Below are 42,551 nucleotides of genomic sequence, written 5' to 3' on the forward strand. Positions count from 1 at the left end.
CTTTAAAATACAAAACGCCCGATGAAGTACATCGAGCGTTTTAGTTAAAAAGTGTCAACCCATATCAGGACGGGTCAGGTCGGTTATCTTTCCGCTATAAGGGCTCCCTTAGAGCGATGAGATAAGCTGGCTTACATCATGCCGCCCATACCGCCCATGCCACCCATGCCGCCCATGTCAGGCATCGCTGGCGCGTCTTTTTGCGGTAGGTCAGTAACCATCGCTTCAGTTGTGATCATCAGACCTGCAACCGATGCTGCGAATTGTAGTGCAGAACGAGTAACTTTAGTTGGATCTAGGATACCCATTTCTAGCATGTCGCCGTATTCGCCTGTTGCCGCGTTGTAGCCGTAGCTACCTTCACCCGCTTTCACGTTGTTCGCAACCACTGAGTCTTCCTCACCTGCGTTCTTCGTGATTTGACGGATTGGCGCTTCCATTGCACGTAGTGCAACGCGGATACCAACGTTTTGTTCTTCGTTGTCACCCGTTAGGTGAGCAATCTTAGATGCCGCGCGGATAAGTGCAACACCACCACCAGCAACAACACCTTCTTCAACCGCTGCACGAGTTGCGGCTAGCGCATCTTCTACACGGTCTTTCTTCTCTTTCATTTCAACTTCAGTCGCTGCACCGACTTTGATTACTGCAACACCGCCAGCCAGTTTAGCAACACGCTCTTGTAGTTTCTCTTTGTCGTAGTCTGAAGTTGCGTCTTCGATTTGTTGACGAATCTGAGCAACACGGCCAGAGATCATCTCTTCTTCACCGATACCATCGATGATAGTCGTGTTTTCTTTCGTGATAGAAACACGCTTCGCTTGACCTAGATCTTCTAGTGCAACTTTTTCTAGCTCTAGACCGATCTCTTCAGAAATCACAGTACCGCCAGTTAGGATAGCGATGTCTTGTAGCATTGCTTTACGACGGTCACCGAAGCCAGGTGCTTTCACAGCTGCAACTTTTACGATGCCACGCATGTTGTTCACAACCAATGTTGCTAGCGCTTCGCCTTCTACATCTTCTGCAATGATAAGCAGTGGACGAGATGCTTTCGCGACAGCTTCTAGCGTTGGAAGAAGCTCACGAATGTTTGAGATCTTCTTGTCTACTAGAAGGATGAATGGGTTTTCTAGATCAACACTGCCTGATTCTTGGTTGTTGATGAAGTAAGGAGACAGGTAACCGCGGTCGAACTGCATACCTTCTACTACGTCTAACTCGTCTTGTAGCGCCTGACCTTCTTCAACCGTGATAACGCCATCACGACCCACACGCTCCATTGCTTCTGCAATGATATTACCTACGCTTGCGTCTGAGTTTGCAGAGATAGTACCAACCTGCGCGATCGCTTTTGTGTCGTTACATTCAACAGAAAGCTCTTTTAGTTGCTCAACTGCCGCTGCAACAGCTTTGTCGATACCGCGCTTAAGATCCATTGGGTTCATGCCCGCTGCGACTGCTTTTAGACCTTCGTTAACGATAGATTGCGCTAGTACCGTTGCTGTTGTTGTACCGTCACCCGCTGCGTCGTTTGCTTTAGACGCAACTTCTTTAACCATTTGTGCGCCCATGTTCTGGAATTTATCTTCCAGCTCGATTTCACGCGCTACTGATACACCATCTTTCGTGATAGTTGGTGCACCAAAAGATTTGTCTAGAACGACATTACGTCCTTTAGGACCCAGTGTTACTTTTACTGCGTCAGCCAGAACGTTTACACCTTCCAGCATTTTAACTCGTGCGTCATTACCAAATTTAACGTCTTTAGCAGCCATCTTTGATTTCCTTTCTAAAATTCTTTGTGTGTAATTTCGTAATTGAATCTGAGCAAAAAATTACTCAATGATTGCTATTATTCAACGATCGCCATGATGTCGTTTTCAGACATGACAAGCACTTCTTTACCGTCGATTTTTTCAGTTTTTGTACCGTAACCTTCAGCGAAGATAACGGTATCACCGACTTTAACGTCTAGTGGCAGTACGGTGCCGTTTTCTAGGATGCGGCCTTTACCCACAGCTAGAACAACACCGCGAGTCGATTTTTCTGCAGCAGAACCAGTCAGAACGATGCCACCAGCAGACTTAGATTCAACTTCTTTACGTTCAACGATAACTCGGTCATGTAATGGACGAATGTTCATCGGTCGTCTCTCCTGAAAATTTCCATGTTTATTTGATAATTGTCCTTAGGGACTGTAGCCCCAGACACGTGATCCCTATATAAGGGGTCGAAGCAGCGATCCCAAGGGGGTGGCACAAAATTTTTGTGACTTAGTTAAAATAACGAACAACTAGGCAACGGTTTGCGTTAGAAATGCTCACTCGCTCGGCATCTCGCTTTCTTGTATCCTTGCAGTTTGCTCACCAGATAGTTGTCACACATGCAGGAAAATAACAAGCTGGAACCCCAAGCGACCGATAAGCATGGTTTGTTGACCGCACCCATTCCTGAAACGCTGCGGAAAATGACCGTACCCATGACCATGGGCATGATCGCAATTTTGATGTTTAACTTGGTGGACACGTTTTTTATCTCGTTGCTTGGCACTCAAGCGCTAGCAGCTATCAGCTATACCTTCCCTGTAACCTTTGCGGTTAACTGCATTACGATGGGGATTGGGATGGGACTATCGACCAATATTGGTCGCTTGCTTGGGCAAGGTCATGCACCACAAGCTGCTCGGTTCACCACCCACGGTTTGTTGTTAGCCGTGTTACTTGTGGCTATCGCGTCTTCTATTGGCTTTACCACCATTGCGCCATTGTTTCGTTTTCTTGGCGCGTCTGATGATCTCATCCCTCTTATTGAGCAGTATATGCAGGTCTGGTATCTCACCATTCCTCTGCTAGTGATCCCAATGGCGGGCAACAGTGCTATCCGAGCTACTGGCGACACAAAAACACCAGCAAAAGTCATGATGTTGGCTGGTTTGATTAATGGCATGCTCGATCCATTGTTGATTTTCGGTTATGGCCCTTTTCCGGAACTTGGCATTCAAGGCGCAGCCATAGCAAGTGCCTTTAGCTGGTTAGGTGCTTTGTGTGGCTCATTCTATGTGCTAATTAAACGGGAAAAATTGCTTGCTCAACCCCAATGGGCTTTGCTGAAACAAGACTGGCAACAGACACTAAAAATTGGTACCCCTGCAGCGCTATCAAACGCGATGAATCCGTTGTCCGGTGCCATTCTGATGATGCTGTTATCCAACCACGGTACAGCGGCGGTTGCTGCTTATGGCGCAGCGCAGCGTATTGAGTCCATATTGATTTTAGTATTGATGTCGCTGACCTCTGCCCTCACACCGTTTATGGCACAAAATTTAGGAGCCAAACAACCGCAACGAGCCTTTTCCGGTTTATTTATTAGCATGCGTTTTGCAGTGGTATTCCAAGGGTTTATCTTCTTGATGATGGTGCCACTGAGCATTCCTCTGGCTGCGCTGTTTTCTCAGGAAGATGCGGTGAAAAACCTGCTTTGGCATTATTTACTGGTGGTGCCATTTAGTTATGGCTTCCAAGGCATCGTAATGATGTTAGTCAGTGGTTTGAATGCGATGCACAAGCCATTGCGTGCATTCCAGTGGAGCTTTATGCGGCTGTTCATTTTTACCTTGCCATCGGCGTGGGTCGGGAGCCAAATCTACAGCATTGAAGGCTTGTTTATCGGTATCGCGGTTGGGAATACGTTGGGTGGGCTACTGGGCTACTTGTTTGCGCTGCGCGAGCGAAAATTAACGCTCATAGAGCAGAGCAGCGTGTCTTAACACTCGTCTATCGCTAGTTTCTTTTTGTTGATTCTCAAATACAAAAAAACCGCGGAAAGCCGCGGTTTTGTTTATCTATTTCAAGCTTGCTTAGAACAACTCTTCAGCAACTTTGTATAGATCGTTGCGTACTGGACGCTTCATGTTTTCGATTGCGTCGATGATATCGTGGTGAACAAGTTGCTCTTTCACGATACCTACACAACGACCACCATGACCTTCGATCAATAGGTGAACAGCGTAGTTACCCATACGAGATGCTAGTACGCGGTCAAATGCAGTTGGACGACCACCACGTTGGATGTGACCAAGTACTGTTGCACGAGTTTCACGACCTGTCGCGGCTTCGATGTCACGTGCTAGTTCATTAGCATCCATCATTAGCTCAGTAAGCGCGATGATCGCGTGTTTCTTACCTTTAGCGATACCATCTTGGATGTTGCTGATCAGCTTGTCTTTGTCTAGACCAGTTTCCGGAGTGATGATGTATTCACAACCGCCCGCAATTGCAGACATCAGAGTCAAATCACCACAGTGACGGCCCATGATTTCTACAATTGAAATGCGTTGGTGAGATGAAGAAGTATCACGTAGACGGTCGATTGCATCGATAACGGTGTTTAGTGCACTTAGGTAGCCCACAGTGTAATCAGTACCTGCGATATCGTTGTCGATTGTGCCCGGAAGACCGATACATGGGTAACCCATTTCAGTCAGTTTCTTCGCACCCATGTACGAACCATCACCACCGATTACCACTAGTGCATCGATACCATGTTTTTTCAGGTTCTCAATCGCTTTTTCACGAACTTCCACTTGTTTAAACTCAGGGAAACGTGCAGAACCTAGGAACGTACCACCTTTGTTGATCACATCTGAAACGCTAGAACGATCTAGCTTCTCGATGCGGCCTTCGTATAGGCCTAGGTAGCCGTCGTACACACCGAATACTTCCAATCCTTCGGATAGTGCTGTACGTACTACGCCGCGTATCGCAGCGTTCATACCAGGTGCGTCACCGCCACTTGTTAAAACACCGATCTTCTTAATCATGCTCACCCTCGATCTTTGGCAATCAATTATTTAATTTTCTTTTAGGCCCCTTGTTACCAAGCAACCTGCATAATCCAGAACTGTGCGTTATGTTACATTTCCTCTACAGGATTACCAATGAAAACGCACTTTTTTATGTAACTTTTCTACTTATGTAAGAGTATTACAGTTTCTCTATGAAACTTTGTTGATTCATATCAGGATCACGAATCTTAATAAGTATTGATGGAAAGATAGTCAATAAGTACCTGTTTGTCGTCGGGCACTGATGGATTTTTCAAGCCTACCAATCTTGCGCTTTCTGCTCTTTCTCAGGTCCGAAAACGACAGACAATGGATCTTGATGGATCAATACGTCCGCATCAGGAAACAGAGCCAATAAATTATCTTCCACTTTATCAGCGATGTAATGCGCCTCAATTAATCGTAAGTTATCGTCTAGCTCTAAATGCAACTGTATAAAGCGCGTCGGTCCGGACATTCGCGTGCGTAACTGATGCACGCCCAATACCCCTTTTACGCTCAAACAAGCTTGGTTAATTTGCTCAAGTTCTTCATCGGGCAACTTTCTATCAAGTAAGGTTTGAATCGCTTCGCTGACCATTTTGAAAGCGCTATAAAGAATGAAGACACCAATACCAATCGCAAACACAGCATCCGCTTGAGTCACTCCAAAATAACTGAGCCCCAGAGCAACCATGATCGCAGCATTCATATACAAGTCAGTCTGATAATGCAGAGAATCCGCCGCTATTGCTTGGCTCCCCGTCACGCGAACCACATGTTTTTGGAACATCACCAAGCCAAGTGTGACCACAATCGCAAACAGCGATACATACACACCTAACTCCGGTGCGTGTAAAGCATGCGGGCGGAAAAATCGGTCAATCCCGTTAAGAATCAAAAATACTGCCGAGCCCGAAATAAACATTGCTTGGGCTAGGGCCGCTAAGGACTCAGCTTTACCATGTCCAAACGCATGTTCGCGGTCTGCCGGTTGTAAGGCGTAACGAACCACCACAAGATTCACAACCGAAGCCGCGATATCTAACATGGAGTCAATCAATGACGCCAATAAGCTCACTGAGCCGGTTACCCACCACGTGATGACTTTTACTATCAGAAGAAGCGTCGCCACAATGGTTGCAGTCCAAGCGGCGGTCGTAACTAAACGTGCGTATTGCTGTTTCATAATCAAAGAGTTAACTAAAACCATACGTTGAGTATATTGAATGACCATGAAATAACCAGATCAAAAAGAGGCAACCAATGGCTGCCTCTTTATATAACATCAATTCATGACTTAATTATTGCGCGACTTTTCCATGCGCTTGTGCATTCTGTCGCCACACTCTTGCATACGTTCATTTTGTAGCTCAACAAATTTCGCTTTCTGCTCAGGTGTTAATACGCTAAGCATTTGGTGCTTTCTTTCTAGCATTTGCACGCGACGTTCCGTTTGGCGCTCAACCATCTCTTTTGCTAATTCGCTAGCTTGAGCTTCATCAAAGTTATCCGCCAGCAAAAGCGATTGTACTTTTGCGTGATGCGCTTGACGCTCAGCCATACGTGCTTCTTTGCCATCAGCGAATTTTGCTTTCATTTCTGCTTTGTTTGCTTCACGCATTTCTTTTAGCTGATCTTTTTGTGCATCAGTCAGGTCTAGTTGACGCATGACACCTCGGTCCATACCCATGCCGCATTCGTCACGAGGGCCTTTATGATGGTTTTTACCACCGTAAGCGAATGCGCTTGCGGCGCCAAGAGTAAGAGGTAGAACAACAGCAGCTAACACAAGTTTTTTTGCAGACTTCATAATACGATTCCTTACACAGGTGAGTGGTTCTTCTGAGCTGTTCTCACAGCGCTTGAGTATAGAATACGACCCGCTAGGTAAAGCGACGTATAGGGAGCGTAAAGAATCGTAAAGAGTGATTTTTCTCCTCTTCGTTGCGCATCATTCCAATGTAATATTAGGCTATCGGTAACTTACTATAGGTGCCCCCATGGCAAACATTCTTTTAATCGATGACGATATCGAGCTAACTAGCTTATTAAAAGAAGTACTCAGTTTCGAAGGGTTTGACGTCAGCGAAGCAAATGACGGTGAAGCCGGCTTAGCCGCGATCAATGATAAGATTGATTTGATTTTGTTGGATGTCATGATGCCAAAACTCAATGGCATGGAAACGCTGAAACGCTTACGTGAAAATTGGGAAACTCCCGTCTTGATGCTGACCGCTAAAGGGGAAGAAATTGATCGCGTGATCGGCTTGGAACTGGGCGCGGATGATTATTTACCAAAACCTTTTAGTGACCGAGAGCTGTTAGCGCGTATCCGCGCGATTTTACGCCGCACTAGCAGCACACAAAAAAATACCAAAAACAGCGATTGCATTGAGTATCAAGAAATCCGCCTCTATCCCGGTAAACAAGAAGCGTATTGTGAGCAACAGTTGCTCGATCTCACGGCAACCGAGTTTGCGCTACTCACCCACTTCGTACAAAACCCAGGACAAGTGCTGACCAAAGAGACACTGAGCTTAGATGTGCTTGGTAAACGACTCGCTGCTTTTGATCGCGCTATCGATATGCATGTCTCGAACTTACGTAAAAAATTACCAGATCAAAGCAATGGCAAGCCGCGAATTAAAACCCTGCGTGGTCGTGGCTACATGCTGCTTGAGGAGGATTAATGCGCCTATCACGCATCAAACTGCCAAACATCAATAGCCTGTATGGACGCATCTTTGCCATTTTTTGGTTCACCATGTTATTAGTATTGATAGCCGTGCTATCACTGCCACATTTGGACCCACGCAAAGCTCGCGATATTCCAGAAGAACACTACAAACGTATGGTAGAAACGCGTGACTCAATCCAACAAAAATACAGCCAGCAAACTGATTTAGGCCGCATACTTTTTCGTATCGAGGGCAACCGCCACGGCAAGCACGACCCTCGCCCACGAGTGTTTTTTTCTGACTACAGCGGTAATGTTCTTACGACAGAAAAACGCAGCAATTTTCAATTGCGTGCAATGCAAAACTTTGTCACCAGTATCGAAGATTACAATAATCCAAAGCAGAAGCTGTATGGTCGATACATGATTGCGGGCCCAATTCCTATCACTTTGGCAGGTTCCGATATCTTGATGTACGTGGGCTTCAAATGGAATGAGCCACCACCTCTACTCCTGCGTCTGTTTGATCACCCATTCCAGCTCTTGCTTGCGGTCATGTTGGTTAGTACACCATTGCTGTTATGGCTTGCTTGGGCTTTGAGTCAGCCTGCACGTCGTCTTGAAGCCGCTGCTCAACGTGTGGCGAAAGGTGAATTTGTCACAGACCCAAACTTAGAAAAAGGTACGGCGGAATTTCGTCAAGCAGGTAGCAGCTTCAACCAGATGGTCGAAGCGGTTAATCAAATGATTTCAGGACAACAACGTTTGCTATCCGATATCTCTCACGAGCTGCGCTCACCTTTAACTCGTCTACGCATGGCAAGCGCATTAGCGACGCGTAAACAAGGAGAAAGCCCAGAATTGACTCGTATCGATACCGAAGCGCAGCGCTTGGAACAGATGATCAGCGAACTATTAGAGCTTTCTCGCATGCAGGCGAACAGTCATATGACTCGCGAAACACAGCCATTAGAAAGTTTATGGGAAGAGATCATTAAAGATGCGCAGTTTGAAGCAGAGCAAATGGGCAAACAGCTACACTATTCAGAATTACCTAAGCGCAATATTTCCGGTAACCCTAAACTGCTGATGAGTGCGGTGGAAAATATCGTTCGTAACGCCATTTACTACGGAAAAGATGAGGTACAAATCGACATCAAAGCCGATGACGATACGCTTCGTATCACGGTTGACGATAATGGAGAAGGTGTACCAGAAGAGGAACTGGCCGCGATTTTTCGCCCGTTCTATCGCGTTTCCACGGCACGCGATCGCCACTCTGGCGGCACAGGTCTCGGCCTAACCATTACCGAAAGTGCCATTCGCCAGCACAGTGGCACGATCGCAGCCAGCCGAAGTCCTTTAGGCGGATTGCGCATGAGTATCACCTTACCGATCAATGGTTAGTCTCAATTTGATGAACTAACAATAATTCGCACCATATTTCTAGAGTGAGTGATTAACAGCCCCACCCTCACTTTAGAAATTGGTGAGGCTTCGTAGAATACCCTTACAAAGATCAAAGTTGATAATAATTATCGTTAGCATTAAAGTGAATTTTCCAATTAAGGAGGATTTACTATGTCACATACATTTCCCGCTCTGCCTTATCCGTACGATTCACTAGAGCCGTACATCGACGCGAAAACCATGGAAGTGCATTACAGCAAACACCACAAGACGTACTTTGATAAGTTTGTAAATGCCGTTGAAGGGAGCGAGCTCGAAACTCAGTCATTAGACGAGATCTTTGACAATATCTCTAAGCTCAGTCCAGCAGTACGTAATAATGGGGGCGGCTATTACAACCACATCATTTATTGGAATTGCATGTCACCAAACGGTGGCGGAGAGCCTCAAGGCGCGCTTGCTCAAGCAATTAACGATAAATTTGGCAGCTTTGCGCAATTTAAAGAGGCGTTTGCCCAAGCTGCCATCAATACCTTTGGGTCTGGCTTTGCATGGCTGATCGTAAAAGATGGTGAGATTCACATTACGTCCACCAGTAATCAAGACAACCCTCTGATGGACGTAGTGGATGTGCGCGGTGAACCAATCCTCGCGTTAGACGTGTGGGAGCACGCGTATTACATCAGCTACCAAAACCGTCGCCCAGAATATATTGATGCGTGGTGGAACGTCGTCAACTGGCGAGCAGTTGAAGAAAACTATGCTCACGCTCTCTTATAAAGAGCATCACTACTTACGGTATTAACATCCGCGCTAATGCCTGCTTTCATACCCAGGTCAATCTTGCTGAATCTCGCATATCTCGGTGACTTGGGTATATACTGCCCCTCTCTTTGACCAACTCTATTTCAATACCATGTTTGATATCGCTTTATACGAACCAGAAATCGCGCCGAACACCGGCAACATCATTCGACTATGCGCCAACTGCGGTGCAAACCTTCACTTAATTGAACCTCTGGGTTTCGATCTTGAAGAGAAAAAAGTCCGCCGTGCTGGTTTGGATTACCATGATTTAGCTCGCGTAACACGCCATAAAAACTATCAAGCGTTCTTAGAGTATTTAGAGAAAGAGAAGCAAGGTAACTATCGATTGTTTGCCTGCACCACCAAAACCACAGGTCACCACGTTGATGCACAATACCAAGCGGGTGATGTTTTGATGTTTGGTCCAGAAACTCGTGGCTTGCCTGCTGAAATCATCGATAGCTTGCCAATGGAGCAGCGTATTCGCATTCCAATGATGCCAGATGCGCGCAGCCTAAACCTTTCGAATGCCGTTGCGATCATTGCTTTTGAAGCATGGCGTCAAATGGGCTTTGAAGGCGCATTGTAAGCAGCACGAATTCCAAATACAGAAAAGGGCGCTTGGTGCGCCCTTTTGTTTTCTTTACTGTCTAACTCAATCAGTTGAGCTTGTTGCGATCATCATCGTCTTTACGCTCGTATTCCCCTTCGAAGGTCTTGCCATTATCTGACTGGGAATCAAATGGGTCACGACGGAACGGGTCTTGCTCAAATGGCCCCTGGTTAGAGAAACCACCTTGGAAGCCACCACCATGCATGGTTTTCACCACCATTTTGCTCATCAAGTATTTAGCTATCGCGGCGCGTGGCGCAGGAAGCAACACCAACATACCAAGGGCATCGGTCATAAAGCCCGGGGTTAACAGTAGCACGCCAGCCACCGCTAGCATTACGCCTTCAAAAATTTGCTGGGCTGGAATTTCACCTTGTTCAAGACGCCCCTGTACTGACATCAGTGTTTGTATACCTTGGCTACGAACCAACGACGCACCAACAAATGCCGTGATTAAGACTAGTGCAATGGTCGGCCATAAACCTAAAAAGCCGCCCACCTGAATAAATAAGCCGATTTCAATGATCGGAACAAAAATAAACGCTAATAATAAGATAGGAAACACACGCCCTCCTTTGTTTAATTCAGTGTAATGGTAAAAGCAGACTAAGCTCAAACGAATCGTTGTAAAAAAGCGTGTTCATACTGGTCTCCTTCTTTTTTAGACAAAGTAGCGGGAGCGCGTTTCATTCAATTGCATACCGATTTTTTCGTGCTTTTAAAGTGCTAATTTCGAACTCTAAAAACTCATGTTTGTCGAGGAAAATCGAGTACCCATAAAGGGTTATTAATAACCCGTTCATACTTTGCAAATTATTGACTCATGAAAAACGAAAAAGGTGATCTAGTTACTATTTTTATGCGCTAGGTGCAGTATCATGTGCCACATAAGTCAGGACGGATTTTCCAGCCAAAAATTCTGATGAATGGATTCTAGATTGCAGAAATGGCTAATAAATAACTTTATTATCAGAATTATCATCTAAGGATCCTGCTATGGCTACCCTATCTGATGCTCCAAAAACAGCAAACCCAGCCACTCGTATTGAAGAAGATCTATTAGGTCAACGTCATGTCCCTGCAGATGCGTACTACGGTATTCATACGCTACGTGCGATCGAGAACTTCAACATCTCTAATATGACCATCTCTGACGTACCAGAATTTGTACGCGGCATGGTAATGACCAAAAAAGCAGCAGCGTTAGCAAACAAAGAACTTGGCGCTATTCCAAAAGACGTTGCAAACTACATCATCGAAGCGTGTGATTTGATCCTAGAAACTGGCAAGTGTATGGATCAGTTCCCATCAGACGTATTCCAAGGCGGTGCAGGCACTTCAGTTAACATGAACACGAACGAAGTGATCGCAAACGTTGCGCTTGAGTTGATGGGTAAAGAGAAAGGCCAATACGAATTTGTTAACCCAAATGACCATGTAAACAAGAGCCAATCAACCAACTGTGCGTACCCAACAGGTTTCCGTATTGCGGTATACAACAGCGTACACAAGCTAATGGAAGCAATTGAGTACCTAAAAGGCGCATTCGAACTTAAAGCCGTTGAGTTTAAAGATGTACTGAAAATGGGCCGTACTCAGCTTCAAGACGCGGTACCAATGACAGTTGGTCAAGAGTTCCATGCGTGGGCGGTAACACTAAACGAAGAGATTCGTGCTCTAGATTACACATCTAAACTCCTCCTAGAAATCAACCTAGGCGCAACCGCAATCGGTACTGGTCTAAATACACCAACTGGCTACCAAGCGCTTGCAGTAAAACACCTAGCGGAAGTAACAGGCCTTGATGTTGTTGCAGCAGAAGACCTTATCGAAGCAACGTCTGACTGTGGTGCATACGTAATGACTCACGGCGCGCTAAAACGCCTAGCAGTGAAACTATCGAAGATCTGTAACGACCTTCGTCTACTTTCTTCTGGTCCTCGTGCGGGTCTAAATGAATTGAACCTACCTGAAATGCAAGCAGGCTCTTCAATCATGCCAGCTAAAGTAAACCCAGTTATCCCAGAAGTAGTAAACCAAGTTTGCTTCAAAGTTCTCGGTAACGACAACACGGTTTCTTTCGCAGCAGAAGGCGGTCAGCTACAGCTAAATGTAATGGAACCAGTTATCGCACAAAGTGTGTTTGAGTCTATCTCTCTACTACACAACGCGTGTGTGAACCTACGTGATAAATGTATCGACGGCATCACTGTGAACAAAGAAGTTTGCGAAAACTACGTTTACAACTCTATCGGTATCGTCACTTACCTAAACCCATACATCGGCCACCACGAAGGTGACATCGTAGGTAAGATTTGTGCGGAAACTGGTAAAAGTGTTCGTGAAGTCGTGCTAGAGCGCGGTCTGCTTACAGCTGAGGAGCTTGATGAAATCTTGTCAGTAGAAAACTTCATGCATCCTACTTACAAAGCAAAACGTTACGAGTAATAACGAATCCGAAGGGGGCCACTCAGGCCCCTTTTTTAGGCTCTCATACGGTTAACCACATTTTTTATATGCTTTTATTGCCGCTAAACCACTAGGTTCTCATTCTCTGAGCATTTACTCCTGTTCCTGAGTGTTCAAAAAATCAGAATCAAATAAAAAACTAAAGAGGTATCAATATGGTCATGGTCGAACTCTTCGTGGTTCTGCTCTTCATCTATTTGGGGGCAAGAATCGGTGGTATCGGCATTGGTTTTGCCGGTGGTGCAGGGGTCATTGCGTTGTCTTTGATCTTGGGCGTACCAACAAGCCAAGCTTACATTCCCGTTGACGTAATTTTGATCATCATGTCTGTAATCACCGCTATCGCAGCAATGCAAGTAGCTGGTGGTTTAGACTGGATGGTGCAAGTTGCTGAAAACTTTTTGCGCAAGCACCCTGAGCGCATCACCTTTTATGCGCCTATCGTAACTTACCTAATGACATTAATGGCGGGTACTGGCCACACGGCATTCTCTACTTTGCCAGTGATTGCAGAAGTAGCGAAAGGCCAAGGCGTGCGCCCTTCTCGTCCACTGTCTATCGCGGTCGTAGCATCGCAAATCGCTATCACCGCATCACCAATCTCAGCGGCTGTTGTAGCGTTCGCGGCAATGCTGCACCCATTTGGCGTTGACTACCTAACACTACTAGCAACCTGTATCCCAACGACGTTCATCGCGTGCATGATCGGTGCGTTCGTGGCGAACTTCATGGGCTGTGAGCTAAAAGACGATGCTGAATACCAAGAGCGTCTAGAAAAAGGCTTAATCAAGCTAAATACAGAAGCAAAACGCGAAATCCTACCAACAGCGAAGAAAGCGACATTCATCTTCCTAGGCGCAATCGCATTTGTCGTGTGTTACGCAGCAGCAATTTCTGGCTCTGTTGGCCTTATCGAGAACCCTGCTCTAGGCCGTAACGAAGCTATCATGACGGTAATGCTAGCAGCTGCGGCAGCTATCGTAATGAGCTGTAAAATCGATGCTGGCAAAATCCCAGCAGCAGCAACATTCCGCTCTGGTATGACAGCGTGTGTGTGTGTTCTTGGTGTGGCATGGCTAGGTTCTACGTTCGTTAACGCGCACGTTGACGGCATCAAAGAAGTTGCGGGTGCGCTACTAGCAGACTACCCATGGATGCTAGCACTTGTTCTATTCTTCGCTTCAATGCTGCTTTACTCTCAAGGTGCAACCACGGTTGCGCTAATGCCAGCAGCACTTGCTATCGGTGTGGCACCACTTACCGCAGTTGCATCTTTCGCAGCAGTAAGTGCGCTATTCGTACTGCCAACTTACCCAACGCTACTTGCCGCGGTTGAGATGGACGACACGGGTTCAACTCGTATCGGTAAGTACGTATTCAACCACCCATTCTTTGTACCTGGTGTGGTAACCATCGCTTCTGCGGTAGCACTTGGCTTCGCATTCGGTGGTCTACTGATCTAGTAGAAACAGAGTCTTACTCGGGGAGCTTCGGCTCCCTTTTTTATTGCCTGTTGTCTTGATTTATGCTCAATAAATCTTCATTTTCATGAAACTTATTGACTCGCCTCCGGGTCTGATTGAGTTACACTAACGGCAATTATCTAAGATGAATTGACTCTTTTATGCGCGCATTACTTTCCGTTTTACTCTTAGGGCTCATTACCTTTTCCACTCCGTCTTTAGCTTTATTTGGCAAAGACCAGTTTAACAGTAGCCAGAACAACAGTTTTGGTAGCAGCAGCGACAGCTTTGTTCCGGTTGATCAGGCGTTTCCATTTAACTTCTACCAGCAAGATGACAAATTGATGCTCGATTGGCAGGTACGTGACGGGTACTACCTATATCAAGAGCGCTTGTCTGTAGCTGGTGAGAAAGTATCGCTAGGCGAACTGCAAATGGAAGACGGCACACCGCATAAAGATGAATTCTTTGGTGACGTGCATATCTATACTCAACCTCTCTTCGTTAATGTACCAATGCATGATTGGCAAGACGGTGCGCGCGTGGTGGTGCAATACCAAGGTTGTGCGAAAGCAGGCTTCTGTTACCCGCCAGAAACTCGCGTGATTCCTATCAACGCGTTTACTTCGTCGAACTCAGATTCAACAACGGCGACAACTGCATCAAAAGCAGAACAGGCACCAACAGCAACGCCACCAGCGGCGCAATCATCTACGTCTGGTGACACACCATCAGCGCCAGTAACACAGCAAGATAGCCTTGCAGCCAACCTTGCTGATAACTGGTGGACACCACTTCTGTTCTTGGCGCTTGGTGTGGGCTTGGCGTTTACACCTTGTGTGCTGCCGATGTACCCAATTCTGACCAGCATAGTGCTTGGCAGTGGCAAACTAAGCCAACGCCGCGCGCTAGGCTTGTCATTCGTCTACGTGCAAGGCATGGCGCTGACTTACACCCTACTCGGCCTTGTGGTGGCATCTGCAGGTATGCAGTTCCAAGCGGCAATGCAACACCCTTATGTGCTGATTGGTTTGAGCGTACTGTTCATCGCACTCGCTTTGTCTATGTTTGGTCTGTACTCATTGCAGCTACCAAGCAGCGTTCAAACGTGGTTAAACAACCTCAGCAACAAACAGCAAGGCGGCAGCAGTGCTGGCGTGTTTGCAATGGGGGCAATATCTGGCTTGGTGTGCTCACCATGTACCACGGCACCTCTATCTGGTGCGCTACTTTACGTGGCACAAAGCGGCGATTTGCTTACCGGTGGTATCGCGTTATACGCGCTGGCGATGGGCATGGGTATTCCGCTGATTCTTGTTGCGGTCTTCGGCAACAAACTGCTACCAAAAGCAGGTGGTTGGATGGACCGAGTGAAAACACTCTTCGGCTTTATTCTGCTTGCCGCACCTATCTTCTTACTAGAACGTATCATGCCAGAAATGTGGTCAACGATTCTGTGGTCAGCACTGGGTATTGCTGCTTTTGGTTGGCTATACCACATCAAAAACAGTCTAGAGTTTGGTGGCTGGAAACAAAGTGCCGTGGGCATAATCGCCGTCTTAGGTTTGCTAGCCTCAGCACAACCTATCTTAAATTACTGGTTTGGCAACAGCACAACACAAACTCAGCAAGCCACTGTTAGCTTTACTCGCATTGCTAACGTGGCGGAGCTTGAAGAACAACTGGCACTTGCGAAAGCGGCAGGTAAACCCGTCATGCTCGATTTCTACGCCGATTGGTGTGTAGCATGTAAAGAGTTTGAAAAGTACACCTTCCATGACCCAAGCGTCGAAGCCAAACTGCAAGACTTCGTTCTTCTGCAAGCGGACGTGACCAAAAATCAAGTGCAAGACATCGAACTACTGAAGCACATGAATGTACTTGGTTTACCAACAATTGAGTTTTGGGATGCCAGTGGCGAACACGTTTCAAACGCTCGTTTGACGGGCTTTATGCAAGCCGAGCCTTTCTTAGAGCATATCAAGCAGTTCTGATAACCAGATATTCAAACGCCAGTGATGTCCACTGGCGTTTTTTATTGCTCAAATTTGAATAAGAACATTGCGTTTATATGCAATTTTCCTAATAAAAGTCGATTTGGTTCAGACTTTTAGCGAATAAATATTGTCCACTCTCTCAAAGCTGGACAATAATAAATTTAACGAAATAGTCAAAAGTGTTTAACGTCATGGATTCGACCTACACCATCATTATTGCAGATGATCACCCACTCTTCCGGAATGCCTTGTTTCAATCTATCCACATGGCTATTAGTGGTGCAAATTTGCTGGAAGCGGACTCACTCGACGCACTTCTGGCTTTGTTGGAGCGAGAGGAAGAGCCAGATTTAGTGCTATTGGATCTCAAAATGCCAGGAGCAAATGGTATGTCTGGCTTGATTCATTTGCGAGCAGAGCATCCAGATTTACCTATCGTCGTCGTTTCAGCGAGTGAAGAGCCGGCGATCGTGACGCAGGTGAAAAGCCATGGTGCGTTTGGTTTTATTCCCAAGTCCAGCGACATGCGCGAATTAGTGAACGCGCTCAATCAAGTGCTGAATGGCGACCCATATTTCCCTGAAGGGTTGATCACCAATAACGCGGCATGTAATGACTTAGCGGAAAAGATTGCTGCGCTAACACCGCAGCAATATAAAGTGTTGGGAATGTTGTCCGATGGCTTGCTGAACAAGCAAATCGCTTACGAATTGAATGTTTCAGAAGCCACCATAAAAGCGCACATGACAGCGATTTTCCGTAAGCTCGGTGTAAAGAACCGCACGCAAGCCGTGATTATGCTGACGGAAATGAGCGACTAGATTGACGTCTTATCATCAGACTTACTTTTTTCGTTTGGCAATCGGATACCGACTTTAGTGACCTGCTGATCAACAACATCAGCGACGATCCAATGCAAACCTTGCCACTCGAAATGGTCTCCCAATACTGGCGTGCTACCTAATTGCTCTTCGACAAGGTTTCTCAAACTTTTATCCAGCGGTTCATCCCCCAGATTCAAACCATACATCACGGCAATATCGGCAAGCTTCACTTCAATATCGAGGAAGAAGTCACCGAAGAATCGCGCTAGCGACGCTTTCTCTGGGGCTTCACTAAACAGTAAGCTCAGTGCATCTAAATCCTTTTCTTGTGCTAATACACACAAGGTATCATCTTCCTCAAGACGCGTACTGCCGGATGGGTGCAATAGCTCTTTACTGCGAAATACAGCGGCGATACGCGTTCCTTCCGGCATCGAAAGACTACGTAACGGCTCACCAATGCACCATTTATCTGCTTTAAGTCTATAGATAAACAGCTCCCACTCACTGGTCGGGTAAATCTCTACACCCGTACGCGAAATTGGCTCAGGCTTAGAAGGTAGCTCGACCTTTGCAAGAGACATCGCCTTAGTCAACGTGCCCCCTTGTACTATCAAAGACACCATTACTACAAAGAATGCCAAATTGAAGTACAGTTGAGCATCTGGCAACCCTGCCATCATCGGAAATACCGCGAGGATGATAGGTACAGCGCCACGCAATCCTACCCAAGAGACAAACCACTTTTCACGTGGCGTGAAACTCTTGAATGGCAGTAAACCAATCCAAACTGAGATTGGTCGGGCAAACAAAATCATCCCGAAGGCAAGCGCAAGACCTGGCAACGCAATAGAGAGTAAATTGGATGGTGTAACCAACAAACCAAGTACCAAGAACATACCAATTTGAGCTAGCCACGTCATACCATCTAAAACATGAAGAATAGAGTGGCGGCTGCGTGTTGGACGGTTACCTAATAAAAGACCAACAAGGTAAATCGACAAAATACCACTGCCACCCAAAGTGTTAGATAAAGCGAAAATAAGCAAGCCACCACTGACCGTTAAAATAGAATACAGCCCATCTGGTAATTGATTGCGATTGATAACTTTCCATAAGATCCAGCCACCTGCGAAGCCAAGTAACGCGCCGATACCAAACTGCTTAAGAAAACTGAACGCCAAAAAGCCCGCACTTAAATCTGCGCCAGGGTTCGCTAAAATAGCAATCAGAGTTACGGTCAGAAACACCGCCATTGGGTCATTGGTGCCGGATTCAATTTCCAGCGTTGAACCAACACGTTCGTTCAGGCTACGACCTTTGAGTAGAGAGAAGACCGCGGCAGCATCGGTGGAGCCAACAATCGCACCAACCAATATGCCTTGCAATAAATCTAAGTCGAATAACCACGTTGCCATCAGCCCGGTCAAAATGGTGGTGATCGCAACGCCAAATGTCGCCAAAGAGACCGAGGGCCATAACGCAACCCTAAAGCTGGCGACCCGCGTTCTCATCCCACCATCAAGCAAAATGATGGCTAATGCGAGGTTACTAACCAAATAAGCGATGGAAAAGTTATCGAATAAAATGCCGCCTAAGCCGTCTTCCCCCGCCAGCATTCCAACGGCTAAAAATACCAAAAGAATTGGGATCCCCAACTTAGAAGACACTGGGCTTAAAAGAACGCTAAGTGCGATTAACAACGCACCTATTAGAAAAAAACTGTTAATGGTGTCTGCGTCCATTCTCACCCTCCCTTAATGAAAAACGATAATAATTGTGATGAGCAAGGCTACTTCGTTAATGAGGTAATGCCCTAATCCGCCTCCCCTTTACACCGTCTCAAAATGCGAGGTTGTACGAGAATGACTCAGTTATATTACTTTATTGTGAGTTAAAACGGTGATTTGATGCGAAAACTTTATGTAAATAAATTACTTGTGAGCTTTCTTATCTACGCCTTCTCTCATTGAGAGCCACAAGATCACCACCAATATTTACACAGCATCTCCAAATTCAATGAAGAAAAGATTAATGGCCAGTCTTAATCATGCTTGTTTATCCAATCAACCTTTAGACCTTTGGCTAACTTAACAGTTTATTAACATAACATTTTACCCCTTTATTCGCTGCAAAAGCCCATAGTATGGAGGTTCCTCATTTTTAACACCCCGACTAAAGTTGAAAAGAGTTATTGCCAACACCTTGCTAATGTACATATTGAAACATTTCATTAACAACAATACCAATCGTAAGGAGACGGCAATGGCATTTGAAAGCGAAGAAAGAGCCAAAGCCTATTGGGACAAAAACGTGAAGCTCATGATCGGCCTAATGGTCATCTGGTTCGTCGTGTCTTTCGGCTGCGGCATTTTATTTGTCGACGTACTAAATCAATTTCAACTAGGCGGTTACAAACTCGGTTTCTGGTTTGCTCAACAAGGCTCCATCTATGCGTTCCTAGGAATTATTTTCTATTACGCATGGAAGATGCGCCAAATTGACCGTGAATTCGGCGTGGACGAATAAGGAGTCACTCAGATGGATTTGAAAACTATTACCTACCTGGTCGTTGGCGCCACGTTCATCCTGTACATCGGGATTGCTATTTGGGCTCGCGCCGGCTCAACCAAAGAGTTTTATGTTGCTGGTGGCGGTGTAAACCCGATTGCAAACGGTATGGCAACCGCAGCCGATTGGATGTCCGCAGCGTCGTTTATCTCAATGGCAGGCTTAATTGCCTTCATGGGCTATGGCGGCTCAGTATTTCTAATGGGTTGGACTGGTGGCTACGTTCTGCTTGCGCTGTTGCTAGCACCTTACCTACGCAAATTTGGTAAGTTTACGGTGCCAGAGTTTGTTGGTGAACGCTTTTACTCCAACACAGCACGTATCGTAGCGGTTGTTTGTCTTATCATCGCATCAGTGACTTATGTTATCGGTCAGATGAAAGGCGTGGGCGTTGCGTTTGGTCGCTTCTTAGAAGTGGATTACTCCACTGGCCTATTAATTGGTATGTGTATCGTTTTCATGTACGCGGTTCTTGGCGGCATGAAAGGCATCACTTACACGCAGATTGCTCAATATTGCGTACTCATTCTTGCTTACACTATCCCTGCAATCTTTATCTCTCTGCAACTCACTGGTAACCCAATCCCACAAATTGGTCTGGGGAGTACCATGGCTGGTACCGATGTCTATCTACTCGATCGGCTTGACCAAGTGGTGACCGAACTCGGATTCAGTGAATACACGACCCAAGTACGTGGCGACACACTTAATATGTTTGTCTACACCATGTCACTGATGATTGGTACTGCCGGTCTACCACACGTAATTATCCGTTTCTTTACCGTGCCGAAGGTTCGCGACGCACGTACATCAGCAGGCTGGGCTCTGATCTTCATCGCAATCCTTTACACTACTGCACCAGCGGTATCAGCGATGGCTCGTCTCAACCTAATGAATACGGTAAATCCAGCTCCGGGTCAGCACCTAGCGTATGACGAGCGTCCTGCGTGGTTCAAAAACTGGGAAACAACTGGACTACTCGGTTTTGACGATAAAAATGGCGATGGCAATATCCAATACACTTCAGATGCGTCCACCAACGAACTGCGCGTTGATAACGACATCATGGTATTGGCTAACCCAGAGATCGCTAAACTACCAAACTGGGTGATTGCACTTGTGGCAGCAGGTGGTCTTGCAGCTGCACTATCTACCGCAGCAGGTTTACTACTCGCCATTTCTTCAGCTATTTCCCATGACTTAATCAAAGGGGTTATCAATCCGAACATATCCGAGAAAAAAGAGCTACTTGCTAGTCGAATATCAATGGCAGTAGCGATAGCAGCCGCAGGCTATCTCGGTCTAAATCCGCCTGGATTTGCCGCAGGTACGGTAGCACTCGCCTTTGGTCTTGCCGCTTCATCCATCTTCCCTGCATTGATGATGGGCATCTTCAGCAAGAGCATCAACAAAGAAGGCGCAATCGCCGGTATGATTGCGGGTATCAGTATTACGCTGTTCTACGTATTCCAACACAAAGGCATCCTTTTCGTTGCTGATTGGAAGTATCTAGAAAGCTGGGGAACAAACTGGTTCCTGGGTATTGAGCCAAACGCGTTTGGTGCTATCGGCGCACTATTTAACTTCATCGTCGCATTCGCTGTATCCAAAGTAACTGCAGAAACGCCACAAGAAGTAAAGGACCTAGTCGAACACGTTCGCGTACCAGTAGGTGCTGGTAGCGCAGTGGATCACTAAAAACTAATCAAAACCACAAAAGCCCCGTTTGGAACCAGCCGTCCGGGGCTTTTTTATTCTCACTTTTCAGTTACCATATTCGCAGTATGTCGTTGCAAGGAAGCCAAGATGTTCAAAAACAAGCACTTTATTCTCGCTCTACTGATTGCGCCAGTTCTCTCTTTGATCGCTTACTTCGGTACCGATATGGCCCTCAGCGAGAAACCCCACGCGGCGCAAGAAGGGGAAACTTACAAACTCGCGAGTAAGTCTAATTGTCGTTACACCAGTGGTCTGTGTGATATGGAAAATGGCGATTTTAAAGTGAAATTTCGCTCTGAAAAACTCACTAAAAATAACTTAGAATTGTCACTCAACGCCGCTTACCCACTTGAAGGGGTTAAAGTTTCTATTGTGAGTGACAAAGAGAAAAACGCTCAACCGATTGATATGAAGCCCGCAGATCAAGCAGGCCAAAGCTGGTACATCACCTTACCAAAGCCTGCATCTGCAGAAAGCTGGTTAAGAGTCGTCATTCAATCAGGCGGCACACTATATTATGGTGAAACACAAACCGCATTTGTGAAGTACGAAACCTTATTTACTGAATAACGGCGACAAGCTAATTCACCGGTATTCAAACGACAGTGACTTAGTTTCACTCAGCATAAATGAATTCCTACTCAGCCGACGCCTTTGCGTCGGCTTTTGTTTCCGTAAGTCTTTCTTCAACAACCTCTTACTCTAAAAAGGGTTGCCAACTCACAAGTTAATTGATAATAATTATCATTACATTTAATGAGAGGTGGTTATGGACAACAAACGGGACATCTTTAATGCATTTTTTAAAGCCCAAGATAGATTCCTTCTCGCCGCACCACATGGCTTTGAGCCAGACGTGATTCATGACTATATTCATTGGGGCATGGTGTTGTCTTCCTGTTATGAACACGATGCCGATGAAGAAAATCTATTGTTGTGTGAGCTGTTTTTACGTCAGGTTTATTTCCATTTACTAGACGCAATTCAAGACTCAACTCGCAGTCGCATCTTCCGTCGTGTCTGTCTCGATTCTATCCATACGCCATTATTCTGCCTCAAACGCTATTACTACCAGTTTGAACAAGGCGACGTGAAATTTCTCGCACTACAACAACAATTACGCCTGATTCAAATCTCACTCGATTAACCAAAAGGATCCCTACCATGAGCACCGAATTCCGCATAGAAACTGACAGTATGGGCGAAGTAACGGTCCCTGCAGATGCTCTCTACCAAGCTCAGACTCAACGCGCCGTCGATAACTTCTCATTCAGTCAACATAAAATGCCATCTGGTTTTATCAAAGCGTTAGCACACATCAAGCAGACTGCGGCACTCACCAACGCACAGCTAGGGCTGCTTGAGGGAGATATTGCCAACGCGATTGCTGACGCAGCTCAAGCAATTATCGAAGGCAATCATATTGAGCAATTCCCAATTGACGTATTTCAAACCGGATCAGGTACTAGCTCAAATATGAATGCGAATGAAGTAATTGCAACACTGGCCTCCCAGCATCTAGGCGGCACTGTCAGCCCTAATGATCACGTCAATATGGGACAAAGCAGCAACGATGTGGTACCAACGGCCATTCAAGTTAGCGCAGCATTAGCCATTGAAAAACAGCTCTTCCCGGCCCTGTCACACCTAAGCCAAACACTAGAGTCTAAGCAACAAGCATTGAAAGATGTTGTAAAAACCGGTCGCACCCACTTAATGGACGCGATGCCAATTACCTTTGCTCAAGAACTTGGCGGTTGGCAGTTCCAAATCGAGCATGCAAAACAAGCGATTGAACAAACACTTCCTGCTGTAAAAGCCTTAGCCCAAGGTGGTACGGCGGTTGGAACGGGGATCAATGCCGATCCACGCTTTGCAGACTTATTCGCTAGCAACCTAACCCAGTCAACTCGTATTCAGTTCACGGCCAGTGATAACTTCTTTTTCAATTTAAGCAGTCAAGATGCGATCGTCGCTCTGTCGGGACAGCTCAAAACAGCAGCAGTTGCTATCATGAAGATCGCAAACGATCTTCGTTGGATGAATTCAGGTCCATTGGCTGGTTTAGGTGAAATTGAATTACAAGGCTTGCAACCGGGTTCTTCCATCATGCCTGGCAAAGTAAATCCTGTGATCCCAGAAGCCGCAGCTATGGCATCAGCGCAAGTCATTGGTAATGACACCACCATTACCGTCGCAGGCCAAGCGGGCAACTTCCAGCTTAACGTCATGCTGCCAGTTATTACTCATAACGTATTGGAGAGCATCGAGTTACTCTCTAACAGCGCAACCGCTTTAGCTGACAAAGCCATTGCGACGTTTGAAGTTCGCCAAGATAACTTGGATGTTGCACTCGCCAAAAACCCAATTTTGGTCACGGCTCTCAACCCAGTCATTGGTTACCTAAAAGCGGCAGAAGTCGCGAAAAAAGCCTACAAACAGGGACGCGCGATTATTGATGTCGCGGAAGAAGAAACTGATTTGGATAGAGCCACACTAGAGCGATTGCTTAATCCAGCCAAACTGACCCAAGGCGGCGTCGCAGAATAAGCGGCAAACTCAGCCTATCAACGAAGATTACAAACATCGAGACCTCCATTCGGAGGTCTCTTTTTATAGCGATTTTTCAAACACTCCAATCCTAAGCGACTCGATTGAGCACCGAACGCAGCTTAAGCGGCTTAACTGGCTTAGCAATAAAGCTGAACCCATTTGCTTTGATACCATCAAGCATATCATCGGTACGATCTGCACTGATGATGACGCCTTCAAAGCTGTGGCCTAATCTCAGGCGGCATTGCTGTAGCACTTCTAAACCAGTACGACCATCATCAAGTCGGTAATCGGAGAAAATTACATCCGGAATCCAACCATCCTCAAGCGCTTGTAGACTTTCAACTAAATCAATCGCAACTCGTGTATCGCAACCCCATCGGGAAAGTAAGTTTTCCATGCCGACTAGAATGTCAGGCTCATTATCGACACATAGGATTCTCAGATGACCAAGTTCAGATTGCTTATTCATCGCCACGTGAACTGGATGAGGCTGAACATGATCAGCTTTATCTAGGGTGATGGAAAAAACACTGCCTTTTCCAACCCAAGAGCGCATCGAAATTTCATGCCCAAGTACCTGAGCAATTCCTTTCGAAATCGCCAAACCAAGTCCGAGACCTTGGTCGGAACGAACTTGAGTTCCGCGATTAAACTCTTCAAAAATCTCTTGCTGCTTCTCTTCTTCAATCCCCACTCCATTATCCCATACATCAATACGCACTCGCCCTTTCACGCGGCGAACACCGAGTGCGACTTTGCCATTCGGGTTATAACGAAACGCATTGGTCAGGAAGTTTTGCACCACACGGCGCAGCAGTTTGGGATCCGACTTAACCATGAGTGAGGACGGAATCATGGTGAACTCTATACCTTGCTGTTTGGCTAACGCACTAAACTCAGCATTCAAATTCGATAACACATCATTTAACGCAAAGCCATGCACGTTGACTTCCAACTTGCCCGATTCCAAGCGCGAGATATCCAGCAAATCTCCAATTAAGTCTTCGGCAGCCTCTAAAGCACTTTCAATGTGTGCTGACAGCTTTTTGGCTTCGCTGTCTTTGGCGACTTCCGATAGTGAAGATGCGAATAGACGCGCCGCGTTGAGCGGTTGCATCAAGTCATGGCTTACTGCCGCCAAGAACCGTGATTTGGACTTCGATTCCAAATCCGAGCGCTGCGTCGCTTCCACCAGCTGCTTGTTAAGTTGTTCTAATTCTCGAGTCCGCAGACGTACCCTTTCTTCCAATGTCTCGTTGGCGTCTTTCAGTGCTTGCTCTGCATCACGGAATACGGTGATGTCGGTAAAGCTCATCACAAAGCCACCACCTGGCATTGGGTTACCTTGCACCTCTATCACGCGACCATCGGGACGAACCCGAGAAGAGGTGTGCCGAGTCCCTTGCTCAAGGTGATAAACACGGCGACGGACGTGGTCATCAGGGTCACCAGGGCCACACAACCCCTGCTCTGCATTGTGCCGAATCACATCCGCAATCGGTCGACCTACTTGAATCAGGCCTGGCGGAAATTCAAAGAGTTCTAAATAGCGTTGGTTCCACGCAACCAAGCGTAGTTGCTTATCGACGACCGCAATACCTTGTCCAATATGCTCAATCGCGCCTTGGAGTAAACCCCGACTAAAATCGTACAGTTCAGAGGCTTCATCGACGATAGTCGCCACCTCTTCAAGCTGCATGTTTCTTCCTTGCAGAGCGGAAGTAAGTACTAACTTAGCAGAAGATGCTCCAAATACCCCTGCTAGCACACGCTCCGTATGCCGAATCAGAGAAGATGGCGCTTGTTGATTCGGCATCAACTCTTCTCGTTGCTGGCTCCAGTAGGCTTGAAACGCCGCTTTAACTCGCGTTCGTCCTACAAATCTGGATGCTAGCATTTCCAGTTCTGCAACCGTAACGCGGCTCTGGTACAGACTCATATTTTCGCTTTCAGGCAACGGTGTACCAACGAATGATGCCGATTGTAAGCGCTCACTTAGGCTTGGTCGGGTAGCCATAGAAACCACAACAAAACACACTGCATTAGCGACCACGCTGAGGATCATCCCCCAATCTGAAATCGCGATATCAAAACTAGCCAATACCTCTGGTGGCGTAATCAACCAGATCAGGAAGTTATTACTGGCGTCTCCGGCAAGCATGTCTGTTTGGCTCATTAACGTAATCAGCCAGGTAGCAAAACCCACCGCGAGGCCAACATACACACCTTTCTTATTCCCTTGACGCCAATACATACCGCCAACCAGCGCAGGAGCGAATTGCGTGATAGCCGCAAACGAGAGAAAGCCGATAGCAGAAAGTGAATGAATGGTGTCCAACGCTTGATAGAAACACCACGCGCCAATCAACAAAACTAAAATCAAACCACGGCGGATCCGCAGTAATAATTCAGAAAAATGGTGGTGGTTACGCTGCGTCAGTCGCATGCGACGCAATAGCAATGGCATAACCAAGTCATTCGAGACCATGATCGCTAAGGCAATCGTCGATACGATAACCATGCCGCTTGCCGCTGAAGTACCGCCTAAAAACGCAAGCAAGGCGATTTCACTCGCCCCTACCGACATCGGTACACTGATGACATAAGTATCAGGCGAAGCGCCACTCAAGAGACCTTGCCCTACCCACGCAATAGGTAAAACAAAAATCCCCATTAAGATCAGATAAATGGGGAACAACCAACGAGCCACGTGCAAATCTTGAGCACGTTCATTTTCCACCACCATCGTATGGAATTGTCGCGGAAGGCAAACGATCGCCAGCATCGTGAGTACAGTATGAATCAATATAGTCGGGATATTTGGTGACTGATACGTCTGCGCGGCAACATCAAGTAAGCTCAAACTCTCGGTGTTCATCGCCAACCAAACAATGAAGACACCAACCACTAAAAAAGCCAGCAGTTTGATAATGGATTCGAAGGCAATTGCCATCATCATCCCACGATGGTGTTCCGTGTTATCAATGTGGCGGGTACCGAATAGCATCGTAAAAATCGCCAATGCGACCACAACAAACCACGACACGCTATCGTTTTGATAACCAAAATCAGTAGCCAGCTCTGGAGCAATGATTTCAAGCCCCATAGTGATACCACGCAGCTGTAAAGCGATGTACGGCAAAATTCCCGCAACCGCTATGAGCGTAACAACCACGGCCAAACCCTGGGATTTACCGTAGCGTGCTCCGATAAAGTCAGCAATCGACGTGATGTGTTCCCGTTTAGCAATCAAAATAAGCCGAGCTAAAACGCGCCATCCGATGGTAAACACTAAAATGGGGGCAATATAGATGGGCAAGAAAGACCAAGGATTACTGCTGGCTTGCCCGACCGTGCCGTAGAAGGTCCACGATGTACAGTACACCGCAATGGAAAGGCTATAAATCCAAGGCCGCCAGCGCGCTAGCCACCTTTTCTGAATGTCGCCGTACCACGCGATGATAAATAAAGCTCCCAAATACGCTAAAGAAACGGGAACCACCAGCCATCCTTGCATCCGATATCCTTTCTTGCCTTTCTTGCTACTTTTAAAGCAAGAGAATAAAAAAACCTCTCCATGAGGGAGAGGTTTCATTTAACACTGCTTTGATAACGGAGACAAAGCTTAGTTTTTAACCTTTGTTACATAAGTCTAATTCTGTGTTTCAAGTGGCTTGTCTGATACATCAACCACCTGATGTGGGTCTTGCGAATCAAGCTTGATGAACAGAGCCAATAACCCCATCGCGGCCATGCCCCAGAACACAAGCGGTCCCCAGTGCTCATAACCCCAGCCACTCAATACGGTCATTAACGCGATAAATGCGCCCAACGGAATCGCGTTATACAACGCTTGCAACGCTACGATCTTATTTTCTTCGGAGTTTTGGATATATTGGATCGCGGCAATGTGCGCGGTAGCGAAAGTCACACCATGCAATAGTTGAACAACCACCAAAGCAATAATTGATGTTGTCGACGCCGTAATACCCCAACGCATCATTACACCAACGGCAGCAGCAATAAACAGCGCGCGTATTGACCAACCTACGAATAAGCGCTTACTCAATGCAAACACTGCCACTTCTGCGGCTACTCCTAAGCTCCACAAGTAGCCAATGACATCTTCCGAGTGACCAGCGGCCTTCCAGTGAATCGCACTAAAGCCGTAGTAAGCCGCATGACTGCCCTGAATTAGTGACACCAACACTAAGAATTTTAGTATCGGTTTGTCAGTCAAAAGAGCGGTCAGCTTTGGACGTTCTGCGCTTTGCCCACCATGCGTTACAGGCATTGGGTTAGTCGGTCGCATAGCAAACAACAACGAGATAAACACGCCGAACATCGCAGTGTACAAGATCATATCGGAGCCAAATTCAGCCACCAGGTAGCCCACTGCCGTCGAGCCTGCGATAAAGGCGATCGAACCCCATAGCCGCGTGCGGCCATAATCGAGCATTTTCAGGCGAGCGTAGTAATTTGCCATCGCGTCCGACAACGGAATAATCGGTCCACAACAAAGATTGAACAACACTGTCGCTAGTGCCATTAACCAAAAGCTACCACCCGTAAAAAAGTGAAATCCAACAAAAAGGAGGGCAGCGAAACTCAACCAACGTAAAGCAGGCATAAGATGTTCGACTTTGTGTACTCGTGGGGTGATCACGATATTGGCAACACAACGTGTCGCAAGGCCTAACCCGACCAGCAAACCGATATCTGTCGAAGATACGCCCTGATCCTTAAACCAAAGTGACCAAAATGGCAGATACACGCCATACGCAAAGAAGAATCCGAGAAAGTACTGGGAAATCCAGCCATACGGAGAAGGTTTCAACATTACTAATATCCTAAAACGGGAACACCAACGTTCGAGCCGGGAATTATGGATCGCCATGCGTATTATAAAAAGGGAAGAATAAGAAACTTATCGTTTCCTCGATGGAATACTAACTTTGCGACATTTGGCATCTTCAAGCGAAAACATCGTAATTTAGACCAAAGTCGTCTGGCTTCCGGTAAGAAATTTGTCAGACTTAGAGAGTGTTCCTTCCATCATTATTGGGTGTTCTCATGCCTGACAAATTTAACATGCAATCTCCACCGTTCGATCGCTTAACTGAAGCACAACAAACGCGACTGCGATCGTCTCTGGACGTCGCCTACTATCGAGCTCGAGATGTTATTTTATCCTGCGGACAGAAGAACCCCCACTTACATATTCTGATCAAAGGCGCGGTAGAAGAGCGCTCCAACGATCAACAGGAAGTGTTCGCACATTATGCCAACGACGATATGTTCGATGTACGCTCGTTACTTGAAGACAAGGTACGTCATCACTACATCGCGCTTGAGGACACGCTCTCTTACCTACTGCCGAAAGAAATTTTCCTTGCCCTTTACAACGAAAATGGCCAGTTTGCAGCCTATTTCGATAACAATTTATCGAAACGGCAAGAGCTCATCGAAGCGGCCCATCAACAGCAAAACTTAGCGGAGTTTATTCTCACTAAAGTTGACCGCAGCATTTATCACCCACCGATGATCCTTGAACCAAATACACCAATTAACGAGGTAACACGTTCCTTAAAAGAAAATGGGATTGACGCTGCATTGGTTCAACTCCATGGCGATGATCCACGATTGGAAAAATGGCCATCAGCCCACCCGTACGCAATAGTGACTCGTACTAATATGCTGCATTCTGTGATGATAGATGGTTGCGCGCTCGACACACCAGTGGGTGAGATCGCGAGCTTTCCTGTTTATCACGTTGATGATGGTGACTTTCTATTCAACGCCATGATCACAATGACCAGAAATAGAATGAAACGCCTCATGGTATGTGAAGGCAACAGAGCCGTCGGCATGCTGGATATGACCCAAATTCTCAGCGCGTTCTCAACCCACTCTCACGTGTTAACGCTCAGTATTGCTCGAGCAAGCAGCGTGGAAGAGCTCGCTTTGGCCTCAAACCGCCAACGTCAATTGGTCGAGAGCTTATTGAAAAACGGCATCCGCACTCGCTTCATCATGGAGCTTATCTCAGCCGTAAACGAACAAATTATCGAGAAAGCGTTCGAGTTAGTGATACCACCAGCCTTGCACGACCATTGTTGCTTGATCGTACTCGGCTCTGAAGGCCGAGGAGAGCAAATTCTCAAAACCGATCAAGACAATGCCCTGATTATTCAAGATGGTCTGGAATGGCCTCATTGCGAACAAGTGATGCAATCCTTCACACACACCCTACAACAGCTCGGTTATCCACTTTGCCCTGGTAAAGTGATGGTTAACAACCCGAAATGGGTCAAAACACAGCAAGAATGGATAAGCACCCTAAACCACTGGATAGCTAAAGCCGAACCAGAACAAATCATGGACTTAGCCATTTTCAGTGACGCCCATGCTGTTGCTGGGAATTGCGAGCTGCTGGCTCCAATTGCGGCGCATCTTCGTGACACAATGAAAGATCGCATGTTGATATTGTCTGACTTTACTCGCCCTGCCTTGCAGTTTTCGGTGCCCCTAACTCTATTTGGCAACGTAAAAAGTGCTAAAGACGGATTGGACATTAAACGCGGCGGTATTTTCCCAATTGTACACGGCATTCGCGCCTTGTCTTTGGAGTATGCCATTGAAGAGAAGAACACGTTTGAACGCATTGAAGCTCTGAGAAATAAGCGCATCTTAGAATCCGAAACGGCAGATAATCTCAACGAAGCACTTAAATTGTTCTTTAAACTTCGTCTTAATCAGCAACTCAAAAAGCAAGAAGCGTTGAATAACATTGATATTAAACAACTGGATAGAACTGAGCGTGATTTGCTTCGCCACAGCTTACATGTGGTGAAGAAATTTAAGCAATTTTTAGGCTTCCATTATCAAATTCGTGATTAACCCTGATTTTCATAAATCACAGAGGCGTAAGCAATGAACTGGTTACAACGCAAATACTGGCATTACAAATTGAAAGGCTCGCCTTATCAGTCGCTGTTTTGCACGCCAGATAAAACAGAATACGTCTCTCTTGACTGCGAAACCACCAGCCTTGACCCAAATCGCGCCGAGCTGGTGACTATTGCAGCCACCAAGATCATCGACAACCGCATCATCACCAGTCAACCATTTGAAGTCCGCTTACGCGCGCCGCAATCGCTCGACTCTGGCTCGGTCAAGATCCATCGAATTCGCCACCAAGACTTAGTCGATGGCATCAGTGAAAAAGAGGCGCTGCTCGAGCTGCTCGAATTTATCGGCAACCGACCACTTGTGGGCTATCACATTCGTTACGATAAAAAGATCTTAGACCTTGCTTGTCTGAGGCAACTTGGCTTCCCACTTCCTAACCCACTCATCGAGGTCAGTCAGATTTATCACGATAAGTTGGAACGACATTTGCCGAATGCCTATTTCGACTTAAGTCTGGATGCCATTTGTAAACACCTCGAACTTCCTATCCAAGACAAACACGACGCCTTGCAAGACGCGATTTCTGCCGCTTTGGTCTTTGTCCGCTTAACGAAAGGCGATTTACCCAACCTAACCGCACCGTATACATAAAAATCAGTTGACCTAGCTCCCAGAAATACTTTTGTTTCAGCGATTTCCCGGCGCTTCTATCACTCTCATCCTAAAGTCTAATTGTGGAAATACGCGCGGTGACTGACAGTTATAAGCACAACGTCGTCATTACCACGACCAAGTTATTTAGAACCAAAAAACAGCCCTACAAAAATATATTCAAAATCTTATCTAGATTGGTGTAAGGCCGAGAAATAAGGCACAAGGAGAGAAGCCATGAGCGAAGCCCACGTTTATCCGGTAAAAGAAAATATTAAAACTCATACACACGCGGATAATGATACTTACTTAGCCATGTATCAGCAGTCGGTAACCGATCCAGAGGGCTTCTGGAACGAACACGGCAAAATCGTTGATTGGATCAAACCTTTCACCAAAGTAAAAAGCACTTCTTTCGACACTGGCCATGTTGATATTCGCTGGTTTGAAGATGGCACACTGAACGTCTCGGCTAACTGTATTGACCGTCATCTTGCAGAACACGGGGATGACGTCGCCATCATTTGGGAAGGCGATGATCCAGCCGACGACAAAACACTCACTTTCAACGAACTGCACAAAGAAGTGTGTAAATTCTCCAACGCATTGAAAGAGCAAGGCGTACGCAAGGGCGACGTGGTGTGTCTATACATGCCAATGGTGCCAGAAGCCGCAGTGGCGATGCTCGCTTGTACCCGTATTGGTGCGGTTCACACCGTAGTATTTGGCGGTTTCTCACCAGAAGCACTATCCGGCCGTATCATCGACTCTGACGCTAAAGTCGTGATCACCGCTGACGAAGGCGTACGTGGCGGACGCGCTGTTCCACTGAAAAAGAACGTGGATGAAGCACTAACCAACCCAGACGTAAAAACCATCAATAAAGTCGTCGTGCTTAAACGTACAGGTGGTGATGTTGAATGGCATGAACACCGTGATGTTTGGTGGCACGAAGCAACAGCCAACGTTTCTGACGTTTGCCCACCAGAAGAGATGAAAGCCGAAGACCCGCTGTTCATCCTCTACACATCTGGCTCGACAGGTAAACCTAAAGGCGTACTACATACTACAGGCGGTTACCTCGTCTACGCGGCAATGACCTTTAAATATGTCTTCGATTATCAACCAGGTGAAACCTTCTGGTGTACCGCGGATGTGGGCTGGATTACAGGCCATACTTACCTAATTTATGGTCCACTAGCGAACGGGGCCAAAACCATTCTGTTTGAAGGTGTTCCAAACTACCCAAGCACGGCTCGGATGAGTGAAGTGGTTGATAAGCACCAAGTGAACATTCTCTACACTGCGCCAACCGCTATTCGTGCACTAATGGCAAAAGGTAACGAAGCGGTAGCAGGGACATCTCGTTCAAGCTTACGTGTGATGGGTTCAGTAGGTGAGCCTATCAACCCTGAAGCGTGGGAGTGGTACTACAAAACGATTGGTAACGAGAGCTCGCCTATCGTTGATACTTGGTGGCAAACAGAGACCGGCGGTATCTTAATTGCACCACTACCAGGTGCAACAGATTTAAAACCAGGCTCAGCAACTCGACCATTCTTCGGAGTCCAACCTGCACTGGTTGATAACATGGGCAACATCATTGAAGAAACCGCAGCAGAAGGTAACTTGGTGATCCTTGATTCATGGCCAGGTCAGATGCGTACTGTTTATGGCGACCACGAGCGCTTTGAACAGACCTACTTCTCAACCTTCAAGGGAATGTACTTTACTAGTGATGGGGCTCGTCGTGACGAAGACGGTTACTACTGGATCACGGGCCGTGTTGATGACGTACTAAACGTGTCGGGTCACCGCATGGGTACCGCTGAAATAGAATCGGCTCTTGTCGCACATCATAAAATTGCTGAGGCCGCTATTGTGGGCATTCCGCATGATATCAAAGGCCAAGCTATCTACGCTTACATTACCTTGAACGATGGTGAATTCCCGTCAGCAGAGCTACACAAAGAAGTGAAAGATTGGGTGCGTAAAGAGATTGGTCCAATTGCAACACCAGATGTACTGCACTGGACGGATTCCTTACCGAAGACTCGTTCTGGTAAGATCATGCGTCGAATCCTGCGTAAAATTGCAACGGGTGATACCAGCAACCTCGGAGACACATCAACGCTTGCCGATCCGAGCGTTGTAGATAAACTTATCGCAGAGAAAGCAGAATTGGCATAAATTCAACCAACTGTTTTAAAAGCACTTTAAAAACCGCCATCACTCATGGCGGTTTTTTGCTTCAGTGCACAAATTGGCCACACAAAAAATATGGCAATTATGTTGTTTTTGTTAACTTGGTTACAGAAACGAGAGTGGCTATTAGGAGATTAGACCAGTAAATTGCTGCTAATTGCTATGAATTAGCTATAATCTTGGTCGATTTTTTAAAATTTGCTCGGTTTTAACAAAAAAATCGTGCTGAACTATCGTATATTTGGGAATATAAACGTTCCACTCACGATAAGGGAAGATAGCAACACAATGTCTGCAAAGTCACGGATTCTTGTTCTAAACGGACCAAATCTTAATCTATTGGGTCTGCGCGAACCGACACACTATGGTCACAGTACCTTAGCTCAAGTTGTGGATACTCTTACAGAGCAAGCCCATAACGCTGGGGTAGAACTGGAACACCTACAATCAAATCGTGAGTACGAACTGATTGAAGCCATTCACGCTGCCTATGGCAAGATTGACTTCATCATCATCAATCCAGCGGCTTTCACTCATACTAGTGTGGCGCTGCGAGATGCATTACTTGGCGTCGCCATCCCATTTATTGAGGTGCACTTATCAAATGTGCACGCACGTGAACCATTCCGTCATCACTCTTATCTGTCAGATAAAGCAGAGGGTGTGATTTGCGGTTTAGGCGCACAAGGTTATGAATTTGCTCTGTCTGCAGCGATCAATAAGCTACAGGCAAAGTAACCCTAACACTCTGCAACCCTACGAGGGTTGTCTTAATCACAAGATAAAAGAGAAAGAAAAGATGGATATTCGTAAAATCAAGAAGCTAATTGAGTTAGTTGAAGAGTCTGGCATTGCTGAGCTAGAGATCTCTGAAGGTGAAGAGTCAGTGCGCATCAGCCGTCATGGCACTGCAGCCCCTCAAGCACCAATTCACTACGCAGCAGCTCCAGCGGCGGCACCTGCTCCAGTAGCAGCGGCACCAGTAGCGGAAGCGCCAGCAGCAGAAGCTCCAGCAGCAACACCTGCAGGTCACCAAGTTCTTTCTCCAATGGTTGGTACTTTCTACCGCTCTCCAAGCCCAGACTCTAAAGCATTCGTAGAAGTAGGTCAGAAAGTAAATGCTGGCGATACTCTATGTATTGTTGAAGCAATGAAAATGATGAACCAAATCGAAGCGGACAAATCTGGCGTTGTTACAGCAATCCTAGCTGAAGACGGCCAACCAGTTGAATTCGACCAACCTCTTGTTGTAATCGAATAAGCGGGGCTTGCCTTATGCTAGACAAAGTAGTCATCGCGAACCGAGGTGAAATTGCACTTCGTATTCTTCGCGCTTGTAAAGAATTAGGTATTAAGACCGTCGCTGTTCACTCAACAGCGGACCGCGATCTTAAGCACGTACTACTCGCAGACGAAACCGTATGTATCGGCCCTGCTCGTGGTATCGACAGCTACCTAAACATTCCACGCATCATTTCTGCAGCAGAAGTGACTGGTGCTGTGGCTATCCACCCAGGTTACGGCTTCCTGTCTGAGAACGCAGACTTCGCAGAGCAAGTTGAGCGCAGTGGTTTCATCTTCGTTGGTCCAAAGGCAGACACTATCCGCCTAATGGGCGATAAAGTATCTGCTATCAATGCAATGAAGAAAGCAGGCGTTCCTTGTGTACCGGGTTCTGACGGCCCTCTAGACAATGACGAAGAGAAAAACAAAGCATTTGCTAAGCGCATTGGTTACCCAGTAATCATCAAAGCATCTGGCGGCGGCGGCGGTCGTGGTATGCGTGTTGTTCGCGCAGAGAAAGACCTTATCCAAGCCATTGCAATGACACGTGCTGAAGCAAAAGCGGCGTTCAACAATGACATGGTTTACATGGAGAAATTCCTAGAAAACCCTCGTCACGTTGAAGTTCAGGTTATTGCTGACGGTCAAGGCGGCGCAATCCACCTTGGTGAGCGTGACTGTTCAATGCAACGTCGTCACCAAAAAGTAGTGGAAGAAGCTCCAGCACCTGGTATCACCGAAGAAATGCGTAAGTACATCGGTGAACGCTGTACTCGTGCGTGTATCGAGATCGGTTACCGCGGCGCAGGTACGTTTGAATTCCTATACGAGAACGGTGAGTTCTACTTCATCGAAATGAACACTCGTATTCAGGTAGAGCACCCAGTAACAGAGATGGTTACTGGCATCGACCTAATCAAAGAACAGCTTCGTGTTGCAGCGGGTCAGCCTCTGTCATTCACTCAAGATGATATTAAGATCCGTGGCCATGCGATTGAGTGTCGTATCAACGCAGAAGACCCTGAGCGCTTCCTACCATCTCCGGGTAAGATCGAGCGTTTCCACGCTCCTGGCGGTATGGGTGTACGTTGGGAATCTCATATCTACACAGGCTACACAGTTCCACCTCATTACGATTCAATGATTGGTAAACTGATCACTTACGGTGAGAACCGTGATGTAGCGATTGCACGTATGAAAAACGCACTGGGTGAGATGATCATCGAAGGCATCAAAACTAACGTGCCACTGCAGTTCTCCATTATGAATGACGAAAACTTCCAACACGGTGGTGCAAACATCCACTACCTAGAGAAGAAGCTTGGCTTACAATAAGCCTAAGCAAACGTCTTAAAAAATGCCCACTCCCGTGGGCATTTTTGTTTTATATGTACGCGAACGGCTCAACATATAAATTGGCTTATTTGGGTATATACTCAAACAAATCGTAGAGTTCTGGTAAACTCTGCGCCACTTCATTCACTTTAAGAGCAAAAACCAATGCCTTGGATTCAAATCAAACTCAACGCGACCAATGAAAACGCTGAGCAAATCGGCGATATGCTAATGGAAGAGACTGGCGCGCTGTCTGTTACATTCTTAGACGCGCAGGATACACCTGTATTCGAACCTCTACCTGGCGAAACTCGCTTATGGGGCGATACTGATATTCTGGCACTGTATGATGCAGAAGCAGACACTAACTTCATCATCGACCAAATTAAAGCGAGCAATATGCTGGCTGACAATTTTGCTTACAAAGTAGAACAGCTTGAAGATAAAGACTGGGAACGCGAATGGATGGAAAACTTCCACCCAATGAAATTTGGTGAACGCCTATGGATTTGTCCAAGCTGGCGCGACATTCCAGATCCTGACGCTGTTAATGTTATGTTGGATCCAGGCCTTGCATTCGGTACGGGTACTCACCCTACAACAGCACTTTGTCTTGAGTGGCTAGAAAGCATGGACTTAAGCGGTAAGACCGTTATCGACTTCGGTTGTGGCTCAGGTATTCTAGCGATCGCAGCGATCAAACTGGGCGCTGAAAAAGTGATAGGGATCGACATTGATCCTCAAGCCCTGCTTGCTTCAAAAGACAATGCTGAGCGTAATGGCGTTGTAGACAAACTAGAAGTTTACTTACCGCAAAATCAACCTGAAGGTCTCGTCGCTGACGTCGTTGTGGCCAACATCCTTGCAGGACCTTTACGTGAACTTGCACCTATCATCAAAGGGCTAGTTAAGCCAAATGGCGACCTCGCTATGTCCGGCGTATTAGACACTCAAGCTGAAGATGTTGCGAACTATTACCGTGACGAGCTTCACATTGACCCGATTGTTGAGCAAAGTGAATGGTGTCGCATCTCTGGTCGTAAGCAAGGCTAGACAAGGTTTTCAGAGCTAATTGTTTGAAATTCATACAATTTACAAAAACAATTTGTAAATGCTCAAATATTAGTCTTTTCACGCAGTGAAAAAATGCGTAAAATGCGCGCCCTTGCTGGTACAGAACTGTGATGACGTTTTGAAAATCGGAAACTATCAACTTAAGAACAATCTAATCGTAGCCCCTATGGCTGGTGTAACGGATAGACCGTTTCGCGAGTTGTGTCTTCGCTATGGTGCGGGAATGGCCGTCAGTGAAATGATGTCTGCTAACCCAAAACTATGGGGAACGTCAAAGTCGAAACAGCGCATGGTACACGAGGGCGAATCGGGCATTCGCTCTGTACAGATTGCGGGTTCCGATCCACAGCTTATGGCGGACGCAGCTCAATTCAGTGTTGAGAACGGTGCACAAATCATCGACATCAACATGGGCTGCCCGGCAAAAAAAGTGAATAAGAAGCTAGCGGGCTCTGCTCTGCTTCAATACCCAAACATTATCGAAGAGATTTTGAAAGCGGTCGTGAATGCAGTGGACGTTCCTGTAACGTTAAAGACTCGAACTGGCTGGGATACAGACAACAAGAACTGTGTCCAGATCGCTAAATTAGCCGAAAACTGCGGCATACAAGCTCTTGCTCTGCATGGCAGAACGAAAGCATGTATGTACAAAGGTGAGGCCGAATATGACAGCATTAAAGCGGTAAAAGAGGCGATTTCAATTCCGGTTATCGCGAACGGTGATATCGATAGCCCGGAGAAAGCCAAATTTGTACTGGAGTACACCGGTGCGGACGCTTTAATGATTGGACGCCCTGCCCAGGGTCGTCCTTGGATTTTCCAGGAAATCCATCACTATTTGGAAAACGGCACCACAATGGAGGAACTTCCAACTGAGGAAGTGAAAACCATTATGCTTGGTCATGTAAATGCTCTGCATGAGTTTTATGGGGAGTTCTTAGGTCCACGTATCGCGCGCAAGCACGTTGGGTGGTACCTGAAAGAGCATGAACAGGCAAGTGAGTTTCGCCGTACCTTCAACGCTATCGACGCAGCTCCGCTGCAAATTGAGGCGTTAGAAGGTTATTTTGATAACGTTGCATCATAATTAAGAGAAGAGCTAGACCGAATATGTTCGAACAAAATCTGACTTCAGAAGCATTAACAGTAACTACAGTAACGTCACAAGACCAGATTACTCAGAAGCCTTTACGTGACTCTGTTAAAGCGTCTCTTAAAAACTACCTTGCTCAACTAAACGGCCAGGAAGTAACAGAACTATACGAATTAGTTCTAGCTGAAGTTGAACAGCCACTACTAGATACTATCATGCAGTACACTCGCGGTAACCAAACTCGCGCAGCAACTATGATGGGTATCAACCGCGGTACTCTTCGCAAGAAACTTAAGAAATACGGCATGAACTAAGACCGTTTTTCAAAAAGTATTTGGAACAAGCCGTTACCTTTTTAGGTAACGGCTTTTCTTTATCTACTAAAACACTACGAATAACGCTCACTTTGTTCAGTATTACCAACTGGCTTTAAGATAACTACTGCTGAGCCAAACAATAGCAAAGCCACGAAAGCGACCCATTCATTGCCTACAGAATACGCGAAGCCCGCCAAGGCAGACCAAATCGCGACACCAAAGTGCATCATACTCATTCCAAAAGACATTAACACACCTCGATATTCATCAGATAAGCTTGCGATATGTGCTTGTAATGCCGGAGAACCAACCCCTCCAGCAAGAGACCAGAGCACTAGAGCTGGAAGATAAGCGGTCACCGCACTCATCTCACTTGAGAACACCCATGCACTGCAAGGTATGCACACCATTAAAGCCACTCGCATAACAGCTCGAGAGCTACCAAGCCAACGGCAAGCTCTCCCCACGCACATATTTCCAACCACACTCACGATCCCTAGAGCAGCATAAATAGCGCCCACCCAACCGAGCGCCAACTCGCTGGTACCTCGAATATGAAGGCCTATCAGGTTAAATACACCAATACCTCCCCCTAGGCCTAAACACATCGCTAGAATCGCCCTCAACGCGCCTGGAAGATGAATGACGTCTGTGATAGGTGGCAGAGTATCTGACTTCTTGGACTCATTATGCTTGTTGTTCATGGACACTACGCTCATGGCACCGACAAAAAGAGCCGCCACGCCCAAAATAATAAAAGCGGCACGCCATGATAAAAGCTGGGTCAACAATGCTCCGATCGCCGGGCTAGTTATCATACCTAGCGTTAATCCCGCCTGAACCATCACAATTTGACGCATCGCTCTATTACCCTTCGCGTCTCCCGCTAACGCGAATGCAATTGGTAACATGCCTGCACTTGCAATACCAGTGATCACACGAGTTGCAATAGCAAGTTCAAAATCATGAACTATGCCCGTCGTAATAGACGCAACCCCAAATACAAAGCAAGCAGGCACCATGATACGAATACGCCCAGCTCGGTCTGATAAACGGCCCAGGTAAGGAGCGAAAATTGCTATGGCCAAACTATATGCCGTAATAAATAAGGTAACCTGACTCGGTTGAACACTTAAATCATTTCCGATAGGTTCAAGAATAGATCCAAGCATCAACTCATCAGCACCAACAAGAAAAGCAACGAGAAATAGGATAATGGACCGCATCATAGCTCCACCTCCTGTTCTGTTTCCGATTCAGCACAAGTGAGCAACGAAATATCTAAAACTCTATCAGGCCAAGATTGCAAAAATGCCTTCTCATGAGATACCACAATCACGCTACCGGAAAAGCGCTGGAGAGCCTCTTTAAGCGCATTTTTACTGCTGCTATCCAAATGTGTTGTTGGTTCGTCCAACAGCAAAACATTGCATTTCTGAACCGATAAACAACACAGTTTCACCCGAGTTTGCTCACCACCGCTCAATGTATCTAAGTGGCGCTGCGTCTTATCCCCCATGATCCCAAAGCGAGCTAATAGCTTGCGTGACTCTTTGCTTGAGATTGTTGGCGCACAAGAGCACAGCTCCTGTTCAGGCGTGTTCTGAGGATGGCGCCAAGACAAACCTTGAGAAAAATAACCAATCATTGCACCTTTTGCCAATACCACCTCACCAGAGAGTGGCTCGATCTTCCCCATCAGGGTTTTAAGTAAGGTCGACTTACCCACGCCGTTAAAGCCAGCAACAACCAACTTTTCCCCGCGCGCTAACGTGATATCACATACTGGAAGCAGAGGCTGCTGATAACCGATCATCAACGCTTTTGCGTCAATCACATTCGGTTGCCCAATGGGCTGGTAAGCAAAGTCAAACGTCGATACTTTCTCTACATTATTCAGTTGAATACGTTCGATTTTATCCAGTTTTTTCTTACGCCCTTTAGCAAGACTGGCGTTAACTCCTGCACCATTTTTGGCAATAAATTGCTCTAGCTTTCGAATTTCACTTTGCTGAGCCTTATATTGCTTTTCTAATAAAGCACCGTCGTGCTGCTTTTGCTGCATTGCTTTGACATAAGTACCGCTGTATTTTCGAACCGTTTGATAATCAATATCACAAACACTGGTCGCTACTTGATTAAGGAAATCAATATCATGAGAAACCAGTGAAACTGTGCCAATGTAATCATTGAGAAACGTGACTAGCCATTCAATGTGCGGAGCATCAAGATAGTTTGTCGGCTCATCAAGAATTAACACATCGGGGTTGCGAAGTAACAACCTGCCTAAAAGGACTTTGTGCCTTTGACCGCCACTTAGCGAGACAAGCGGTGTATCTAAGCCAAATTGATAAATACCAAGACCTACAGCAACTCGTTCAATTTTGGTATTAATTGCATAGAAGTCTTCATCTTCTAAATATGCCTGTAGCCGAGCGACTTGGCTTAAAAGAGATGTAGAGTGAGACTCGGTCATCGCATGATACAAAGTCCAAAGCTTTTGCTCTGCAGCGTATAAACTCTCAAAAGAGCCCTTTAAACACTCATGAACTGTCAGCACATTATCGATCTTAAAATGTTGTTCTAAATACCCCACCTCAAGGTTTGGTAACCATTCAATGCAGCCCTTATCTGCAGATAATTCACCGAAAAGCAGTTTCAATAAGGTGCTTTTTCCAACACCATTCGCTCCGGTGATACCTATTTTCTCTCCCACGTTAATACGAAAGGTCACGTTGTTGTATAATGTCTTATCGGCTACCTGATAAGACAAATTTTTAACTTGTAAAATACTCATGTTTTCAACCAAATAAAAAAGGGCCGGTGATGAAATATCACCGGCCATCTCTTCTCTTTTATCAGGTGTACAAGCTCCTGCGTATAACTTCAGCGAAGCTACCCACACATAAAACACCTGATGAAGATAATTTAAGACTCCGAGCAACACTTCATCGCGTTTTTTGCACGGAGTTCAGCCTTCTTACAAAGCTTTTAAACAAGAGATATAACATGATTTACTGTCGAAAAAATATTCGATGTGAAGCGTACACCTTTAGAATAAAAAGTACCAGATAATTGTTAAAACTATCGTGACTTACACGAAGGTCCACAGAAAGAAGACTTTTCCTCAGTCAATGTGCCAGGTGAACTGCTTACTCAGCAAACACAGCTATGAAAGCACCTATACCGCTCACGTTATACGTACGTAGTGGTGGCTTTGAAGGTTAGAGAGGGTTAGAGGGAAGCAGTAGCGAATATACTTTAAGACACTGGCTTAAATAGATCGACAAAACAAAATCCATGTTTGAAAAGTTTTAAATGCGCTGAGTTTATATTAATAAGCGCCTATGGCTAAATCAAAACATCTAAAGCAGAGAAATCTCCCCCGAAAATAACATAACCTAGTGAATAAATTTTCCAGGTAATAATAAAGGAATAAAGGAAGCTTTGGTAAGTAAGCACAAGGGCTGAGAACTAGCGCTCGATACTAGGACCCGGTTCAGTAGAAACCACACAAAACTGCGTTCCACTTCACTCATAACAGGGCTTAGAAAGCATAGCCAGAGGGAAGCCTGCCTCTAGATGCAAGGTTTCAATATGAAAGTGAGTTTCAGGTAAGTCGGGGGAACCAGAACGAAAAAAGCCTCAGTCTTTCGACTGAGGCTTAATATAAGTGGCGGAGTGGACGGGACTCGAACCCGCGACCCCCGGCGTGACAGGCCGGTATTCTAACCAACTGAACTACC

34 protein-coding genes are annotated in these 42,551 nt (G+C 46.3%); 23 read left to right on the forward strand and 11 right to left on the reverse strand.

Features of this window, described 5'->3' with window-relative positions; all coding sequences use genetic code 11:
- Positions 1-131: 131 nt before the first annotated feature.
- Together groL and R8O10_RS21890 are read right to left on the reverse strand one after the other, a co-directional pair.
- Positions 132-1,778: a chaperonin GroEL gene (groL, locus tag R8O10_RS21885; protein WP_005381509.1), complete on the reverse strand. Its 1,647-nt coding sequence runs from the start codon at positions 1,776-1,778 to the stop codon at positions 132-134.
- Positions 1,779-1,855: 77 nt separating this feature from the next.
- The gene (locus tag R8O10_RS21890; protein WP_005381516.1) at positions 1,856-2,146 is read right to left on the reverse strand and encodes a co-chaperone GroES; all 291 of its coding nucleotides are present in this window, start codon (positions 2,144-2,146) and stop codon (positions 1,856-1,858) included.
- 240 nt (positions 2,147-2,386) lie between these two features.
- Here R8O10_RS21890 and R8O10_RS21895 point away from each other — a divergent pair, with 240 nt between their 5' ends.
- Positions 2,387-3,769, forward strand: a complete 1,383-nt coding sequence (locus R8O10_RS21895) for an MATE family efflux transporter (protein ID WP_017635565.1) — start codon at positions 2,387-2,389, stop codon at positions 3,767-3,769.
- Between the two features lie 90 nt (positions 3,770-3,859).
- Here the strand turns inward: R8O10_RS21895 and pfkA are convergent, their stop codons facing one another.
- The 3 genes from pfkA to R8O10_RS21910 form a co-directional block, all read right to left on the reverse strand.
- A complete protein-coding gene (gene pfkA, locus R8O10_RS21900; RefSeq protein ID WP_005381521.1) occupies positions 3,860-4,822 on the reverse strand; it encodes a 6-phosphofructokinase in 963 nt (320 codons plus the stop codon).
- A gap of 283 nt (positions 4,823-5,105) precedes the next feature.
- The gene (gene fieF, locus R8O10_RS21905) at positions 5,106-6,014 is read right to left on the reverse strand and encodes a CDF family cation-efflux transporter FieF (protein ID WP_053350704.1); all 909 of its coding nucleotides are present in this window, start codon (positions 6,012-6,014) and stop codon (positions 5,106-5,108) included.
- Positions 6,015-6,125: 111 nt separating this feature from the next.
- A complete protein-coding gene (locus tag R8O10_RS21910) occupies positions 6,126-6,638 on the reverse strand; it encodes a CpxP family protein (protein ID WP_005386388.1) in 513 nt (170 codons plus the stop codon).
- 190 nt (positions 6,639-6,828) lie between these two features.
- On the opposite strand from R8O10_RS21910, the gene R8O10_RS21915 reads away from it, so the two are divergent.
- The 4 genes from R8O10_RS21915 to trmL all read left to right on the forward strand — a co-directional run bounded on the left by R8O10_RS21915 (position 6,829) and on the right by trmL (position 10,311).
- Positions 6,829-7,518, forward strand: coding sequence for a response regulator (locus tag R8O10_RS21915; protein WP_005382384.1), 690 nt, complete (start codon positions 6,829-6,831; stop codon positions 7,516-7,518).
- Positions 7,518-8,912, forward strand: coding sequence for an envelope stress sensor histidine kinase CpxA (gene cpxA, locus R8O10_RS21920; RefSeq protein WP_167415500.1), 1,395 nt, complete (start codon positions 7,518-7,520; stop codon positions 8,910-8,912). Before R8O10_RS21915 ends, cpxA begins: the two co-directional genes overlap by 1 nt.
- Positions 8,913-9,086: 174 nt before the next feature.
- Positions 9,087-9,695 carry a superoxide dismutase gene (locus R8O10_RS21925; protein ID WP_005382382.1) on the forward strand — a complete coding sequence of 203 codons (609 nt, stop codon included), beginning with the start codon at positions 9,087-9,089 and terminating at the stop codon, positions 9,693-9,695.
- Positions 9,696-9,831: 136 nt separating this feature from the next.
- Positions 9,832-10,311 (forward strand): tRNA (uridine(34)/cytosine(34)/5-carboxymethylaminomethyluridine(34)-2'-O)-methyltransferase TrmL, encoded by a 480-nt coding sequence (gene trmL / locus R8O10_RS21930; RefSeq protein WP_005382381.1) that lies wholly within the window; start codon positions 9,832-9,834, stop codon positions 10,309-10,311.
- Positions 10,312-10,381: 70 nt separating this feature from the next.
- Here the strand turns inward: trmL and R8O10_RS21935 are convergent, their stop codons facing one another.
- Positions 10,382-10,900 (reverse strand): FxsA family protein, encoded by a 519-nt coding sequence (locus tag R8O10_RS21935; protein ID WP_005386383.1) that lies wholly within the window; start codon positions 10,898-10,900, stop codon positions 10,382-10,384.
- Between the two features lie 431 nt (positions 10,901-11,331).
- On the opposite strand from R8O10_RS21935, the gene aspA reads away from it, so the two are divergent.
- The 4 genes from aspA (at position 11,332) to R8O10_RS21955 (ending at position 17,085) form a co-directional block, all read left to right on the forward strand.
- Complete coding sequence (gene aspA / locus R8O10_RS21940) at positions 11,332-12,783, forward strand: aspartate ammonia-lyase (protein ID WP_005382379.1); 1,452 nt, start codon at positions 11,332-11,334, stop codon at positions 12,781-12,783.
- 176 nt (positions 12,784-12,959) lie between these two features.
- Entirely contained in the window at positions 12,960-14,267 is a 1,308-nt protein-coding gene (locus R8O10_RS21945) for an anaerobic C4-dicarboxylate transporter (RefSeq protein WP_318191732.1), read from the forward strand.
- A gap of 161 nt (positions 14,268-14,428) precedes the next feature.
- On the forward strand, positions 14,429-16,261 hold the full coding sequence (locus R8O10_RS21950) for a protein-disulfide reductase DsbD (RefSeq protein WP_213915372.1): 1,833 nt from the start codon (positions 14,429-14,431) through the stop codon (positions 16,259-16,261).
- 194 nt (positions 16,262-16,455) lie between these two features.
- On the forward strand, positions 16,456-17,085 hold the full coding sequence (locus R8O10_RS21955; RefSeq protein ID WP_005382375.1) for a response regulator: 630 nt from the start codon (positions 16,456-16,458) through the stop codon (positions 17,083-17,085).
- On the opposite strand, the gene R8O10_RS21960 is transcribed toward R8O10_RS21955, so the two are convergent.
- Positions 17,082-18,833, reverse strand: a complete 1,752-nt coding sequence (locus R8O10_RS21960; RefSeq protein ID WP_005382374.1) for a potassium/proton antiporter — start codon at positions 18,831-18,833, stop codon at positions 17,082-17,084. The genes R8O10_RS21955 and R8O10_RS21960 overlap by 4 nt on opposite strands.
- Before the next feature lie 520 nt (positions 18,834-19,353).
- On the opposite strand from R8O10_RS21960, the gene R8O10_RS21965 reads away from it, so the two are divergent.
- From R8O10_RS21965 to R8O10_RS21985, 5 genes are all read left to right on the forward strand, one after another.
- Positions 19,354-19,617 (forward strand): DUF4212 domain-containing protein, encoded by a 264-nt coding sequence (locus R8O10_RS21965; RefSeq protein WP_005382373.1) that lies wholly within the window; start codon positions 19,354-19,356, stop codon positions 19,615-19,617.
- Between the two features lie 12 nt (positions 19,618-19,629).
- Entirely contained in the window at positions 19,630-21,357 is a 1,728-nt protein-coding gene (locus R8O10_RS21970) for a sodium:solute symporter family protein (protein WP_005382372.1), read from the forward strand.
- Positions 21,358-21,465: 108 nt separating this feature from the next.
- On the forward strand, positions 21,466-21,948 hold the full coding sequence (locus tag R8O10_RS21975; RefSeq protein WP_005382371.1) for a hypothetical protein: 483 nt from the start codon (positions 21,466-21,468) through the stop codon (positions 21,946-21,948).
- 199 nt (positions 21,949-22,147) lie between these two features.
- Entirely contained in the window at positions 22,148-22,525 is a 378-nt protein-coding gene (locus R8O10_RS21980; protein WP_005382370.1) for a hypothetical protein, read from the forward strand.
- Between the two features lie 17 nt (positions 22,526-22,542).
- Positions 22,543-23,928 (forward strand): class II fumarate hydratase, encoded by a 1,386-nt coding sequence (locus R8O10_RS21985; protein WP_225478104.1) that lies wholly within the window; start codon positions 22,543-22,545, stop codon positions 23,926-23,928.
- A 91-nt stretch (positions 23,929-24,019) separates the two neighbouring features.
- Here R8O10_RS21985 and R8O10_RS21990 read toward each other — a convergent pair whose 3' ends face one another.
- Complete coding sequence (locus R8O10_RS21990) at positions 24,020-27,451, reverse strand: PAS-domain containing protein (protein ID WP_031781037.1); 3,432 nt, start codon at positions 27,449-27,451, stop codon at positions 24,020-24,022.
- A 135-nt stretch (positions 27,452-27,586) separates the two neighbouring features.
- Entirely contained in the window at positions 27,587-28,774 is a 1,188-nt protein-coding gene (locus R8O10_RS21995) for a 3-phenylpropionate MFS transporter (RefSeq protein ID WP_053307400.1), read from the reverse strand.
- Positions 28,775-29,007: 233 nt separating this feature from the next.
- Here R8O10_RS21995 and R8O10_RS22000 point away from each other — a divergent pair, with 233 nt between their 5' ends.
- The 9 genes from R8O10_RS22000 (at position 29,008) to fis (ending at position 38,802) form a co-directional block, all read left to right on the forward strand.
- On the forward strand, positions 29,008-30,834 hold the full coding sequence (locus R8O10_RS22000) for a DUF294 nucleotidyltransferase-like domain-containing protein (protein ID WP_258458396.1): 1,827 nt from the start codon (positions 29,008-29,010) through the stop codon (positions 30,832-30,834).
- A 33-nt stretch (positions 30,835-30,867) separates the two neighbouring features.
- Positions 30,868-31,497 carry a 3'-5' exonuclease gene (locus R8O10_RS22005; protein WP_064354387.1) on the forward strand — a complete coding sequence of 210 codons (630 nt, stop codon included), beginning with the start codon at positions 30,868-30,870 and terminating at the stop codon, positions 31,495-31,497.
- Between the two features lie 237 nt (positions 31,498-31,734).
- The gene (acs, locus tag R8O10_RS22010) at positions 31,735-33,687 is read left to right on the forward strand and encodes an acetate--CoA ligase (protein WP_005386359.1); all 1,953 of its coding nucleotides are present in this window, start codon (positions 31,735-31,737) and stop codon (positions 33,685-33,687) included.
- Positions 33,688-33,990: 303 nt separating this feature from the next.
- Complete coding sequence (gene aroQ / locus R8O10_RS22015) at positions 33,991-34,440, forward strand: type II 3-dehydroquinate dehydratase (RefSeq protein WP_005382360.1); 450 nt, start codon at positions 33,991-33,993, stop codon at positions 34,438-34,440.
- A gap of 61 nt (positions 34,441-34,501) precedes the next feature.
- Positions 34,502-34,963, forward strand: a complete 462-nt coding sequence (gene accB, locus R8O10_RS22020; protein ID WP_005386355.1) for an acetyl-CoA carboxylase biotin carboxyl carrier protein — start codon at positions 34,502-34,504, stop codon at positions 34,961-34,963.
- A 14-nt stretch (positions 34,964-34,977) separates the two neighbouring features.
- On the forward strand, positions 34,978-36,321 hold the full coding sequence (gene accC / locus R8O10_RS22025; RefSeq protein WP_005382509.1) for an acetyl-CoA carboxylase biotin carboxylase subunit: 1,344 nt from the start codon (positions 34,978-34,980) through the stop codon (positions 36,319-36,321).
- 165 nt (positions 36,322-36,486) lie between these two features.
- Positions 36,487-37,374, forward strand: coding sequence for a 50S ribosomal protein L11 methyltransferase (prmA, locus tag R8O10_RS22030; protein ID WP_138940498.1), 888 nt, complete (start codon positions 36,487-36,489; stop codon positions 37,372-37,374).
- A 139-nt stretch (positions 37,375-37,513) separates the two neighbouring features.
- A complete protein-coding gene (dusB, locus tag R8O10_RS22035) occupies positions 37,514-38,482 on the forward strand; it encodes a tRNA dihydrouridine synthase DusB (protein ID WP_005382505.1) in 969 nt (322 codons plus the stop codon).
- A 23-nt stretch (positions 38,483-38,505) separates the two neighbouring features.
- Entirely contained in the window at positions 38,506-38,802 is a 297-nt protein-coding gene (gene fis, locus R8O10_RS22040; protein WP_000462885.1) for a DNA-binding transcriptional regulator Fis, read from the forward strand.
- Positions 38,803-38,876: 74 nt separating this feature from the next.
- Here the strand turns inward: fis and R8O10_RS22045 are convergent, their stop codons facing one another.
- Together R8O10_RS22045 and R8O10_RS22050 are read right to left on the reverse strand one after the other, a co-directional pair.
- Positions 38,877-40,034: an MFS transporter gene (locus R8O10_RS22045; protein ID WP_318191733.1), complete on the reverse strand. Its 1,158-nt coding sequence runs from the start codon at positions 40,032-40,034 to the stop codon at positions 38,877-38,879.
- Positions 40,031-41,602 carry an ABC-F family ATP-binding cassette domain-containing protein gene (locus R8O10_RS22050; protein ID WP_318191734.1) on the reverse strand — a complete coding sequence of 524 codons (1,572 nt, stop codon included), beginning with the start codon at positions 41,600-41,602 and terminating at the stop codon, positions 40,031-40,033. Before R8O10_RS22050 ends, R8O10_RS22045 begins: the two co-directional genes overlap by 4 nt.
- Between the last annotated feature and the right edge of the window lie 949 nt (positions 41,603-42,551).

Origin of the sequence: Vibrio sp. 1727 (assembly GCF_033344415.1) — a bacterium.
Classification (GTDB): Bacteria; Pseudomonadota; Gammaproteobacteria; order Enterobacterales; family Vibrionaceae; genus Vibrio; species Vibrio alginolyticus.

Coding starts and splice junctions, on each gene's coding strand:
- groL (WP_005381509.1), bottom strand. CDS start 1,778: ATGGCTGCTAAAGACGTTAAATTTGGTAATGACGCACGAGTTAAAATG.
- R8O10_RS21890 (WP_005381516.1), bottom strand. CDS start 2,146: ATGAACATTCGTCCATTACATGACCGAGTTATCGTTGAACGTAAAGAA.
- R8O10_RS21895 (WP_017635565.1), top strand. CDS start 2,387: ATGCAGGAAAATAACAAGCTGGAACCCCAAGCGACCGATAAGCATGGT.
- pfkA (WP_005381521.1), bottom strand. CDS start 4,822: ATGATTAAGAAGATCGGTGTTTTAACAAGTGGCGGTGACGCACCTGGT.
- fieF (WP_053350704.1), bottom strand. CDS start 6,014: ATGAAACAGCAATACGCACGTTTAGTTACGACCGCCGCTTGGACTGCA.
- R8O10_RS21910 (WP_005386388.1), bottom strand. CDS start 6,638: ATGAAGTCTGCAAAAAAACTTGTGTTAGCTGCTGTTGTTCTACCTCTT.
- R8O10_RS21915 (WP_005382384.1), top strand. CDS start 6,829: ATGGCAAACATTCTTTTAATCGATGACGATATCGAGCTAACTAGCTTA.
- cpxA (WP_167415500.1), top strand. CDS start 7,518: ATGCGCCTATCACGCATCAAACTGCCAAACATCAATAGCCTGTATGGA.
- R8O10_RS21925 (WP_005382382.1), top strand. CDS start 9,087: ATGTCACATACATTTCCCGCTCTGCCTTATCCGTACGATTCACTAGAG.
- trmL (WP_005382381.1), top strand. CDS start 9,832: ATGTTTGATATCGCTTTATACGAACCAGAAATCGCGCCGAACACCGGC.
- aspA (WP_005382379.1), top strand. CDS start 11,332: ATGGCTACCCTATCTGATGCTCCAAAAACAGCAAACCCAGCCACTCGT.
- R8O10_RS21945 (WP_318191732.1), top strand. CDS start 12,960: ATGGTCATGGTCGAACTCTTCGTGGTTCTGCTCTTCATCTATTTGGGG.
- R8O10_RS21950 (WP_213915372.1), top strand. CDS start 14,429: ATGCGCGCATTACTTTCCGTTTTACTCTTAGGGCTCATTACCTTTTCC.
- R8O10_RS21955 (WP_005382375.1), top strand. CDS start 16,456: ATGGATTCGACCTACACCATCATTATTGCAGATGATCACCCACTCTTC.
- R8O10_RS21960 (WP_005382374.1), bottom strand. CDS start 18,833: ATGGACGCAGACACCATTAACAGTTTTTTTCTAATAGGTGCGTTGTTA.
- R8O10_RS21965 (WP_005382373.1), top strand. CDS start 19,354: ATGGCATTTGAAAGCGAAGAAAGAGCCAAAGCCTATTGGGACAAAAAC.
- R8O10_RS21970 (WP_005382372.1), top strand. CDS start 19,630: ATGGATTTGAAAACTATTACCTACCTGGTCGTTGGCGCCACGTTCATC.
- R8O10_RS21975 (WP_005382371.1), top strand. CDS start 21,466: ATGTTCAAAAACAAGCACTTTATTCTCGCTCTACTGATTGCGCCAGTT.
- R8O10_RS21980 (WP_005382370.1), top strand. CDS start 22,148: ATGGACAACAAACGGGACATCTTTAATGCATTTTTTAAAGCCCAAGAT.
- R8O10_RS21985 (WP_225478104.1), top strand. CDS start 22,543: ATGAGCACCGAATTCCGCATAGAAACTGACAGTATGGGCGAAGTAACG.
- R8O10_RS21990 (WP_031781037.1), bottom strand. CDS start 27,451: ATGCAAGGATGGCTGGTGGTTCCCGTTTCTTTAGCGTATTTGGGAGCT.
- R8O10_RS21995 (WP_053307400.1), bottom strand. CDS start 28,774: ATGTTGAAACCTTCTCCGTATGGCTGGATTTCCCAGTACTTTCTCGGA.
- R8O10_RS22000 (WP_258458396.1), top strand. CDS start 29,008: ATGCCTGACAAATTTAACATGCAATCTCCACCGTTCGATCGCTTAACT.
- R8O10_RS22005 (WP_064354387.1), top strand. CDS start 30,868: ATGAACTGGTTACAACGCAAATACTGGCATTACAAATTGAAAGGCTCG.
- acs (WP_005386359.1), top strand. CDS start 31,735: ATGAGCGAAGCCCACGTTTATCCGGTAAAAGAAAATATTAAAACTCAT.
- aroQ (WP_005382360.1), top strand. CDS start 33,991: ATGTCTGCAAAGTCACGGATTCTTGTTCTAAACGGACCAAATCTTAAT.
- accB (WP_005386355.1), top strand. CDS start 34,502: ATGGATATTCGTAAAATCAAGAAGCTAATTGAGTTAGTTGAAGAGTCT.
- accC (WP_005382509.1), top strand. CDS start 34,978: ATGCTAGACAAAGTAGTCATCGCGAACCGAGGTGAAATTGCACTTCGT.
- prmA (WP_138940498.1), top strand. CDS start 36,487: ATGCCTTGGATTCAAATCAAACTCAACGCGACCAATGAAAACGCTGAG.
- fis (WP_000462885.1), top strand. CDS start 38,506: ATGTTCGAACAAAATCTGACTTCAGAAGCATTAACAGTAACTACAGTA.
- R8O10_RS22045 (WP_318191733.1), bottom strand. CDS start 40,034: ATGATGCGGTCCATTATCCTATTTCTCGTTGCTTTTCTTGTTGGTGCT.
- R8O10_RS22050 (WP_318191734.1), bottom strand. CDS start 41,602: ATGAGTATTTTACAAGTTAAAAATTTGTCTTATCAGGTAGCCGATAAG.